Annotated in this window: 43 protein-coding genes and 1 tRNA gene (1 of these 44 running past the window's edge); 33 read left to right on the forward strand and 11 right to left on the reverse strand. The window is 64.2% G+C overall.

Translation table 11 applies throughout. From position 1 onward, the window contains the following. Nucleotides 1-114 precede the first annotated feature (114 nt). The 16 genes from AC6LJ2_RS08140 to AC6LJ2_RS08215 all read left to right on the forward strand — a co-directional run bounded on the left by AC6LJ2_RS08140 (nucleotide 115) and on the right by AC6LJ2_RS08215 (nucleotide 22,024). Complete coding sequence (locus AC6LJ2_RS08140) at nucleotides 115-1,056, forward strand: LysR substrate-binding domain-containing protein (protein WP_263910312.1); 942 nt, start codon at nucleotides 115-117, stop codon at nucleotides 1,054-1,056. Between the two features lie 81 nt (nucleotides 1,057-1,137). After that, entirely contained in the window at nucleotides 1,138-2,535 is a 1,398-nt protein-coding gene (gene hglS / locus AC6LJ2_RS08145; RefSeq protein WP_445658333.1) for a 2-oxoadipate dioxygenase/decarboxylase HglS, read from the forward strand. Beyond that, nucleotides 2,532-3,713 (forward strand): alpha-hydroxy acid oxidase, encoded by a 1,182-nt coding sequence (locus AC6LJ2_RS08150; RefSeq protein ID WP_445658334.1) that lies wholly within the window; start codon nucleotides 2,532-2,534, stop codon nucleotides 3,711-3,713. The genes hglS and AC6LJ2_RS08150 overlap by 4 nt, the downstream gene beginning before the upstream one ends. A gap of 121 nt (nucleotides 3,714-3,834) precedes the next feature. Beyond that, nucleotides 3,835-4,824, forward strand: a complete 990-nt coding sequence (locus tag AC6LJ2_RS08155; RefSeq protein ID WP_445658335.1) for a Bug family tripartite tricarboxylate transporter substrate binding protein — start codon at nucleotides 3,835-3,837, stop codon at nucleotides 4,822-4,824. 103 nt (nucleotides 4,825-4,927) lie between these two features. Further along, a tRNA-Leu gene (locus AC6LJ2_RS08160) sits at nucleotides 4,928-5,012 on the forward strand. 689 nt (nucleotides 5,013-5,701) lie between these two features. Further along, nucleotides 5,702-7,081, forward strand: coding sequence for an SrfA family protein (locus tag AC6LJ2_RS08165; RefSeq protein ID WP_498151147.1), 1,380 nt, complete (start codon nucleotides 5,702-5,704; stop codon nucleotides 7,079-7,081). A gap of 18 nt (nucleotides 7,082-7,099) precedes the next feature. After that, the gene (locus AC6LJ2_RS08170; RefSeq protein WP_498151148.1) at nucleotides 7,100-10,261 is read left to right on the forward strand and encodes a virulence factor SrfB; all 3,162 of its coding nucleotides are present in this window, start codon (nucleotides 7,100-7,102) and stop codon (nucleotides 10,259-10,261) included. A 7-nt stretch (nucleotides 10,262-10,268) separates the two neighbouring features. Further along, nucleotides 10,269-12,980 carry a virulence factor SrfC family protein gene (locus tag AC6LJ2_RS08175; protein ID WP_498151149.1) on the forward strand — a complete coding sequence of 904 codons (2,712 nt, stop codon included), beginning with the start codon at nucleotides 10,269-10,271 and terminating at the stop codon, nucleotides 12,978-12,980. Between the two features lie 3 nt (nucleotides 12,981-12,983). Further along, the gene (locus AC6LJ2_RS08180) at nucleotides 12,984-13,967 is read left to right on the forward strand and encodes a hypothetical protein (RefSeq protein ID WP_498151150.1); all 984 of its coding nucleotides are present in this window, start codon (nucleotides 12,984-12,986) and stop codon (nucleotides 13,965-13,967) included. Beyond that, the gene (locus AC6LJ2_RS08185; protein ID WP_498151151.1) at nucleotides 13,964-15,928 is read left to right on the forward strand and encodes a vWA domain-containing protein; all 1,965 of its coding nucleotides are present in this window, start codon (nucleotides 13,964-13,966) and stop codon (nucleotides 15,926-15,928) included. Before AC6LJ2_RS08180 ends, AC6LJ2_RS08185 begins: the two co-directional genes overlap by 4 nt. Before the next feature lie 35 nt (nucleotides 15,929-15,963). After that, nucleotides 15,964-16,641 (forward strand): ABC transporter ATP-binding protein, encoded by a 678-nt coding sequence (locus tag AC6LJ2_RS08190; protein WP_498151152.1) that lies wholly within the window; start codon nucleotides 15,964-15,966, stop codon nucleotides 16,639-16,641. After that, a complete protein-coding gene (locus AC6LJ2_RS08195; protein WP_498151153.1) occupies nucleotides 16,638-17,852 on the forward strand; it encodes an ABC transporter permease in 1,215 nt (404 codons plus the stop codon). Before AC6LJ2_RS08190 ends, AC6LJ2_RS08195 begins: the two co-directional genes overlap by 4 nt. Beyond that, entirely contained in the window at nucleotides 17,842-19,449 is a 1,608-nt protein-coding gene (locus AC6LJ2_RS08200; RefSeq protein ID WP_498151154.1) for a formylglycine-generating enzyme family protein, read from the forward strand. The genes AC6LJ2_RS08195 and AC6LJ2_RS08200 overlap by 11 nt, the downstream gene beginning before the upstream one ends. Before the next feature lie 16 nt (nucleotides 19,450-19,465). After that, nucleotides 19,466-20,203: a hypothetical protein gene (locus AC6LJ2_RS08205; protein WP_498151155.1), complete on the forward strand. Its 738-nt coding sequence runs from the start codon at nucleotides 19,466-19,468 to the stop codon at nucleotides 20,201-20,203. Next, entirely contained in the window at nucleotides 20,200-20,703 is a 504-nt protein-coding gene (locus tag AC6LJ2_RS08210) for a hypothetical protein (protein ID WP_498151156.1), read from the forward strand. Before AC6LJ2_RS08205 ends, AC6LJ2_RS08210 begins: the two co-directional genes overlap by 4 nt. Before the next feature lie 85 nt (nucleotides 20,704-20,788). Continuing rightward, nucleotides 20,789-22,024 carry a vWA domain-containing protein gene (locus tag AC6LJ2_RS08215; protein ID WP_498151157.1) on the forward strand — a complete coding sequence of 412 codons (1,236 nt, stop codon included), beginning with the start codon at nucleotides 20,789-20,791 and terminating at the stop codon, nucleotides 22,022-22,024. Here the strand turns inward: AC6LJ2_RS08215 and AC6LJ2_RS08220 are convergent. Beyond that, the gene (locus tag AC6LJ2_RS08220) at nucleotides 22,021-22,551 is read right to left on the reverse strand and encodes a hypothetical protein (protein ID WP_498151158.1); all 531 of its coding nucleotides are present in this window, start codon (nucleotides 22,549-22,551) and stop codon (nucleotides 22,021-22,023) included. The two genes, AC6LJ2_RS08215 and AC6LJ2_RS08220, sit on opposite strands and share 4 nt — an antisense overlap. Nucleotides 22,552-22,590: 39 nt before the next feature. Here AC6LJ2_RS08220 and AC6LJ2_RS08225 point away from each other — a divergent pair, with 39 nt between their 5' ends. Both AC6LJ2_RS08225 and AC6LJ2_RS08230 read left to right on the forward strand, forming a co-directional pair. Further along, complete coding sequence (locus tag AC6LJ2_RS08225; RefSeq protein ID WP_175190910.1) at nucleotides 22,591-23,190, forward strand: nitroreductase family protein; 600 nt, start codon at nucleotides 22,591-22,593, stop codon at nucleotides 23,188-23,190. A gap of 185 nt (nucleotides 23,191-23,375) precedes the next feature. Next, a complete protein-coding gene (locus AC6LJ2_RS08230; RefSeq protein ID WP_175216863.1) occupies nucleotides 23,376-23,990 on the forward strand; it encodes a hypothetical protein in 615 nt (204 codons plus the stop codon). Between the two features lie 194 nt (nucleotides 23,991-24,184). On the opposite strand, the gene AC6LJ2_RS08235 is transcribed toward AC6LJ2_RS08230, so the two are convergent. The 3 genes from AC6LJ2_RS08235 to AC6LJ2_RS08245 form a co-directional block, all read right to left on the reverse strand. Next, entirely contained in the window at nucleotides 24,185-25,018 is an 834-nt protein-coding gene (locus tag AC6LJ2_RS08235; RefSeq protein WP_498151159.1) for a DUF3800 domain-containing protein, read from the reverse strand. 199 nt (nucleotides 25,019-25,217) lie between these two features. Next, a complete protein-coding gene (locus AC6LJ2_RS08240; RefSeq protein WP_498151160.1) occupies nucleotides 25,218-26,150 on the reverse strand; it encodes a hypothetical protein in 933 nt (310 codons plus the stop codon). Nucleotides 26,151-26,284: 134 nt separating this feature from the next. Further along, nucleotides 26,285-27,055 carry an extracellular solute-binding protein gene (locus AC6LJ2_RS08245; RefSeq protein ID WP_498151161.1) on the reverse strand — a complete coding sequence of 257 codons (771 nt, stop codon included), beginning with the start codon at nucleotides 27,053-27,055 and terminating at the stop codon, nucleotides 26,285-26,287. 286 nt (nucleotides 27,056-27,341) lie between these two features. Here AC6LJ2_RS08245 and proA point away from each other — a divergent pair, with 286 nt between their 5' ends. From proA to AC6LJ2_RS08270, 5 genes are all read left to right on the forward strand, one after another. Further along, a complete protein-coding gene (gene proA, locus AC6LJ2_RS08250; protein WP_498151162.1) occupies nucleotides 27,342-33,380 on the forward strand; it encodes an anti-phage protein ProA in 6,039 nt (2,012 codons plus the stop codon). 386 nt (nucleotides 33,381-33,766) lie between these two features. Continuing rightward, entirely contained in the window at nucleotides 33,767-34,495 is a 729-nt protein-coding gene (locus tag AC6LJ2_RS08255) for a DUF4377 domain-containing protein (RefSeq protein ID WP_498151163.1), read from the forward strand. Between the two features lie 462 nt (nucleotides 34,496-34,957). After that, complete coding sequence (locus AC6LJ2_RS08260; RefSeq protein WP_445658357.1) at nucleotides 34,958-35,485, forward strand: sigma-70 family RNA polymerase sigma factor; 528 nt, start codon at nucleotides 34,958-34,960, stop codon at nucleotides 35,483-35,485. 6 nt (nucleotides 35,486-35,491) lie between these two features. Further along, complete coding sequence (locus tag AC6LJ2_RS08265; protein ID WP_498151164.1) at nucleotides 35,492-36,442, forward strand: FecR domain-containing protein; 951 nt, start codon at nucleotides 35,492-35,494, stop codon at nucleotides 36,440-36,442. An 88-nt stretch (nucleotides 36,443-36,530) separates the two neighbouring features. Beyond that, the gene (locus tag AC6LJ2_RS08270; protein ID WP_498151165.1) at nucleotides 36,531-38,978 is read left to right on the forward strand and encodes a TonB-dependent siderophore receptor; all 2,448 of its coding nucleotides are present in this window, start codon (nucleotides 36,531-36,533) and stop codon (nucleotides 38,976-38,978) included. A gap of 11 nt (nucleotides 38,979-38,989) precedes the next feature. Here AC6LJ2_RS08270 and AC6LJ2_RS08275 read toward each other — a convergent pair whose 3' ends face one another. Then, on the reverse strand, nucleotides 38,990-39,895 hold the full coding sequence (locus AC6LJ2_RS08275) for a LysR family transcriptional regulator (protein ID WP_498151166.1): 906 nt from the start codon (nucleotides 39,893-39,895) through the stop codon (nucleotides 38,990-38,992). Between the two features lie 140 nt (nucleotides 39,896-40,035). On the opposite strand from AC6LJ2_RS08275, the gene AC6LJ2_RS08280 reads away from it, so the two are divergent. The 4 genes from AC6LJ2_RS08280 to AC6LJ2_RS08295 all read left to right on the forward strand — a co-directional run bounded on the left by AC6LJ2_RS08280 (nucleotide 40,036) and on the right by AC6LJ2_RS08295 (nucleotide 44,135). Continuing rightward, nucleotides 40,036-41,622, forward strand: coding sequence for a sulfatase family protein (locus tag AC6LJ2_RS08280; RefSeq protein ID WP_498151167.1), 1,587 nt, complete (start codon nucleotides 40,036-40,038; stop codon nucleotides 41,620-41,622). 53 nt (nucleotides 41,623-41,675) lie between these two features. Continuing rightward, entirely contained in the window at nucleotides 41,676-42,641 is a 966-nt protein-coding gene (locus AC6LJ2_RS08285; RefSeq protein ID WP_498151168.1) for a Bug family tripartite tricarboxylate transporter substrate binding protein, read from the forward strand. A 130-nt stretch (nucleotides 42,642-42,771) separates the two neighbouring features. Then, nucleotides 42,772-43,347, forward strand: coding sequence for a DUF6932 family protein (locus AC6LJ2_RS08290; protein ID WP_498151169.1), 576 nt, complete (start codon nucleotides 42,772-42,774; stop codon nucleotides 43,345-43,347). Continuing rightward, nucleotides 43,344-44,135 carry a hypothetical protein gene (locus AC6LJ2_RS08295; RefSeq protein ID WP_498151170.1) on the forward strand — a complete coding sequence of 264 codons (792 nt, stop codon included), beginning with the start codon at nucleotides 43,344-43,346 and terminating at the stop codon, nucleotides 44,133-44,135. The genes AC6LJ2_RS08290 and AC6LJ2_RS08295 overlap by 4 nt, the downstream gene beginning before the upstream one ends. A gap of 165 nt (nucleotides 44,136-44,300) precedes the next feature. On the opposite strand, the gene AC6LJ2_RS08300 is transcribed toward AC6LJ2_RS08295, so the two are convergent. From AC6LJ2_RS08300 to AC6LJ2_RS08315, 4 genes are all read right to left on the reverse strand, one after another. Further along, entirely contained in the window at nucleotides 44,301-45,119 is an 819-nt protein-coding gene (locus tag AC6LJ2_RS08300) for a hypothetical protein (protein WP_498151171.1), read from the reverse strand. A 7-nt stretch (nucleotides 45,120-45,126) separates the two neighbouring features. After that, nucleotides 45,127-45,663 carry a DUF4262 domain-containing protein gene (locus AC6LJ2_RS08305; RefSeq protein WP_498151172.1) on the reverse strand — a complete coding sequence of 179 codons (537 nt, stop codon included), beginning with the start codon at nucleotides 45,661-45,663 and terminating at the stop codon, nucleotides 45,127-45,129. Between the two features lie 81 nt (nucleotides 45,664-45,744). After that, nucleotides 45,745-46,851 carry a M48 family metallopeptidase gene (locus AC6LJ2_RS08310; protein WP_498151173.1) on the reverse strand — a complete coding sequence of 369 codons (1,107 nt, stop codon included), beginning with the start codon at nucleotides 46,849-46,851 and terminating at the stop codon, nucleotides 45,745-45,747. Beyond that, nucleotides 46,835-48,010, reverse strand: a complete 1,176-nt coding sequence (locus AC6LJ2_RS08315) for a DUF898 family protein (RefSeq protein ID WP_263910346.1) — start codon at nucleotides 48,008-48,010, stop codon at nucleotides 46,835-46,837. Before AC6LJ2_RS08315 ends, AC6LJ2_RS08310 begins: the two co-directional genes overlap by 17 nt. Nucleotides 48,011-48,193: 183 nt before the next feature. On the opposite strand from AC6LJ2_RS08315, the gene AC6LJ2_RS08320 reads away from it, so the two are divergent. After that, complete coding sequence (locus AC6LJ2_RS08320; RefSeq protein WP_498151174.1) at nucleotides 48,194-49,249, forward strand: hypothetical protein; 1,056 nt, start codon at nucleotides 48,194-48,196, stop codon at nucleotides 49,247-49,249. Nucleotides 49,250-49,423: 174 nt separating this feature from the next. Here AC6LJ2_RS08320 and AC6LJ2_RS08325 read toward each other — a convergent pair whose 3' ends face one another. Further along, entirely contained in the window at nucleotides 49,424-50,953 is a 1,530-nt protein-coding gene (locus tag AC6LJ2_RS08325) for a cytosine permease (RefSeq protein WP_263910349.1), read from the reverse strand. Nucleotides 50,954-51,343: 390 nt separating this feature from the next. Between AC6LJ2_RS08325 and AC6LJ2_RS08330 the strand changes: the two genes are divergently transcribed. From AC6LJ2_RS08330 to AC6LJ2_RS08350, 5 genes are all read left to right on the forward strand, one after another. Further along, nucleotides 51,344-51,691 (forward strand): hypothetical protein, encoded by a 348-nt coding sequence (locus AC6LJ2_RS08330; protein ID WP_263910350.1) that lies wholly within the window; start codon nucleotides 51,344-51,346, stop codon nucleotides 51,689-51,691. Between the two features lie 117 nt (nucleotides 51,692-51,808). Next, entirely contained in the window at nucleotides 51,809-54,583 is a 2,775-nt protein-coding gene (gene mgtA, locus AC6LJ2_RS08335; protein ID WP_263910351.1) for a magnesium-translocating P-type ATPase, read from the forward strand. An 18-nt stretch (nucleotides 54,584-54,601) separates the two neighbouring features. Beyond that, nucleotides 54,602-54,793: a hypothetical protein gene (locus AC6LJ2_RS08340; protein ID WP_025136995.1), complete on the forward strand. Its 192-nt coding sequence runs from the start codon at nucleotides 54,602-54,604 to the stop codon at nucleotides 54,791-54,793. 470 nt (nucleotides 54,794-55,263) lie between these two features. Then, complete coding sequence (locus AC6LJ2_RS08345) at nucleotides 55,264-56,343, forward strand: sensor histidine kinase (RefSeq protein WP_445658364.1); 1,080 nt, start codon at nucleotides 55,264-55,266, stop codon at nucleotides 56,341-56,343. After that, on the forward strand, nucleotides 56,340-56,963 hold the full coding sequence (locus AC6LJ2_RS08350; protein WP_263910353.1) for a response regulator transcription factor: 624 nt from the start codon (nucleotides 56,340-56,342) through the stop codon (nucleotides 56,961-56,963). The genes AC6LJ2_RS08345 and AC6LJ2_RS08350 overlap by 4 nt, the downstream gene beginning before the upstream one ends. Nucleotides 56,964-56,971: 8 nt before the next feature. Here the strand turns inward: AC6LJ2_RS08350 and AC6LJ2_RS08355 are convergent, their stop codons facing one another. Next, nucleotides 56,972-57,671, reverse strand: the 3' portion of a protein-coding gene (locus AC6LJ2_RS08355; RefSeq protein WP_263910354.1) for an extracellular solute-binding protein. The gene runs 371 nt beyond the window's last position; only the last 700 of its 1,071 coding nucleotides appear in the window; the start codon falls outside the window, past its right edge; the stop codon is at nucleotides 56,972-56,974.

The raw sequence follows: 57,671 nt of genomic DNA on the forward strand, positions 1-57,671 counted from the left end.
TTTCATGGGCGCGGCAACCCTGGGCAGCCGCGCCGCCTGCGATAATGCGCCAGGGGCGGTGGCTGGCAATTTCCCCAGCCAGCCTGCCGCGCCAGGCATATCCGGATCGGCCCCATGGAAAAGCGTTTGATGCCATCGATGATGGCGCTGCAATGTTTCGAGGCGGTGGCGCGGCACATGAGCGTCACGCGCGCCGCCGAAGAATTGCACATGACCCAGAGCGCGATCAGCAAGCAGATCGCCCAACTCGAAGCGCTGCTGCGCAACCCGCTGTTCCTGCGGGTGCGCCGGCGCTTGCAGCTGACCCCGGCAGGGGCGTTGTACCAGTCCGAGGTCAGGGCCATCCTGAACCAGGTCGACATGTCCTCGCGCTACATCCTGACCTACGGCAGCGAAACCCAGGTACTGACCATCGGCACCCAGCCGACCTTCGGTTCGCGCTGGCTGATCCCGCGGCTGCAGCGCTTCATGGCCGCGCATCCGGACATCCAGCTGAAGGTGCGCAGCGAAACCCGGCCGTTTGACCTGATGCAGGCCAAGATCGATATTTCGTTCTTTTTCGGCCACGGCACCTTGCCTGGGGCCGAGTGCCACGAGCTGTTCGGGGCTGAAGTCGTGCCCGTCTGTGCCCCCGGCTTCCTGGCCGGCAACAAGGTGGCCAGCCTGGACGCGCTGAGCAATCAGGTGCTGATCCAATGCGCCTCGCGCCCGGAAGCCTGGCACGACTATTTCTCGCACCAGCAATTCCAGTCAGACCGCAGCTATCATGGCCCGCGTTTCGACACGTTCTATATGTGCGTGCGTGCCGCCGAAGGCGGCTGCGGCATCGCCCTGACGCCCCGGCTGTTGGCCGAAGAAGAGCTGCAGGCGGGCAAGCTGGTGATTCCCTGGGGCTATGTGCAGCCCAGTGATGGCGCCTACTTCGTGGCCTATTCCGAGCATTCGGCCGAGGTGCCGAAGATCAAGCAGTTCGTGGCCTGGGTGGAAGACGAGGCCGCGCAAAAGCGCGCGGCCGACGCCCGGCGCGCACGATCCATGAAAAAACGGACTGATTAAACCGATTTTTTTCATTTGATTGCCCTCGCCGGGCATGATTTCATGCGGGCCATCCTTGTTTATCGATGTGCCGAGCCCGCCATGAGTCAGAATTTCGTCAATCCGGATCAGATCCGCGCCTGGTTCTCCCGCGCCATGTCCGACATGTACAAGTCGGAAGTGCCCCTGTACGACACCCTGCTGGACCTGGTGGCGGACGTCAACGCCAAGACCCTGGCCGAGCAGCCCGAACTGGCCGCGCAACTGGCGCGCACCGGCGAGATCGAGCGCCTGGACATCGAGCGCCACGGCGCCATCCGCGTGGGGACGGCCGAAGAACTGTCCAACATGCGCCGCGTGTTTGCCGTGATGGGCATGCAGCCGGTGGGCTACTACGACCTGTCGCCGGCGGGTGTGCCGGTGCATTCCACGGCGTTTCGTGCCACGCATGAAGCGGCGCTGCAGACCAGCCCCTTCCGTGTCTTCACGTCTCTGCTGCGCCTGGAGCTGATCGACGACGCGGCCTTGCGCGACAAGGCCGCCCGCATCCTGGCCGCGCGCCAGATCTTCACGGCCCGTGCGCTGGAACTGGCCGGCCAGTTCGAAGCGCAGGGCGGCCTGAACGACGCCGACGCCCGCGAATTCGTCGCCGAAGCCTTGCACACCTTCCGCTGGCACAGCGAAGCCACCGTCAGCCTGGACGACTACCGCGACCTGCATGGCCTGCACCGCCTGATCGCCGACGTGGTGGCCTTCAAGGGCCCGCACATCAATCACCTGACCCCACGCACGCTGGACATCGACGAAGCCCAGGCCGAAATGCCGCGCCGCGGCGTGTCGGCCAAGGCCGTCATCGAAGGCCCGCCGCCGCGCAAGTGCCCGATCCTGCTGCGCCAGACCAGCTTCAAGGCGCTGGAGGAATCCGTCTGGTTTGCCGGCGCCGACGGCAAGGCGGCCGTAGGCAGCCACACTGCCCGTTTCGGCGAGATCGAGCAGCGCGGCGTGGCCCTGACCCGCAAGGGCCGGGCCCTGTACGACCAATTGCTGGACCTGGCGCGCAGCCGCATCAGCGGCGCGCCCAACGAGAGCAATGCCGACGCCTACATGCAGAACCTGCAGGACTGCTTTGCGACGTTCCCGGACGACTACGCGCAACTGCATGACCAGGGCCTGGCCTATTTCCGCTACTTCCTGACCGGCAAACAAGGCGCCACGCCGGGCAGCGACCTGAACACGCTCATCGAGCAGGGTTACATCCGCTTCGAACCGCTGGTGTACGAAGACTTCCTGCCGGTCAGCGCCGCAGGCATCTTCCAGTCGAACCTGGGTGACAAGGCCCAGGCCGAATACGCGCAGAATGCCAGCCAGGCGGCGTTCGAGCAGGCGCTGGGCGCCGCGGTGCAGGACGAACTGGCGCTGTACCAGGACACCCAGGACCGCTCGCTGGCCGCTTGCCTGCAAGCGCTGGGTGCGCACGCCGGTACGCCGGTGGCCGCATGAGCCGATTGGATCGCTGCCTGTCAGTGCGGGACTTCGAACGCGAGGCGCGGCGCATCATGCCGCGCTGCGTCGAAGGCTACGTCTGCGGCGGCACCGAAGACGGCTCGTCGCTGCACGAGAGCGTACGCGCCCCGCACGATATCGGTTTTCGCCCGCGCGGCTTGCGCGTGGTGGACCAGCGCAGCAGCCAGGTCGACCTGTTCGGCGAACGCTATGCCATGCCCGTGGGGTTTGCGCCCACCGGGTTCTCGGCCATCGTCATGCACGAGTGCGATCTGGCGCTGGCCCGCGCCGCCCAGGACGCGCAGATTCCCTTCATCATCAGCGGTGCCTCCAGCGTGCCGCTGGAGCGGCTGCAGGAAGCCACCGGCAAGCGTTGCTGGTACCAGGCCTATCTACCGGGCAACATCGACCGCATCGGCAAGCTGCTGGACCGCCTGCGCCGCGCCGAGATTCCCGTGCTGGTGGTGACCATCGATACCTGCGTGGGCGCCAACCGCGAGAACCTGCAGAAGCTGGCCTTCACGGTGCCTTTCAAGCTCAGCCCGAGCGTGGTGCTGGACGGCATGCTGCATCCGCGCTGGAGCCTGAACGTCTTCGTGCGCACGCTGCTGGGCAGCGGCGTGCCCCGGTTCTCGAACCTGTACGAAGACATCGGCCCGCCCATCACCCAGGACCCGCCCAACGGTTTTCGCGGCGAACGCGACAAACTGTCGTGGGACCACATTCGCTGGATCCGCCAGAACTGGCCGGGCAAGCTGATCCTGAAAGGCGTGATGCACGCCGATGACGCCCGCCTGGCGCACGAGGTCGGCGTCGACGCGGTGATCGTGTCCAACCACGGTGGACGCCAGCTGGACGGCTGCATTTCGCCCTTGCAGGCGCTGCCCGACGTCGTCGCAGCCGTGCCCGCGGGCTTTCCGGTCATGGTCGACGGCGGCTTTCGCCGCGGCACCGACGTGCTCAAGGCAGTGGCCCTGGGCGCGACGCTGGTCTTCACCGGTCGGCCGCAGCTGTTCGGCGCGGCGGTCGGCGGCGATGCCGGCATCCGCAAGGTGGCCGAGATATTCCGCAGCGAAATCTCGACCAACATGGCGCTGCTTGGCTGCCGCACGCTGGCGGACGTCACGCCCGACCTGATTGCGCCGATGCGCGTGGCCTGCCCGACCCAGGCTTGACGCCAGACGAGGCGTTGTACGCAAGGCGCTTGCCTCGTCGCTGGGGCAGGGTGGTCCCGAAAAACAAAAAAAGGCGCGCCGCTGCGTGCGCGCCGATCCCTTTTCATCCACAGGAGGAGACATGAAGAAAATCCATTCCAAGCTGGCCGGCATTGCCGCCGTGCTGGCATGCGCCTTGACCGGGCCGGTTCACGCCCAGGCAGGCAACTACCCCACCAAGCCCGTCCGGCTGGTCGTGGGCTACGCCCCGGGCGGCACCACCGACATCAGCGCCCGCATGATCGCGGACGTACTCGGCAAGGAATTCGGCCAGACCTTCGTGGTGGAGAACAAGCCGGGCGCCAACAGCAACATCGGTGCCGAAGCCGTCGCCCGTGCGCCGGCCGATGGCTACACCCTGTTCGTCGGCTCGATTTCCACCGCGATCAACCAGTCGCTGTATTCGAAAATGTCGTACGACGCGCTCAAGGACCTGGACGCCGTCGCGCTCTTGAACGTGGTGCCCAACATCCTGGCCGTGAACGCCAACGTGCCGGTCAAGTCGGTGCAGGAATACATCGCCTACGCCAAGAAGAACCCCGGCAAGCTGACCTGCGCGTCGCCCGGCAACGGTTCGTCCGCGCACCTGGGCTGCGAGTTGTTCAAGATGAAGGCCGGCATCGACATCCTGCATGTGCCTTATCGCGGCAGCGGCCCTGCCGTGGCCGACCTGCTGGGTGGACAGGTGGATTCGATCTTCGACAACCTGCCGCCGCTGTTGCCGCACGTGCGCGCCGGCAAACTGACCGGCCTGGCCGTCACCACCGCCAGCCGCGTGCCGTTTGCGCCCGAGATCCCCACCATCGCCGAATCCGGCGTGCCGGGCTTCGACGTGGCCGCCTGGTTCGGCCTGTTCGCGCCCGCTGGCACCCCGCCCGACATCGTCCAGAAAGTGAACGCCGCCATCAACAAGGCGTTGACGTCCGACACCGCCCTGGCCGCCAACTACCAGACCAACGGCTTCCTGATGCCCCCGCCACCCAACACGCCGCAAGCGTTCAAGGCCTTCATGGAAAGCGAAACGAAGAAGTGGGGCGAGGTGGTCAAGGCAACGAACCTGCAGATCAACTGATCCCCGGCGTACCGGGCCAAATCAGGCCCGGTTGCCAAGATTGCCGATTTGCGTGTTAGAATGTTCGACTTTCCAGGAAAGCACGTCTTTTCTGGTCAGATTTGCCGACGTGGTGAAATTGGTAGACACGCTATCTTGAGGGGGTAGTGGCGAAAGCTGTGCGAGTTCGAGTCTCGCCGTCGGCACCAAGAATTTATTCCCGGGTCTGGAAGTAACCTTTTAACTGCGATGTGGTTAATTGCAATCTGGTCAATGGCCGGATAAAACCAGACGAAACCCGGATTGAAGTATCAAAGAACCCGCATATCTCCAACGAGAATGCGGGTTTTTTGTCGCGGGTATTTCTTGTATTGGTGGGCATGTGCCCGGCAGATCGGCCCAATAATCCGGTATTTGGATAACTGGGTGTGCAGTCTAGGTGGGCATTTATACATACATAAATGCATACATACGTGTCAGGCAGCGCACCAAAAAATGCTCCATCCTCAATTGCCTACGGGTTGCAGGTCTTGATGATCTCCGGCGCCAATCTCTCGATATCACCCGTCGACAAAGTGCCAAGCGCCTGCGGCTTGATATGTTGCTTCAGGACACTCAGTGCGCACGTGCAATAGCGGGAGTTGCCATTGCTGGTGGAGGCGCAGCTTGCCTTGAAGTTCGTGTCGAACTCAGGCTCCCGAGTGCAAGCCGCGAGTATCAACGGCATAAGCATGGCCAGGAAATATCGGCACACATTACTATGACGCATTGTTAATATTGTCCTTATAATCTACATTATCTCAAATTAAAACATGAGATAAATGCTTGGTGCATAGGGAGAAGACGGGCCGGTGCCCGTTTTTTCATTTGACGAATTGATGCAGAAAAGTAACAAAACATGCTTGGCGTAAGATTACGTAGCGACAAAATCGATCAATTCGACGTCTTGGGTGAGCGTGGTCAAGCCATCCATCTCGTGGCAAGCCAGATACTTGCCGTCCTGAAAAGCAAGCGTCCCGACTTGCTCGTGAATTTCGCGGTCCCGCAGCCCAGCGAGAATGGCAGCCGCATAGACTGGTATGCGCCAACGCCCGGATCCGTCGTTGCCTGGCATGCCGCGTCGGCGGCAGAGCAGGCCGACGCGCTGGTCCGGCTGGAAGGTGTGCGCGCAGGCGTCGCGCAATTGCGCGAGTCCGTCCTGGCCAGGACCAGTGGCAACGACGCCGCGCTGTTGGGGCAACTGCTGAAATGGGTCATGCATCACCCCGATCCCAGCTTCGTGTTCCTGGTGGGGGGGCAGCCCGTCATTACCTTCTGGGGTTTCCTGCACAGCGGGGCGGATCGTTCCTTTGATCCGCTGCATTCTTTGCGCCCCGCCACGTCTTTGAACCCGTCGCCGCAGCCGCCAGCACCGGAGGCGGTGAAGATTCCGACTTCAACCACGTCGCCCCAAGTTGTGGTGTCGACGCCATGGTGGAAACGCTGGTGGACTTGGCTGGCCTTGCTGCTGGCCTTGCTGGCGTTGTTGTTAGGCCTGCGCGCTTGCGCACCGACCTTGTTGCCCAATCTGCCCTTGCCAGGCATGACGCCCCGTGTCGACATACCTCGCGACCCGACCTTGCCGGAGGGCAAGGTGTCCCTGCCGTCGCTGTCGGGGGCTGGCGGGCCTGCTGTCAGCCTGTCGGGCGCCGTCGGTGCTGGCGATTCGTCATTGCGAGGCGCGCCAGACAGCGCGGCACTTGGTACGGATCGGTCCGCACCCATGGGGGGGAGCGCGGCACTCAACGCGCCCGCCGCAGGAGCCTCGGAAGGGCCCCAGTCCGCTGCATCAGGCGATGGAGCCGCACCCGCCGCAGCCGGCGAGGCCTCCGCCAAAGCGACGTCGCCCAGCTTGCCGGAGAGCAAGGACGCCCTGGAGATTCCAGCGGATGCAAGCGAGGGCAACGCCAATTTCCTGAACGGCAATTGGCGCGCCGGCGCAGGTATTCAGGATCGCGATACCGGCGAACCTTTGCGCCTGCACTACCAGTTCAAGAATGGTGAAGGTCAGGTCACGGTTAACCGCCACAACGGGGTGCAATGTACGGCACCCGTCAGCGCTGCCATGAGCAAGGGCTCTTTGTCGATCAGCAATAGCGTGGCGGCCAAGTGCAGCGACGGCGGCACCTACGACATGCCGCTCATCCAGTGCAAGCCGGCCGCAAAAAATGTCGCTTCATGCGCCGGTAGCTATGGGCAAGAGCCTTTCCCCATATCGATGCGCCGCGCCCAACCTTAATCGTTGAGAGTATTTGCCATGCTGCCCCCTGTTGATACCTATGATGCCGACAAGGACAACGTCGAGCTTTTCGGCAATACGGGCGTCCAGTTCCTTGACCTGGCGTGCGCACTGCCCGAGCTCAGGCGCGAGCCGGAAGGCGAGTTCTGCATGCATCCGTCCGGCAGGATGCCCATTCGGCTTCATGTGCCGGACGATGGCAGGCCCGGCTACGAAGACAGACCGGGCAATTTCGTCGAGGCCAAGGCGGCATTTTCGCTGCCTATGCAGGAAAGTCTGGAACTGTTCGACGGTTTCTGGTTGCCGGTGCCATTCTTTCGATATAAATCGGACAGCCAGTTCGACCGCGGTCCGAAGAACTGGGCACGTCTGCGCCTGGTCAAGCTGGATGAGGCCGACGCCAATGGCAACACGCACCGCGTGACACTGGCCTTCGACACGCGTACCCGAGCCAGGGATGACGCGCGCGACTACATCGAGCCCTACGACGAGGACATGGAAACGGGCGCCTTGTTCCGCCTGGCCTTCAACCTGCATGAAATGCAGTGGTTTCTGGATGAGCAGGAGTGGGTCGTCAAATGGCTTGAAAGCGTGTTTCGCGAGCGCCGCGACGATCTCGAAAATCGGGAAATCGAAAAGGCGCTGGCCAAGCGTGAACATCTGGCGCACTACCTGAACCTGCTCAGCCTGATGCGCGAGTCGGCGCCGACCACGCGTTCCAACAAAGAGCAGAAGGACAAGGTCAAGATCAAGCTGCCCCGCATCAAGGTCCTGAACATGCTGGCCCCCAACGCGAACGGCCGCAAGGTGATCAAGGGAGGCAGCGTGCCTGTCGACCTGGTGCTGGATGTAGGCAATTCTCGGACGTGCGGCATCCTGATCGAAGAGCACAAGCAGAATGATAACGGCCTGAACGACTACACGTTCCTGACGCTGCGGGACATGACTCGGCCGGAACGCATCTATCAACAGCCGTTCGAGTCGCGTGTGGAGTTCGCGCCCGTCAGCTTTGGCAAGGACGATCTTTCCCTGCAAGGCGGGCGAGACGACGCGTTCGTGTGGGTGTCGATGGCCCGAGTGGGTACCGAAGCCACGAACCTCGCCGCACGCAAGGAAGGCACTGAAGGCTCGACAGGCCTGTCCAGCCCCAAGCGCTACCTGTGGGACGCCGAGGATGCCTACGAGTCCGGCTGGCGGCCCAACGCGTCCACGATCAAGGGCGAAGCGCCGGAATGGGCGACGCTGGGACCGTTGAAGAACCTGATCGACGAGAAAGGCATTCCGCTGTACGGACCGTGCGCGCTGTACCAGGACGAGGAAACCTCCGGCTTCCCGGCCTTTGAAGCCCACTACACGCGCAGCGCGTTGATGGGGTTCATGCTCAATGAAGTGTTTGCCCAGGCGGTGTCGCAGATCAATAGCTGGCTGTACCGCTCGCGCAAGAAGGACCGGACGTTGCCGCGCTATTTGCGCGCCATCATCCTCACCGTGCCGCCAAGCATGCCGCAGGTGGAGCGCGGCATTTTCAAGCAACATGCGCAGCGCGCCCTGAGCCTGCTCTGGAAGAGCATGGGCTGGCATACGGGTGACGGCGATCCCGTCGAGGATGACGAAGACGAGAAGCACGACCTGTTCACGCTAGCCTTGCCCAAGATCGTCATCAAATGGGACGAGGCCACGTGCGGGCAGCTGGTTTACCTGTACACGGAGGTCGTGACGAACTTCAGCGGCTATGCCGAGGAATTCTTTGACGCGCTGGCGCGTCGGGAAAAGACCGATCGTGAGTGCATCACGGTAGCCTCGCTGGATATCGGCGGTGGCACCACGGACCTGGTCATCACGGACTACAAGCTGGATCGTAGTGGCCGCCAGTCGGCCAACAGCTTCGTGCCCATCACGCCCACGCAACGTTTCCGCGACGGTTTCAAGGTCGCCGGTGACGACATCGTGCTGGAAGTCATCCGCAAGTACGTGCTGCCGTATCTGGAAGCCGCGCTGAAGGAAGCGGGCGCCCGGGATGCCGCGGCCCTGATGGACATCCTGTGCGGCAGCACCGGGGACGACGAAAGACAGCGTCTGCTGCGGCAGCAATTGACGCTGCAATGCTTTTATCCCCTGGCGCTCGTGCTTCTCAAGGAGTACGAGAACTACGATCCGGAAAAGCCCGCCGAACGCAAGGAAAAGACGATTGGCCAATGGCTGCACGACAAGCAGCCATTGAGCGCTGCGGTGCGGGGATTCGTGGGCAAGGCGCTCAACGAGGCTGCCGGGCAGCCCGTGGAATTCGATCTTGAAAGCGTCCCGTTGATTGCCGATCCGGTCAAGATGCATTTCGATTTCCTGACCGACAACCTGGATATCTGCAACACCCTGCGCAATCTGTGCGAAATCGTCAATTACTACGACTGCGACGTGTTGCTGCTGACCGGCAGGCCTTCCGTGCTGCCGGGGGTTCAGGCGGTGATACGCAAGGCCATGCCGTTGCCGCCCGGGCGCGTGGTGCCCATGCGCAATTACCGGACGGGCGATTGGTTCCCCTTCCGCAAGGCGGGCTGCATCGATGATCCGAAGACCACGGCCTCGGTCGGAGCCATGGTGATCTGGCTCTGCGAGAACAACCGCATCCCGACGTTCAAGATCAACACCCGCACGCTCAGGCCGAAGCCGCTGATCCGCTACTTCGGCGAGATCGGCAACGACAACATGCTCAAGCATGGCAACGTGCTGTTCTCTGACATCCAGACGCAGCAATCCGAGGACGGCAAGACGTCGATGGACCAGAGCATCGAGCTGCCGGTGGGCGCGGACGGCGATGTGCTGCCGTTCAAGATGGAAAACACCGCACGGCTTGGCTATCGACAGCTCAAGATCGAGCGCTGGCCAGCCACGCCGATGTACGTGCTGGGCTTCGATCGCGAATGGGAGCAGGAATACAAGCGTTCCCAGGAATCCAATCCGAACAAGTCCCATGCGTCGGGCCGGGTGTATTTCAAGGTGGCCAAGCCTACGGAACAGGAGCGCAAGGCGGGCCTGATCAGCGACAGGCTGCTGGTCGCCAAGACCGCGCCGTTGACGGACGACGACAAGAGCCGGCCGACGGTGCGGTTGCAGTTGAACACCCAGCTGAGAATCGGGAAGGCGAATTTCTACTGGCTGGATAGCGGTAGCGTGAAGGGTTGATGGCGATATGAGCGAATCTCAGAAACAACTGGCACGTCAGTGGCGTGCGATCCATGATGGTGCGGCCCGTGCGATCGAATGGATCGACGCGGTGCGGGGCAATTCCAAGAAACTGGACGACAAGGCCGATGGCCTGGTCTATGGGTTGCGCCGGGCGAGCAACAAGGCGCGTAGCCTGGAGCGGGCCGCGGGTCACCCGATGGCCATCGGTTTCTTTGGCCTGTCGCAGGCGGGCAAGTCCTACCTGATCTCCACGCTGGCCGCCGGCGAGAATGGCCGCCTGCAAACCGACCATGACGGCGAGCTCGTCGATTTCCTGGCCTCGGTCAACCCCGCAGGCGGAGGCAGCGAGGCCACGGGCCTGGTGACGCGATTCACGCGGATCAAACCCGCCATCCAGGACCGCGCCTATCCCATCGAAGTGCGCCTGTTTCGGGAAATCGACCTGGCCAAGATACTGGCCAACGCCTGGTTCAAGGATTTTGACCAGGGGCGGGTCGACTACAAGATCGACGGCGACCGCGTGAGAGCGCTGCTGGACCGGTTCGCGGACCGTGCGGCCAGTGCACCCCAGCCGGGCGTTGACGCCAATGACGTCGTGTCGCTCTGGGACTACGTCGCCGCCTCGTTCGGCAATCACGTCAAGGCCTTGGATGGCGACCTGAAAAGCGGTTATTGGGCTCGGGCCGTTGCGCTTGCGCCGCGCCTGTCCAGTCGCGATCGCGCGGAATTCTTCTCCATTCTGTGGGGTGAAATCCCCGAGTTGACGCAGGTCTACGCGCAAATCGCCGACAGCCTGTGCGCCATCGGCCATGTCGACGTCGCGCACATTCCCCGAGATGCCGTAGAGGACAAGGGCGGTCCGCCCAGCATCATGAACGTCACGATGCTCGACCACATTGGCGGTGGTGACAACGCCACGGTCATGGTCCGAGGCGTACGTGACGGCAAGTTGAACGAGCCGGTGTCGATCAGGCGTTCACACCTGGCGGTCTTGACGACGGAATTGGTGTTCCCGCTGGCCAACATGCCCCGGGAGCGTTGCCTGGAAGCCGTGGATCTGCTTGATTTCCCCGGCTATCGGGGCCGCTATGACAAGACCAGGCTGAGCGAAATCCCGAACAATCCGGTCGGGGAACTGCTGCGCCGCGGCAAGGTGGCGTATCTGTTCGAACTGTATAGCGAGAACCAGGAAATGAACGGCCTGGTGCTGTGCACGCCCGCCAACAAGCAGCCCGAAACGAGCGCGGTGGTTCCGGTACTGGATCACTGGGTCAGGCAAACGCAGGGAGAATCCGCCCGGGACCGCTCGGCGCGGTCAGGACTGCTGTGGGCGGTGACCATGTTCAATGCACGCGTCTCGGACATGCTCAACAAGCAGGACAAGTGGCACCAGGAGTGGAAAGGGCTGAACGACATCGCTTTCAAGATCTATGAAAGCCTGGATTTCATGCGCGATTGGAAAGGGGGCAAGCCCTTCAACAACACGTTCCTGGTGCGCACGCCTTCCTATACCGCTTTCACCGTCAAGGAAGATGGCAAGGAAGACGGCAAGGAACTGGCCGTGGCGCCCGAGAAGCAGGAAATCCTGGACAGGATGCGGGCCAGCTTCATCGAGGCGGACGTGCTGCGCAGCCGCTTTGCGCAGCCCGGCGAGGCCTGGGACGCCATGATGCGACTGAACGACGGCGGCATGGGAAACCTGGCCGGCTCCATCGCGCAAATCAGCGATATCGACTTCAAGCTGTCACGCCTGCGCAATCAGGTGGGTGACGAGCACCACAAGATCCTGGACCGGGGTATCGGCCTGTTCCACCGCGAAGGCAGCGATGCCGAAGGCGCGAAGCAGAAGAAAAGGGAATTGGCCGACAAGGTCGCGCCCGTGCTGCGCAATATCGCGGACAACCCCAAGGCCTATTTCCTCTTGTCGGAATTGATGCATGCGTTGGAACTGCCGAGCGAAGCGCTGCGCGATCTTTACCTGAGCGGCGCCGACGTGGCGCAGGCAAGCCCCGTCCAACCTGAGGCGAAGGCCGCGCCCGACAGCAGCGCCGATGCCGACGACCTGTTCGCCAGTCTGCTGGACGGCGGCGCGAACGAGGCTGAGCCGGCCTATGCGGCAGCGGACCCGGCGCCCGCGGATACCTACGAGCGTTGGTTCGCCGATTCGGCATTCAAGCTGTGGCTGAATCATTTGAGCGAGATCCCGGGCCGCACGCGCCAGCACGCGATGCTCAAGAACATTCCCCACGACATCCTGGAAATCGTGGTTGAAGAACTGCGCAACGCGGCCTACCGCGAGAACAGCAAGGGCCGCAACCTGCCTCAACAGATGTTGCAAAGCCTGCTGTCGCGCACCGACAGCGCGTCCAAGCGCGACCAGATGGTGATGAGCCAGGTCCTGCGCGTGCAGACGGTGTTGCGCGACTTCATCGCGTGGCTGGGCTATCTGGACATGAACGCGGACGACAAGCCCGCCAGCGCATCGCTGGCCAACGCCAAAGTGTTCGCCAAGTCGGCCTTGCTGGACGCGGGCACCGGCATGCCGGATCTGCCCGAGAAGAATGACATGGGCAAGGGGCGTGAATTCCTCAAGGACTGGGTGTCCTGCCTGATCGACATGATCGTGAAGAATGCCGGCTTCACTGCCGGGCAGGAGATCAGTGACGAACAGAACGAGGCGTTGGGCGCCATCATTGCCGACATCAGAAAGGGATGACACATGGCTGTATTTGTTTCATTTAACCCGCTGCCGGACCGACGCGCGGGATACGCCGAACTCCATGTCGAGAGCTGGAGCGGCGATGGGGTCGAGGTCGAGCTGGGCATTCGTCGCAACGCCTCGCCGGCACACCTGGATGCGCAGGGGAAGTGGGGCGGCGAACAGCAGTGGCTGCGATTTGGCAATGGCCAGGTCCGCGGCGACAGGCTGGTGATCGAGGTGGGTCCCGCAATCGTCGACGCGTTGCTGCAGGCCAAGCGCAATGCTTCCTTCGTGATCAGCGTGCGCAAGCCCGATGGCAGCATCACGCAGCATCCGGTGCGGTCGATTCCCGACAGCGTCACGCCGTCCACCGCAGCGGGTGAAGCGCCCGCCCAGGCGATGGTGGTCGAAGTCGCGCCCAAGCCGACGACGCCGCCGCCGGTGGTGGCGCCGCCTCCTGTCGAGGAGCCGGTGAGCGCGGACCCCGTCCCGGCACCGCAACCGCCGTCCCGTCGTCTGGGGCTCATCGTCGGGGGCGCGCTGGCCTTGCTGATCGCAGCGGGCGCGGCCGCATGGTTCTTGCTGAAGAAAGCAGACATTCCCGAACCGCCGCCCAAGCCGGAGGCGCCCGCCGCGACACCCGAGCCGGCGCCGGCCGCCGCGGCATGTTCCAGGGAAAACCTGGGCTCGGCGGCGGAAATGGCCTTCGTGCAGGACTGCGTGCGCGACGTCAAGGACTCCGCGGCCATGCTGGCCATCATCCAGGCTGCGCGCGAGGCGGGCAAGTGCTCCATCGCGCAGCGTCTGTACGCCAATCGGGCGCAGGCGGGTGACGTGCGTATCGCCTTGGCCTACGCCCAGGAGTACGACCCAGCGGCCTACAAGGAAAACGCTTGCTTCAAGGCGGATGCCGCCACGGCCGCGTATTGGTATGAAGCGGTGCTGGAAAAGGACAAGGACAACGCCCAGGCCCAAGCGCGCCTGAAGGAATTGCAGAAATGAGGAAGATTGCCCTGGCCCTGGGTCTGGTCGGCTTTGCCGCAGTCGTGCACGCCGCGCCGCCGTTGTTGCAGGAAGGCAAGAAGACGCTCTACCAACGCGTGCTGACCACTCCGGGTTGCGCCTTGCATGAAGCGCCGGACGGCAAGGCTGGCGCCGTGCAGCCCACTTTCAGCCGCTTCTATGTCTACGCCAGCCAGGCGGCGGGGGGCAAGACCTGGGTGCAGGTCGGGCCCGATTCCTTTGGCAAGACGCTGGGTTGGGTCGACCGGTCCTGCACCGTCGACTGGAAAATGCAGATGTCGCTGGCGTTCACCAACCCCGCCGGCCGCGACCGGACGTTGTTCTTCAAGGACCGGCCGGCGCTGGACACCGTGCTCAACGCCATCGATCCGGTCGAGAAGATCGCCCCGACGCGACAGCAGCTCAAGACCAAAGGTCAGGCGCCGGGCGTTGTCGCCCAGGAACCCGAGCTGTTCGTCGATATGACCAAGAACTTCTATCTGCTGCCCATCCTGAGCGGAGAAGAGGTCATGACGGAACAGAACGTGCGCGTGCGGGTGCTGAATGTTGCCTCCGTCAGCGCGGCGGATCCTGCCAGCGCGGCCAAGGCCAGCCAGGACCAGTCCACCGCGCACGAGCGGACCAAGCAGATCAAGGAATTCAGTTCGGCCGTCGTCTTCGTCATCGACTCGACGGTGTCGATGGATCCCTACATCGAACGCACGCGCGAGGCGATCAAGAAGGTCTATGCCAAGGTCGAGGCCGAAAAGCTGGGCGACAAGGTCAAGTTCGGACTGGTGGCCTTCCGTTCGAGCACCAAGGCCGTTCCCGGGCTGGAATACGTCAGCAAGGTCTACGCGGACCCGAACAAGGTCAAGGACGGCGCGGATTTCATGGCCAAGGTCGCGGAATTGAAACAGGCCAAGGTGTCCAGCAGCCTGTTCGACGAGGATGCCTATGCCGGCGTGATGGATGCCATCAACAGCATCGACTGGCGTCCCTATGGCGCGCGTTATGTCGTGCTGATCACCGATGCGGGCGCTATCGAGGGGAGCGATAAGTTGTCCTCGACGGGCATGAGCGCCAGCCAGGTCCGGCTCGAAGCGGCCAAGCCGGGCGTGGCCATCTACACCCTGCACCTGAAGACGCCCGCAGGCGCCAAGAATCACGCCAGCGCCGAAGCGCAGTACCGCAATCTGTCCACCTATGGCGGCACCAATCTGTCGTTGTACTACCCCGTCAATGCCGGCGATGTGAACGAGTTCGGCAAGAAGGTGGACGCCTTGTCCGCGGCGATCACGCAGCAGGTGAAGTCCGCCTACCAGGGCGAAGATGCCGTGGGTAGCGCCGCCAACGCGACGGACCCGGGCAAGCGGCCCGCCAATGCCGACGAGAAAATGCTGCAGGACGCCGACTTGATCGGCAATGCAATGAAGCTGGCTTACCTGGGCGAACGCATTGGCGCCAAGGCGCCGCCGGTATTCCAGGCCTGGATCAGCGATCGCGATCTCATCAAGCAGACCGTGCCCGTGACGGACGTGCGCGTGCTGCTGACCAAGGGGCAGCTCAGTGACCTGAACGACGTGATGAAGAAGATCGTCGATGCCGCCAACCAGGGGCTGATTTCGCCGACCGATATGTTCAACCAATTGCGCAACGTGGCGGCGACCATGGGCGCCGATCCCAACAAGTTGGAGAAGTCGGACAAGAAACTGGCCGAGATGGGGTTCTTAACGGAGTACCTGGACGGCCTGCCATACCACAGCGAGGTGTTGAACCTTGACGAAGCGACCTGGAAGAGCTGGGACGGCCTGGCGCAGGAAAAATTCATTCGCAACCTGACGACCAAGTTGCGGCACTACCAGCTGTACAACGCCGATGCCGACCGTTGGGTGTCTCTGGCGCCAAACAGCGACCCGCGCGACCACGTCTATCCCGTGCCTCTAGAAATGATGCCCTGAGCGGACGGACGATGCTGGCTATTGATGATTTGCGTTTGCGTCGAGGGCAGGGCGCTTCAGCCTACGAAGTACGACTACCCAAGCTGCGCCTGGCGAGCGGCGAGGTACTGGCCATCGTGGGGGGAAGCGGCTGCGGCAAGAGCACGCTGCTGGAAGGCATCGGCCTGCTGCTGGCGCCCGCGAGCGTGCAGGCCTATACGCTCAATGGCGACATCGATGTCGCTGCGCGGCTGACCCGCAAAGACGAAGCCGCCCTGGCGGCCTTGCGTGCTTCCCGGATCGGATTCGTGTTGCAGACCGGCGGCTTGCTGCCCTACCTGTCGGTGCGAGACAACATCCTGCTGCCGCGCCGTCTGCTCGGGATGCCTGCGCAAGGCGCCCGGATGCAACATGGCATCGAGGTGCTTGGCCTGCAGAACCTGCTGGAAAAGCGGCCGGCGCAGTTGTCCATCGGCGAGCGGCAGCGGGTGGCCGTGGTGCGTGCGCTGTCACACGAGCCGGACGTCTTGCTGGCTGATGAGCCGACGTCCGCCTTGGACCCGGACAACGCGTCCAGGTTGTTCCAGCTGTTTGTCGACCTGGCTCGTGCCGACAACATGGCAACCCTGGTGGTGTCGCATGACTGGGACCTGGTGTGCCAGTTCGGCCTGCCCAGCCTGACGCCGACCTTGTCGCCCGGCCACAGCTCCTTCGGCCCGAGTGAGTCGCTATGACGCGCGCATGGCAGATTGCCCGCCTGGCGGGCCAGGACCTTTGGCACGATCGTCTCGTGACCCTTTGCATGATCGCCACGCTGGTGGCGGTGATTGCGCCGTTGCTGCTGCTGTTCGGCCTGAAGCACGGCGTGGTCAGCGCCATGCAGGACGAATTGTCCACGGACCCGCGCAACCTGGAAATCCGCATGCTCAGCAGCGGCAGCTACGACCAGGCCTGGATCGAGCAGATGGCCGGCCGGCCGGATGTGGCCTTTGCCGTGGGCATGACGCGATCGCTGAACACGCAGGCCGACTTCATTCATACGCCCACGAAGTTCCTGGAGAACGTGGAAGTGCTGCCCACCGCGGTCGGCGATCCCTTGCTGGCCGGCGTGGACGCGTCCGCGCTGACCGGCACCGGCGTCGTGTTCAGCGCCCAGGCGGCCCAGCGTCTTGATGTTCAGCCCGGCGATACCTTGCGCATGCGGATCGCCCGTCGTCTGAACGGGGTGGACCAGCGCGCCGTGGTGAGTCTCACCGTGCTGGCGGTCTTGCCGGGGCAAACCTACGAGCGCGCCGCCGCTTTCGTCCTGCCGGCCTTGCTGCGCGATATGGAGTGGTATCGGGACGGCTACGCCGTCGCCTCCCTGGGCGCAGGAGATGGCCAGCCTGTCGAGACGGCCAAGGTGCGATTTGCCCGCGCGCGACTGTATGCCAAGGACCTGGATTCGGTGGAGCCCCTGGAAAAGAGCCTGATCGACCAGCGTATCGAAACCAGCAGCCGCCTGGCCGACATTCGCAACGTCAAGGCCATCAACCACTTGTTGACGATGGTGTTCACCGTGATTTCAACCACTGCCATCGCCGGTTGCGTGGCGGCCTTGGCAGGGGCGTTCCTGGCCAACGTACGGCGCAAGCGGCGTGACATTGCGACGTTGCGCCTGCTGGGCCTGGGCGGCGCGCAGATCAGCGCCTTGCTGGCCATGCAGGCGATCGCCCTGACCATCGTGGCGATGGGCGTCGGGCTGGCCATCTATGGCGTGGGCAGCGCGACATTCAACAACCTGCTGGGCGGGGTCAGGTCGCCTGGCCAGCTGGCGTGCCAGATCACGCCGCAGCATGTCGGCCTGGCATTCGTGCTTGCCTTGGGCGTGGCGTTGCTGGCGTCGAGCATCGGCGCGGCGAACGCCAAGCGTATTCAACCCGCGGAGAGTTTGCGTGAAATCTAAATTGCTTGGCCGATATGCGGTTCAGGGCTTGCTGGCGTTGTCGACATGTCCCGTGGCGCTTGCCGCGGGCGCGCCCGCACCGAAATGGGACGCGCGCTTTTACAACCCCAAGCCAGCCGAAGGCGATATCGTCCTGCCGCTGCCTTGCGATGGCGGCATCGTCTTCAGGAAGGTCGTCGTGCCCGTTGGTGGCCCCTTGGCCGACCTGCCCATCCAGGTCGGACAGGAAGGGGGCGCCTACTCCTTCGTGGAGAAGACTCGTCCGGCGTTCATCGCGGGCGGATTCACGGAAGAGGGCGCGGACAAGAAATCCAGGTTCAGCTATTACCTGATGGCCAAGTACGAGTTGACCATCACGCAATACCAGGCCCTGGCTACCCTGGGCAATGGCGACGCGGCGAAGTGCCCGAACCCCGAAGCTCCGGATGGCCGTTTTCCGGTGACCGAGGCGAACTGGTTCGATGCGTCGCGGATGGCGCACCTGTACAACATCTGGCTGCGTCAGCACGCCAAGAACCTGTTGCCCAAGGAAGACGGAATTTCCGGATTCGCCCGCCTGCCCACCGAAGTGGAATGGGAGTTCGCGGCGCGCGGCGGCGTCAAGGTCAACGCCGCCGAGTTCGCGGACCCGCGCTATCCCATGCCGGACGGAACGGTCAATCAGTACGAATGGTTCGGCGGCACGCAATCGTCCAACAGCAAGGTCAACCGCATCGGCGTGCTGCTGCCCAACCCGCTGGGCCTGCACGACATGCTGGGCAACGTGTCTGAAATGACCCTGGATGTATTCCGGCTGAACAAATTCGACCGCCAATATGGGTCGGCGGGCAGCTACGCGATTCGAGGTTCGGACTACATGCAGCCCGAGTCGGACTTGCGCGCCGCCCTGCGACGCGAGGGCAATCTCTATGACGAGGACGGCGAGACTCGCGAGAAGACCGTGGGCTTTCGCTGGGTGATTTCTTCGCGCGAAATGACGTCCGCCAAGCACGTCAAGGCGCTTGAGGAAAGCTACGGCAAGCTGGGCGATGGCCACATTTCGTCGGACGCATCCAAGAAAGGGAAGTCGGCCGTGAGCGAATTGAACACGCTTGCCGGCAGCGTCACGGACAAGAAGCTGAAGGATCAGCTGGCCAGCCTGGAAGGCAAGCTTCGCGCGAGCAACCAGCAGCAGGAAGAGGCGCGCGATCAAGCGATCCGGGCCAGCCTGAACCTGGGCGCCTTCCTGTGCACCAAGCTCAAGGACGATGGCGAGCATCGCAACCTGCTTCGAGAGGTCTACAAGACCACCTGCGAGAGCGGCAATTCGGATGCGACGTGCGAGCGCCGCAAGCAACTCCTGGCCAGCCATGAGCGGCGGGTGGAGGGCGTGACGCAGTACTACGCCAGCAGCCTGGTCGATGCCGCCACGCTGTATGGCGCCGACAACCTGGCCAGGCAGGTGCCCGTTCTGGACAAGATGTTCGAGCAGAACAAGCAGGTCAGCGGCCTGCGCCCCTACCTGGTTGCGTATTGGGCACACCAGAAAGCCTATCTGGCCAACAAGAAAATCGATCGAGCCGCCTGGCTGGATTCATGCATTGCCGTCAATAAATAACCATCAAGGAGTCTTCATGTCTGTTCTCGTGCGAAATTGGAATCGCATACCCATGGTGTTGGTGATGGTCTGCTCGCTGGCGATCAGCGGATGCGCAAACACGGGAAGTTCTTTGCTGAACAACGGGGTCAAGCCGGACCCGCGGCTGACCCAGGGCAATGATGCGAAGTTCTTCAGCCAGTCCGGCCTGCAGGCTTGCCTGCTGGGTGCGGCGGCCGGGGCGGCGATCGGTCTGCTGGCGGGGGGCAAGAACAAGGCGCCGGCGGCCGTCATCGGCGCGGTCGCGACTTGCGGCGCGGCGATGGGGGCCAACTATTACCTGGATGCCCGTCGCAGCCAGTACAAGACGACCTACGAACAGCTCAAGGCCATGGGCGACGATATCAAGCTCGACACCCAGAAGGTGCAGGACCGCAGCAATTCCATCAATGCGGTGATGGCCGACGATAAGAAGAAGTTGGCTCAACTGCAGTCGGACATTGCTGCCAAGCAGGCCGACCAAGTTGTCGCGAAGAAAGAATTGGCCCAGATCGACGCCAACATCGGCGCCATCAAGAGCGACCTGACCAGCATGAAGAACCTGGCAAACCAGTACCGCGAAGCGGGTGCCAAGACCAACGGGGCGCCCAAGGATGTGCGGGAAATGCAGCAGCAGCTTGCCGTGCTGGAAAACCAGATCGCCCAGCTCAACAAAGAAGCCGATAGCTACTTTGCCTTGCGCAGCGCCATCGATCTCGGGGAGCAGAAGGCATGAGAAACGTGGCGATTGCGATGAAGCTGGCCGGCCCCGCCCTGACGCTGGCCGTGTTGTCCGGATGCGCCACCACGGCGGCCGACTGCGACCCCGCCAACAAGGACGCCGGATTCATCACCAAGATGAATTGCGACGTGGGCGGCGGCTATGGTCAGCGTATCGCCCAGGGCGAGAACGACGTGCGCGCGGCTCAGGCGGAAAATGCGCAAGCCAGGCAGGTCCTGGCCGATCTCGAAGCGCAGCGCGCGGCGATCGGCAAGTCCGTGGCGGAAAAGGCCAAGGCGCGCGACGCCTTGTCGGCATCGGTGAAGAAATTGTTGGACCAGGCCAAGGCCAAGTCGCAGCAAAGCGCCGAGCTCAAGCGGCAATTGGCGCAGTCCGAAAAGGCCTTGAAGACGCCGATCAACGTGAATGCGTCGGATGCCGCCCTGGAAGCGCAGATCAAGGCCAAGCAGGAAGAGGTCTACAAGCTGCAAAAGAGCTTGGCTCTCGTTCCGTAATACGCGACTTCGCCCGGCCACCATTCGAGATACGACGATGCAACGTTTTTTGCGAGACCCGAGGGGGAAACTGTCGGAGGCGTGGTTGTCCAGCGTCTACGGCGAGCGGATAGCGCTTATCCGCAAGCATTTTTCCCCGAGCGTTGCCGCGGTATACGCCATCCCGCAGTTAAGCGGCGATGGTGCACTTGAATGGTGGACGTCGCAGCAAGGCATGGTGACGCCCTACGCGGCGCTGAACGGCGATGCGCAACAAGCGCTCTTGCGCGCCTATGACGCGCACCTGGCCACCCTGGATGGCTTGATCGAGGCCTTGCGTGTGCGGGGCTTGACTGAGCAAGCCGAGCAGATCCAGAAACTGCGTACCCAGCCCGTATTGGACACGCTGTATAGCGTCGATGGACGCTTGCTGTTGCGTCTGCAGGACGATCCTGCCCCCCCGCCCGTACCGGTAGCGCTGCCCGAGCCTCCCGCCTCGCGCTGGAAGTGGTTCGCGTTGGGCGGTTTGCTGCTGGCGGCCATGTTGATCGCGCTGTGGTGGTGGTATCGCCATTCAACGGTGCCGGTTCCGCCGGTGGTCGTGCCCGAGCCCGCGCCGGTCGTTGCGCCGGCGCCCCAGCCGGAACCTGCGCCTGAACCCAAGCCGGAGCCCAAGCCCGAACCCAAGCCGGAGCCCAAGCCCGAACCCAAGCCCAAGCCCAAGCCCGCGAGAGATCCCGAGTGGCCAACCGAATTGGTCGTGGTGCTGGAGACGGCCGAACGCATGAAAAAGGCGCCGATGGCGGAGGGCGGGGCGTCGCGTCAGGCCTTGGCCCGTAGCGAGATCGAACGCATCGTCAAGGGGCTGCCGGACGATACCAAGACCCAGCTGATTACGTTTCCTGCCGGCCAATGCGACGTGCCCGAAGGGCATGGCGTGTTTCCGTCGGGGAAGCGTCCCCTGTTGCTGCAGACGGTGCAGGGCGCGCCGAACGAGGGCAAGGCGGCGCTGTCCGAGGGGCTGAAAATGGCGGCGGCTTCCGTGGATGGCATCAAGCGCGACGCCCTGGTGTTCATGTTCGTGGGCGGAACCGATGCGTGCGGGCAGGACCTGTGCGCCGTCGCGACACGCCTGGCCAAGGAAAAGCCAAGGTTGCGGATCAATGTCGTGGACTTGAGCGGCACGCAGTCGGTCGCGTCCTGCCTGTCCAGGCAAGCGCGGGTGGGCGCGTATGTCTGGGGCAACGTGAAGCCGGATGAGAAGAGCGTTGATCTATCCCGGGAAGCTGCCAAGATGCTGGCGCCTGCGGCAGCGTCTGGCAAGGGCCGGGTTGCGCCTTAACGCAGATTGCCGCCAAACGCCACGATCGCCACCACAAAGGTGGCGGCGCCCACCGCCGACCACCCATTCCAGCGTCTGGCCGCCACGGCGTCGCGCCGGCTCAAGGCCACCACCACCGTCACCAGCGTCCATAGGCCACTGAACGCCAGCAAGGCCAGCGTGTAGACAAAGCCGGACAAGTCGTAGCCGCCGCCGCCAATCGATGGGTAGCCGCTGCTTTTGGGCCACAGCAAATAGATCAGCGTGCCGGCGACGACGGCAAACAAGGCCAGTCCTGTCTGAAAGGTGCGGTCTTTGAGCATCGGTCGGATCCCTGGGTGCGCAAAAGTGCAGTCTGCCACCATTTCACGCCGGCCACCCGGCCTGCGGCGTCGCTTGCGGGCTGCCGGCATGTCCCCCGGCCGATGCACTGGTGCGTCGAAAATGCGTCTTCCGGCCATTCGCTCTAAAACTGGAACAGTTTGTTCCGGGAAAAAGTGCGCTTTGCGGGTGGTCGGCGTCTTCTGCGGCCAGTAGAATTTGTTCACTCGCAACCCCTCTATCTACTAGTCGAAAGGCATATCCTCATGAGCAACGCATATATCGACGCACTGAAGAAGCGCCGCACGCAGTATTCGCTGGGCCGCAACCTGACTGCCTCGAAAGAGGAACTGACGACCTTGATCCAGGACGCGATCAAGCACAGCCCGTCTTCGTTCAACTCGCAAAGCTCGCGCGCGGTGATCCTGTTTGGCGCCGAAAGCGAAAAGCTCTGGAACCTGGCCATTGAAGAAGTGCGCAAGGTGGCGCCGGCCGAAGGCTTCGACAAGACGGAAGCCAAGCTCAAGAGCTTTGCCGCCGGCGTGGGCACCGTGCTGTTCTTCGAAGACCAGGACGTCGTGCGCGGCCTGCAAGAGAAGTTTGCGCTGTACGCCGACAATTTCCCGGTGTGGTCGGAACAAGCGGGCGGAATGGCCCAGCTGTCGGCCTGGACCGCGCTGGCCAACGCCGGCGTCGGCGCCAGCCTGCAGCACTACAACCCGCTGATCGACGCCGCCGTTGCGCGTGAGTGGAATGTGCCGGCCTACTGGAAGCTGCGCGCGCAGATGCCGTTCGGTTCGAACGAGAACGGCTTCGGCGAAAAGGCCTTCATGGACGACGCCGAGCGCTTCCGCGTATTTGGCTGATCCCGCTGCTTGCCGGGCGCTGGCCGCCCGGCAACGACGCTGAAACCCGCATGGCCCTGCCTGGGCTATGCGGGTTTTTATTTGTCAGGCCTGGAGCCGCGAAATCGTCTGTCCGGGGGGGCGGTAGCCAGGCGTCAAGAAGGCATAATCCTTCTTTTTTCCCGCGCCAAGAAAGGTTCTTCCGTATGACCGACGCCGTACCCATCAGCCAAGCCGACTACGACCTGCCGCTGGAGACGCTGGAATCCCATTTATTGGCCCAGCGCCAGCGCGCCGTGGACGTCATCAAGGACGCCACGCGCACCTGGACCTGGGTGCGCCACGGGTCGTTCCTGGCCTCCATCGTGATCGTCGCCATCGAAAAGCTGACGACCGGCAAGGTCGGCGCCCACACCGCGGTGTTCGCCAGCGTGATGCTGCTGATGGCGCTGAGCTTCATCGCAGCGGCCAAGACGCGCCGCATCATCAAGGGCATGGGCAATGGGCAGCCTACGCCCAAGTGGGTGCTCAAGCGCATGATCCGCAAGACGATCTTCAAGGGCGCCGATAAGCTGCGGGGAACGGCGCGGTTCTATGCCGACCGCTTCGTGCTGGAACAGAATGGCAGCCGCTTCGAATCCGATTATGAAAACGACAAGATCGAACTGATCGCGCTGACGCCGGATTATCTGCAGATTATCCCCGTGCAGCGCCAGGATGTGGCCGACGAGGTGTATTTCATTCCGCTGGCCTCGGTGGACAAACCCGAGGAATTGCTGCAGTTCCTGGGGGGTAAGCCCAATTATGTGGATGCGGCGTGACGGCAGGCCTGCATGAACCGGCATGCTTCAAGTGTCGCCCGCCAGTGAAGGCGTCTGAGATATGGATGTCTTGACCGATCCTGGCGATCGTAGCCTTGCTGGGTGCGATGGTTTAGGGTAAATTTTGACCAGCCCTTCGTTCAGCGAACGCCCAAGTTCCACTTGGGACCTTCATGTAGCTGACGCGGGGCTTTTCATTTTCTTTTCGCGTACTCCGGCCTGATTTCAAGATTGGTGGGCTTGAAGAGCCAGTGTCGGTAGGAGTGGGTCCAACGCATTCTCGCGTCTCCTCCTGTACTGATCCCGATGTTGAAGTTGGGGTGTATCTGCCGAATGCTCGCACTGATGTGCTTATAGACGCGTTCTTTCGCCAAGGTGCGTTTCCCCCGTAGGCGTGCCCCGGGGAGAATTTCTCTGTGCTTTTCATTCAGGCGAAATTGCATTGATCCCAGAATGACATCAAGGCATTGAAGGATGACGTGCTGCTTGGAGTCAACTTCGGCGATCTGGTCTTCTGCAATCGTGATGCCAGCGGCACACCACGAGCGGCTGCGGCTCAAACCAGAGACATAATTCTTGAATGCCAAGCACTTGTCGTCGGTATCGGGCAGCTTGTCGAAATAGATGCGTAGACGGGCGGGTGCCTGGCCTTCGGTGCAATGCTGCAGGCCGAAAGCATGTTTGACGAATTGGTAGTACAGAAGAAAGAAGCTGTTGTCTCGTTGACCTGTTGAGAGACCCGCGGCACCAAAGTAGTTTTGCGTGAACATGATGCGAATTTTCAGCTTTCCGGCTGCGACCAAAGAAAAAGTCGCGGTCATCAATTCAGCGTACTTACCCGCGTAGGCCTCAGAAATCTTCTGCCATTTGACTTCGGCGCCCAGGTTGAGCGTGCTTTTTGCACTGAGCAGCGCATCAGTGACCTCGTTGAGGTGAACAGATTCGACGAGTGCGCCACCATAAAAATTGGCAAAGTGCTTTCCCGAAATATCGGATTCGTCACAATACAGAATCAGCTCGCGAGACATGTGGGGCGTGGATCGATAGATGGCTTGGCAAGGTGTACCAAGAGCCCACCTACGCAATTGTCCATGAGCCTGCCGAGAGTGTCTCACGCTGATTGTCTGTTTGACCCAGGCGTTCGTCCGAGATCTGCTCCGCTTGGTTCAATGCAGCGGTACTCGGCTATCGCAAATCGACGCTACTTCAAGGACACGGTCCCGCCAATCACTCGTACGCCTGCTTCGCCGCCGACCACTTGAACGTCCGCTTCCATTTGCCGCCTTGCTGGCGCAGCTGGATGTCGAAGTAGCCGTCGGTCTTGCCGGGCAGCATCACCAGTGAATTGCTGGCGTCGGAAACGTCGTGTTCGCGGGTGCCGTCGGGGTTCCAGTCGCCTGCGATGGACTTGCTGAACGACATGGGTTGGGCGAAGACGGCACGCAGGGTCGTGCCGTCGATGCGGAACAGGTACAGGGCTTCGAAGTCGGCGCCGCCGCCGGAATAGCCTTCGTTCCAGCCGGCGCGCAGGCCGAAGGCCACGGTGTCGGGGGCGATCTTGTAGGGCGCCAGGTCAAAGCGTTTCCAGCTTTGGGGCGGCGCCAGTCGCGGGGTGCCGGCGTCGGCCATATCCAGATCCATGGGCAGGTCGATGTCGGTGTCGCGCCAGTCGGTCTGCGTGGTGACGGGGCCCTCGGTGCGCGCGATCAGTTTGGGCGCGCTGCCCGCGACCGACTCGAACACGCCGAGCCAGACCTCGTTCTTGTCTTCATCGCGAGAAAGATTGTCGCAGCCGCCGCCGCCGAATTTCTTGAGTCGGTCGGCGCGCTCGGCCGTGGCGGCCAGGCAGACCAGGGCGACGAACGAGCCGGAGCGTTGCGGCCAGGCCTTGGCGCCAGCCACCAGCAGCCGCTTGGGATTCTGGCCGGGGGCCAGTTGCTGCAGCAGGAACGCTTCGGTGAACCCCGCCGGCAGTTGGGCGCCCAGGCCGTCGGGCTGGGGCGCGCCGCTCATCTGGGCGTCGTACAGTTTGCGTGCGTCCTGGGTCTTGATGGCGCCGGCCACCTGGTCCAGGGATTGCACCCGGGTGTCCGCCAGCGTCGCGGGCGCATGCAGGGCGTAGATCAGCGGGCAGAGCAGCAAGGCGGAACGCAGGCGCATCGGTGAAACCAGACGGTTGTTGAGTTGCCTGATTATCGCTGAACGGCGGCCGCAGGCCAGCGGTAAATGTGCTCAGCAAATTGTCAGGAAAGCCGCGCCGACCCGGCTGATTTCCGCTTCGCGTGCACGCATTGTCAGTCCGTCTTCCAGCCCCACTTCTTGAAGATGGCGCGGCCATCGGCCGATGCCAGGAAGTCCACGAAGGCCTGTGCCTGCGGGTTGGCCTTGCCGTGGTGCGTGACGACGGCGCCGGCATCGCGGTAGATGCGGTAGGGCTCTTCCACGGGTACCACGTCGGCCAGCGCGGGGTTCGAGACTTGCCAGATGTTCCAGATCAGCCAGGCATCGATGCCTGGGTCGTCGGTCCATTGGCTGCGAGCCTGGGCGCTGTTGCCGGCTTCGGGCAAGACGAGGTTGGCGCGGAAGGCGCGCACGGTATCGATGTCGCCCAGGCGGCCGGCCACGTCTTCCCACAGACCGGTCTGGCCAGCACCCGAGACGGCCATGACCTTGATGCCGGGCTTGAGCAGGTCTTTGAAGCCCTGGATGCCTTTGGGGTTGCCCGGACGCACGAGGATGGCCGACGGCCGCAGGTACAGCGTGCGTGCGTCGCGCAGGTCGAACACGCCGGGCAGGGCGGTGGCGAAGCTGCTCATCATGTTCTCGGCGCCGCTGAACAGCACGTCGGCGTTCTGCCTGGCCTGTTCCGCCCAGGCCGGGGTGGGGCCAGCGGTGACATTGACCTGGATGCCGTGCTGTTTGCCGAAGGCCTGGGCGGCTTCTTGCATGGCGGGGGCGGGGCCGCCAGGACCGTAGACATTCAGGTCTTGCGCGGCCCAGGCAGGGTGGGCGGCCAGGGATGCCAGCGCCATGACGGCGCTGGCCAGCAGCTTGTTCGACTTCATATCGGGAAGGCTCCGGCGATGCTGGCCTGCGCCCGGACTGCGCGCGGCCGGCGGGTGGGGGAATGGACAGGGCGCCGGTGCGGCGCGGGGTCCTTCACCGGTATGGACGTTGCGGCACGCCCGAATATTCCATGCGTGATGCGTGCCGCTTTCGCAGATTGATTCCAAGTGCGACATGATCTCTTGCAAAAGCCTGGGTTCTGCCCCTAAAAAAATCGGACTCAAGCCCGGCCATCCTGGCATTTCGGTCTATATTTCCGGGGCAGAATCAAACCAAGAGATAGCGATGGATAAGCGACAAGACCTGGAACCCCCGACCGTCCAGGAGGGCGCGGCGCATGCCGTGTCGCCGCCCGGTCCGGAGCCGCTTGCCCGCGACGCGATCGTCGTCGATATCGAGGCCGATCCGACCCTGGGCTACGCCTCGATCCAGAACGCCGTGCCGATCGTGCGGTCCTTGCGTTTGACCAACCGTTCGCAGGACACCTTCGAGAATATCGAGGTGCATGTCCGCTGCAATCCGGCCTTTGCGCAGCCCGTGCGGCTGCGCTTTGACGTGCTGGTGCCCGGCGAAATCCGTCGTATCTCGCCGCTCGACCTGACGCCGGACCATGCCTACCTGGCGGATCTGCAGGAATCGCAGCGCGCCAGCATCGACGTGGTGGTGCAGGCAGGCGGGCAAGCGGCCGGTGTTCAGGAGTTGGGCCGTGCCTCGCAGCCCGTTGCCGTGCTGGCGTATGACCAATGGGCCGGCATGCGCGCCTTGCCGGAATTGCTGGCCGCCTTTTCGATGCCGAACAATCCGGCCGTGGATGTGCTGATCGGCAAGGCCGCCCGGCTGCTGCGCAGCCAGCATGCCGAGCTGACCCTGAACGGCTATCAGTCCAAGAGCCGTGACGTCGTCTGGAAGCAGGTGTCGGCCATCTACAGCACGCTGGCCGCCGAAAGCCTGCATTACGCCGAGCCGCCGGCGTCGTTCGGCGTGGACGGCCAGAAGATCCGTACGCCAGACCGCATTCTGGAAGCCCGGGTCGCCACGTGCCTGGACCTGGCCATGCTGTTCTCGTCATGCCTGGAACAGGCAGGCCTGCGTCCGGTGATCCTGATGAAGGAAGGGCACGCCTGGGTCGGTGTCTGGCTGCACCCGGCGTGCTTTGCAGACCCCTTGACCGACGATGTGCAGGCGGTGCGCAAGCGCGTGGACAGCGGTGAATTCCTGGTCTTCGAGACCACCGGCATCGCCCAGCATCCGAATTTTCGGCCGTCGCTGCGGCGGGCGCTGGAGCAGGGCGCGGCGCACCTGCGCGAAGAGGACACCTTTCGCTACGCCATCGATGTGCATCGCGCGCGCGAACTGCAGATCAAGCCGCTGCCGTCGCGGGTCGTCGGGGCGGTGCCGGGCGAGGCCGAGGCCGCCGAACCGCCCGCCGCCATCGAGCCCACGCCCGAGCTGCCGCCGCTGGACCCCGAATTCGTCATCAATCTCGAGCCTGCCGACGACACCCCCGAGGGCCGCCTGGCCAAGTGGAAATCGCGCCTGCTGGACCTGACGCTGCGCAACCGGCTGCTGAATTTCAAGAACACCAAGTCCACGCTGCCGCTGGTGGCGCCCGACCTGGCACGCCTGGAAGACGCCATTGCCGATGGCAGCGAGTTTCGCATCCGGCCATTGCCGACGGCGCTGATGGAAGGCAGCGACCCGCGCGTGGCGCAGGTGCACGTGGATCGCGGCAGCCGTGCGCCGCTGGACGACATCGCGCTGGAAGCGTTGGGCAACCAGGAATTGATCGCGCGGGTGCCGCAAGAGGCGCTGGATGCCAATCTGCTGACGATCTTCGGCGCGGCGCGCACGGGCCTGGAAGAGGGCGGCGCCAACACACTGTACCTGGCGATGGGCATGCTGCGCTGGACCGAGGGGCCGGGCGCGGAAAGCGCGCACCTGGCGCCGCTGATCCTGGTGCCGGTGTCGCTGCAGCGTCAATCCGTGCGCAGCGGTTTCCGGCTGGTTCGTCACGACGACGAGACCATCATCAACCCCACGTTGCTGCAGATGCTGCGCAACAACTACGAACTGCGCATTCCCGGCCTGGATGCGTTGCCGGCCGATGACAAGGGCGTGGATGTGGCCCGCGTGTTGCAGGCGTTTCGCCTGGCGGTGCGCGAGATTGCCGGCTGGGAAGTGCTGGAACAGGTGCACCTGGGCATCTTCTCGTTCACCAAGTACCTGATGTGGAAGGATTTGCAGGACCGCAGCGCACAGCTCAAGGCCAACCGCGTGGTGCAGCATCTGATCGACCATCCCGGCCAGGCCTTTGCACAGACGCCCTGGGATCCGCGCTTCGACCGGTTGGACGAAAGCTATCGTCCGCAGGACCTGATGACGCCGCTACTGTCGGATTCGTCGCAGCTGAAGGCGATCTGCGCGGTCGATGCCGGCCGCGACCTGGTGCTGGAAGGCCCACCGGGCACCGGCAAGAGCCAGACCATCACCAACCTGATCGCGCACCTGCTCGCCAGCGGCAAGACCGTGCTGTTCGTCTCGGAAAAGATGGCGGCGCTGGAAGTGGTGCACCGCCGCCTGTCCAGCATCGGCCTGGGGCCGTTCTGTCTGGAACTGCATTCGTCCAAGGCGCGTAAATCCGAAGTGTTGCAGCAGTTGGGCAAGGCGCTGGAACTGGGCGGCCAACGCACCAGCGAAGACTGGGAGCGCGAGGCCGAACGGCTGGCGGTGCTGCGCCAGGACCTCAATGGCCTGGTGGACGCGTTGCATTTCCGGCATCCCAATGGCTTGACGGTGTATGACGCCATCGGCACCAGCATCCAGCATGCCGGGCAGGAGCCGTCGCCCATGTACTGGCCTGGCGCCCAGGCCCATGGCTACGACGACCTGGCGCAACTGCGCGAGGCCGCGCGGCGCATGGCGACCTTGTCCGGCGAACTGGGCGCGTTGCATGGCCACCCGCTGGCCCACATCGGCATGGCCGACTGGAGCCCCAGCTGGCAGGATGCGCTGCTGGCCTCGGCCCAGGCGCTGGACCAGGCGGTGGACGCGTTCAAGTCCTGCATCGGCGCCGCGGGCGATGGCCTGGGCCTGCCGGCCGCGGGCCTGAGCCTGGACGCGTATGCGCGGTTGGATGCGTTGATCGACGTGCTGTTGGCCGCGCCACAGGTGCCGGCGGGCCTGGCCGCCCAGGCGCACGACCCGGCCGCCCGACAGCGGGTGCAGGCCCTGGCTCGCCATGGGCTGGCGCGTAACGCGCAGTGGGCGCAGGTGGGCGCGCAATGGAATGCGTCGTTGGCGGACCTGGATGCGAAGGGGTTGAAGGCGCAATGGCAGGCCGCCTGCGCCACCTGGTGGCCCAAGTCGGCATTTGCCAAGCGCGGTATCCGCAAGCGCCTGGCGTTGCTGCGCGTCGACGGCCAGCGTCCGGACGACGGCGCCATCAACGCCGTGCTGGACCCACTGGCGCAGGTCAATGCCGGAGACCAGGCGCTGGCGGCCTTGCAGGCCGACGCACAGCGCCTGCTGCAGGACGACTACGCTGGCCTGGCCACGGACTGGGAACAGGTCCGGCGGCATGAACAATGGGCTGAACGTTTCGCCGAGGCGGTCACGCTCATGGCGGGCGACCCGTCTGCGGCAACCGACCTGCGAACGCGGCTGCAGCCGTTGGTGGGCGAGAATCGCGCCTTTTTGCAGCCCGGCGCCGCATTGGGCAGGCGCTTGCTGGACGCGCGCAATGCCTGGCGCGTCCTGCAGGACGCGTTGGCCGCGGTGCAGTCGCAAGCTCAACCCGTCGAGCCGCTGCAAGGCCATGGCGACGACAACGGCGCGCTCGAGCGCATTCAGGCCGTGCTGGCCGGTTGGCGCCACAACAAGCAATACCTGATGCCCTGGTGCGTGTGGCGCCAGGCCCGCGGACAGGCCATCGCGCTGCAATTGCAGGGCCTGGTGGCGTCGCTGGAGCTAGGCCGCGTGCCCTTGGCGCAGGTCGAGTCCCATTTCGAGTTCAGCTATCGCAACTGGTGGGTCAAGAAGACCATTGACGGCTCGCCGGTGCTGCGGTCGTTCTCCAGCGCCGATCACGAGCGCAAGATCCGGGAATTCCGCCAGGCCGACGACCGCTTCCAGCAACTGACGTCGGCCTATATCGGCGCGCGGCTGGCGGGCAAGGTGCCTGCGGGCAATGGCATCCTGGTCAGCCCCGACAGCGAACTGGGCCTGCTGCGCCGCGAGCTGCAGAAAAAGACCCGCCACGTGCCGGTGCGCCAATTGATGCAGCGCCTGCCGTCGCTGCTGCCCAAGCTGAAACCCTGCCTGCTGATGTCGCCGCTGTCGGTGGCGCAGTACCTGGACGCCGGCCATTCGCAGTTCGACGTGGTGGTGTTCGACGAGGCCTCGCAGATTCCCGTCTGGGATTCGGTCGGCGCCATTGCCCGCGGCCAGCAATTGGTGGTGGTGGGCGATACCAGGCAGTTGCCGCCCACCAGCTTCTTCAGCAAGTCCACCAACGAGGAAGACGGCGCCGTCGACGACGGCCAGGTGGAAGACCTGGAAAGCATCCTGGACGAATGCCTGGGCGCCGACATGAACCGCCTGCGGCTGCAGTGGCACTATCGCAGCAAGCACGAAAGCCTGATCACCTTCAGCAACGTCACCTACTACGACTCGCAGCTGATCACCTTTCCGTCGCCCGTCACCGATGACGTGGCCGTGCGGCTGGAACGCGTGTCCGGGGTCTACGACCGCGGCGGCAGCCGCACCAACCGGGCCGAGGCCGAAGCCATTGTCCGGGGCATCGAACAGCATTACCTGGACAAGGCGCGCCGCCGCCAGACGCTGGGTGTGGTCACCTTCAACCAGCCGCAGCAATCATTGATCGAAACGTTGCTGGATGCCCGCCGCCGCGCCAACGCGGAATTGGACAAGGCCATTTCGGCGCAGTCGCGCGAACCGCTCTTCATCAAGAACCTGGAGAACGTGCAGGGCGACGAGCGTGACGTGATCTATTTCTCGATCACGTACGGCCCCGATGCGGCCGGCAAGATGACCATGAATTTCGGCCCGCTCAACGGCGAAGGCGGCCACCGCCGCCTGAACGTCGCCATTTCGCGGGCCCGCGAAGGCGTGGTGATCTACAGCACGCTGTTGCCCGAGCAGATCGACCTGTCGCGGGTGCGTGCGGCCGGCGTGCGCGATTTGAAGCACTACCTGGAATTCGCGTTGAAGGGCCCGCGCGCGCTGGTCGAGCAATCGCTGCCCACGGGCCGCGAGCCCGACAGTCCGTTCGAGACCCAGGTCATCAAGGTGCTGCGCGAACGCGGCTGGGTGGTGCATCCGCAGGTGGGCTGCTCCGGCTACCGCATCGACATGGGCGTGGTCGATCCGCGCGCCCCGGGCCGTTACCTGCTGGGCATCGAATGCGATGGCCGCGCCTATCATTCCGGCGCCACCGCGCGCGACCGCGACCGCCTGCGGCAGGTGGTGCTGGAAGGGTTGGGGTGGCGCCTGCACCGGGTCTGGTCCACGGACTGGTGGATCAATCCCGAGCGCGAAGTGGAAAAACTGCTGGCGCGCCTGGAGGCGGAACTGGAGCGGGACGTGGATCAAGCCGCCGCCGACGACGCGCCGCCCGACGACGACGCGTCTGTCGAGGGTGCGGAATTCGTGATCACGACGGAAGAAGGCGCGGCGCAATGGTCGGGGGCGTCAACGTCGACGTCGCTGTCCGGCGCGTCGACCGGCGCGGCGCCGTTGATCGACCGGGTGGGCGATATCGCGCCTTACCAGGTGGCCGATGTGCCGCCGGGGGAAGCGGACGCGTTCTACACGCGGGCCAACAACGCGCGGTTGACCGACGCGCTGCGCCAGGTCATCGACACCGAGGGCCCGATCCCGGAAGCCGTGCTGCACCGCCGGGTGGCTCGCGCCTGGGGCCTGGAACGCACGGGTGTGCGCATCGTGGAACGCCTGCGTAGCCTGACGCCCGCCGATGTGGCCGAAACCCGCGAGGGCGATGTGACCTACTACTGGCCCACCGGCGTGCAACCCGATGCCTGGACCGGTTTTCGCGGCGCGGGTGACGACGAGGCCTCGCGTCGCCGGATCGATGACGTGTGCCTGCAGGAATTGGCCAACGGCGTGCTGCAGGTGATGACCATGACCGGCAATGCGCCCAAGGCGGATGTGATCAGGTCCGTGTGCCGGCTGCTGGGCTTGTCCCGGACCTTGATGGACGCGGAAATCCGGATCGGCCAGGCGGTGTCGATGCTGGCCGCGCAAGGGCGCATCGGCGATGCGGCGGGGATACTGCGGGGGGGTTGAGGCTGCAATCCTTTGCGCAATCGGGCGGATCGTTGCGACGCATTCGTACGAAATCCCGATGTGTGCGTGTCAGACTGTAATTGCGAATCCCGGGCGGCCAGGCGGCCGGCAGCCCCGGTCCGGTCGGGGATTTCTGCAGGGCAGAGGGGCCATTCGCCAGCCCGTTTCGGTCAGCGCGCATTCAGTTTTGCGGCAAGGTTTTGATACTCGCCAAGGCGGGCCGCGGCCATTTCGTCCATACTGCGGACGTAGAATCCCGCTTTTCTTCAGTGCCATCCGGCTGAAAGGAACGACCCATGAAAAAAATAATCCTCCTGGCGTCTGCTTGCGCCGCGCTGCTTCAGGCTTGCGCACCGGTTTCCAACCCTGGCCAAGGATCGTCCGCCATGCCCACCACCGCCGCCACCTCGTCCGCGACCTCGTTGAGCTTGCCGGCCTATCACTGGCGCCTGGCCGCAGCCACCGACGCGTCGGGCAAGCCCATTGTCGCGCTGCAAAAGGGCATCGAACAGCCGCTGCGCCTGTCGTTCTCGGCCGATGCCATGAACATCCGCGGGGGCTGCAACGGCCAGTTCGGCGGCTACACCTATAAAGACGGCGTGCTGCACGTGGCCAACCTGGCATCCACCATGAAGGCGTGCGAGCAAAGCCTGATGCAGCTGGACGCCGAAATCGGCCGTCGCTTGAAGGGCGACCTGCGCGCCACGCTGGCCGGCGATGCATCGGAACCCAGCCTGACGCTGGTGGCCCAGGACGGCAGCGTGCTCAAGTTCGTGGGCGAGCCCACCCCGGAAACCCTGTACGGCAGCGCCGGCGAAACCCTCTTCCTGGAAGTGGCCGCCAAGCGTGCGCAGTGCAACCACCCGATGATTCCCAACTACCAGTGCCTGATGGTGCGCGAACGTCGCTACAACGATGCGGGCGTGCAATTGCCGCCGCAGGAAGAATGGCATCCGCTGTACCAGTCGGTCGAAGGCTATGACCATCGCGACGGCGTGCGCACCGTGCTGCGCGTCAAGCGCTACGACTGGAAGAACCCGCCCGCCGATGCGCCTTCCAAGGTGTATGTGCTGGACATGGTGGTCGAGCAGGACGCGTCGGGCGGGAAGAAGTGAAGCGGGGCCGGCCGCGTGGCGTGCGCACGCGGGTCGACAGGCTGCCAGTAGCGGGCATCCTGGGCAGGCGCCGCGGCCTCGAAAACGCCCAATACCCATAGTGCGGTCAGGTACGTCGAGGCGCTTGCCCCCCCGGGCGCCGCGTCCGATTCGTCGCAGTGTCGCTTCGGAGATGTTCATACGTGCGCATAGATCGGCGGCCTTGATGTGTTGGCCGACCTGTTGAGCACGTATGGCGCGGCCCCACATCGTCAGACGGCTCGCGATAATGCTGGGAATGGCGTCGGAGGCGCGTAGCTTTGTGGGCAGATGCGCCCTCAAAAAGTAGGTTTCTTGAGATAAATCGGCTATTTACGATGGTCAATGCAATGATCAGAGTGCCGAGGAATGAGATTGTCCATCACCATCAATAATGATTACAATTCCCATTCCCAAAAATCTTGAAGCGTTCACGCTACGGCCATGTCGTCCACGGAATCCCTGGAGCACCGCGAGCTTGGCAGGCTCTATCGCGATCATCATGGCTGGCTGCGCGGGTGGCTGCTGCGGCGCCTGAGCGTCCCCGCGGAAGCCGCCGACCTGGCGCAGGACACGTTCATGCGGCTGCTGGCTTCGCCCGCGTCCATGGCGCAGCTGCAAGGCATCCGCCAGCCGCGCAGTTTCCTGGCCACGGTGGCCCAGCGCACCTTGGTCGACCATATCCGCCGCCAGGTGCTGGAACGCGCCTGGCTGGAAACGCTGGCGCAGCAGCCCGAAGCCAGCGCCATTTCTCCCGAGACGCAGGCCATCCTGCTGGAAACCATCCGCGAGATCGACGCCATGCTGCATGGCCTGGGCGACAAGGTGCGAAGGGCCTTCCTGATGTCTCAGCTGGAAGGCGCCAGCTACGCCGAGATCGCGTCCACCCTGGGCGTCACGGTCAGTTCCGTCAAGAAATACATGGCGCGCGCCACCGAGCATTGCCTCGTGTACGCGTTGGCCCGGCAGTAGGCGGCCATGGCGGACAAGACAATCACGACCGCAGCGCAATGGTATGCGCGGTTATGTGCGGACGACGTCACCCCCGCTGACGTGGCCGCGCATGGCCGCTGGTTGGCGGCCGACCCCGAGCACGCGCGCATCTGGCGCCAGGTCGAACGCCTGCGTGGCACGCTCGGGGCCGCGCCCGCACGGTTGGCGGCTGACACGCTGAGCCGCGTCGACCACCACTTTGCCCGGCGCCGCGCCGTGCTGCGCAACAGCCTGGGTGCAGTCGCCTTGTTCGGCGCCGGCGGCCTGCTGGCCTGGCGCGCCTTGCCCGTGGAAGGGATGCTGGCCGATTACCGCACAGGCACGGGCGAACGCCGCGAACTGCGTCTGGCAGACGGCACCTTGCTGTGGCTGGACAGCGCCAGCGCGGTGGACGTCAAGGTCGACGGCAGTCGCCGCCAGATCGTCGTCCACGCAGGCGAGATCCTGATCGACACTGAACATGCCGCGCAGGGCCTGCCGCCCCTGCGCGTCACCACGGTGCATGGCGCCGTGCGCCCGTTGGGTACCCGCTTCCTCGTCAAGCGGCAGGAGGCCCGGACGCAGGTCGTCGTGCTGCGCCACGCCGTGGCACTGCAATCGGCTGGGGGCGGGGATGAGGTGGTGCTGCAGGCCGGCGAGCGTGGCGCGCTGGACGGCAAGGGCGCCCATCACGCGGGCGCCGTCATCGGCGAGCCTGACGCCTGGACGCGCGGCGTGCTGGTCGTGGATAACTGGCGGCTGAGCGATTTCATCCAGGAGCTGGACCGCTATCGCCCGGGCAGCCTGCGGTGCGATGACGCCGTGGCGTCGCTGCGCGTATCGGGCGCTTTTCCCATCGACGACACCGACGGGGCGCTGGCCGCCGTGGAACGGGCGCTGCCCGTGCGGATCTCGCGTTTCACCCGATACTACGTCCGTGTCTTGCCGCGCAGCTGATTTATTTTCCGGGGGCATTGTCCTTTTTTCGTGCTCGTCCGACTTAGCAGGGATCACGTCGGATTCAAGTCACGGAAAACCTTTGTTCATGCCCTCTACCACTGCTTCCTATCGCCGCTTCTTTGCTTTCACGCCGCTGGCGGGGGCGGTCCTTGTTGCCCTCGTGGCGGTCAGCGCCGCACCTTCGGCGCAGGCGCAAGCCACGCCCGGCATCGAGGTCGCCCGCCACTATGACATCCCGCCCGGGCCGCTGGGCCTGGCCCTGAGCCGCTTCGCCGCCCAGGCGGGGGTGGTGTTGTCATTCGACGCGCAACTGACCCAGGGCAAGCAAAGCGCGGGTCTGCAAGGCGGTTACAGCGTCGCCTCGGGCCTGGCCGCGATGCTGGCCGGCACCGGCCTGGAGGCAATCAGCCAAGGCGCCAACAGCTACGGCCTGCGCGTTGCCGGCACGCAGACGCTGGCGCCGGTGCAAGTCCTGGGCTCGCGCGAGCCCACCCCCAGCGAAGGCACCGACTCGTACACCGTCGGCGTGTCCAACACCGCCACCCGGTTGCCGATGACCTTGCGTGAAACGCCGCAGTCCGTGTCGGTCATGACACGTCAACGCTTGACGGATCAGGGCCTGAACACCCTGGAAGACGCCATTGTCAACACGCCCGGGCTGACCTTCAAGAAGAAAGGCTCCGCCGACGACAACGAAAAGGGCCTGTATGCGCGTGGCATGGAAATCACCAACATGCAGGTGGATGGCGTGCCGACGCACAAGGATTTCAATGCCTTGGGGCTGGACACGGCGCTGTATGACCGCATCGAGGTCGTGCGCGGTTCAACGGGCTTGCTGAGCGGCGCGGGCAATCCCGCGGCGACCATCAACCTGGTGCGTAAACGGCCCACGCGGGAATTCGAGGCCGGCGCGGGTGTCGCGGTGGGCTCGTGGGATTACAAGCGCACCGAATTCGACCTGGGCAGCCCGCTGGATGAGGCCGGAAAACTGCGCGGGCGGCTGGTGGGCGCCTGGCAGGAAGGCGGCTCGTTCATCGACCGTGTCAAGCAGGATTCGCAACTGCTCTACGGCGTGGTCGAAGCCGACCTGGCCGAGTACACGCTGCTGACGCTGGGCGCGGAGTACCAGCGCAAGAAGTGCACGGCGTGCTCATACTTCGGCTTTCCGGCGGTATACGCGGACGGCTCGAAGACCGACTTTGCGCAGCGGTTCAATTCAGCGACCAACTGGAGCCGCCAGGAACGCACGCGCTACAACGTCTTCGCCACGTTGGACCATGAGTTTTCACCGCTGTGGAAAGGGTCGGTCACCCTGTCACGCACCGGCGACGACAATGATCGCACTTATGGCTGGTTCAGCAGCAACGGCTGGGCGAACCCGCAGACGGGGCAGGGCGCATCGGTCTGGGTCGCCAAATGGCCCATCCCCAAAACCCAGAATGCCGTCGACGCCAGCCTGTCCGGCGCCTTCAACGCCCTGGGCCGCCAGCATGACCTGGTCGTGGGTTTCAACGCATCCCGCACCCGGGGGGACTACGACAGCTATCCGCTCTGGCAGGCGCCGGGCTATGACCCCAGGATCCCGGACATCCGGGCATGGAGCGGCGACATGCCCGAGCCGGATTGGCAATCGACCGGCAAGCGCTACTACACCGAGAAGCAATCGTCGATCTACGGCGCCATGCGTTTGCGTCCGACCGACGCCTTGTCGCTGGTGCTGGGATCGCGCGTGACCTGGTGGGACCAGCGGGCTTCCTACACCTACACCGACGGTTCTTCCTACCCGGACAACATGCGCGAGCAGGGCGTTTACACGCCGTATGCCGGGGTCGTGTACGACCTGACCCGAGACCTGTCCGCCTACGCCAGCTACACCAGCATCTTTTTGCCGCAGCAGGCGCAGACGGTGTCGGGCAGTGTGCTGGCGCCCATCAAAGGCGACACCTATGAGGTGGGTCTGAAGACGGCGCTGATGGACGGCCGCCTGAACGGATCGCTGGCCCTGTTCCGGACGCGGCAGGACAACTACGCCATGCTGGACGGCGACCGCCTGGCGCCCAATGGCGACAGCGCGTTCGTCGCCGCCAATGGCGCCGTGATGCGTGGCGTCGAGGCTGAAATCAGCGGTGAGCTGACTCCGGGTTGGCAAATGCAGCTGTCGTACGCCTATGTCGACCGCCGGTTGCCCCAGGGCTTCATCACGCAGGTCGGATTGCCGCGTCACATCGCCAAGCTCTACACCACCTACCGCCTGCCCGGCGACTGGAGCGCCCTGACGGTGGGCGGCGGTGTGCGCTGGGAAAGCCAGAGCGGCTATTCCATGCGCGGGCCCGGCGGCAGCCAGGCCGAGTCGTCGCAAGGCGCCTATGCACTGCTGGATCTGATGGCCCGGTATCAGTTCAACCGCCAATGGTCGGCGACGCTGAATCTGAACAATGTGCTGGACAAGAAGTACTACGCCAGCACCAACGTCTACAGCAATTACTACGGAGCGCCGTTCAGTGCGATGCTGGGGGTGAATTATCGGTATTGATGAGCGCGCCATCAACGTGCCAATCGCAAACTTTCCATGAAATACACCGCGTGGTCCGACGACTGCGCGGCTTCCCTCCAGACCATGCCCGTCACGCCGCGGCTGCGCATCGCCAACGGCAGCACTTTCAGCAGGTTCTGTTTGGAAAAGTGCAGGGCCAATCCCTGAGAAATCGGCATTACCAGGTCGGAATCGGCCAGTAACGCCAGGTTGACCAACACCGACGACGATTCCACCTGGTGCCAGGGCGCGGGCTGGTCGGCCAGCGCCAGTTCGTATTCCAGCCGCATCCGCATCGGCGTGGCGGGGCCAGGCGATATCCACGGATACCGCTGCACGTCCTGCCAGGTGACTTTGCGCTTGGCGGCAAGCGGATGGCTGGTGCCGACGACCAGGCAGATGGGTTCGTCGTACAGCTCTTCATAATGCAGGTTGCGCGGCAACGATTTCTGTTCAAGCCGTCCGACGACGATGTCGAATGTGCCTTCCTGCATCAGCGGCAATAAATAATCCAGTGTGTTTTCCGCGATGCGCAGCAATACCTTGGGATAGCGCTCACGAAAACGCTGAATGCCGGGCGGCAGCAGCACAGGGGCGATATTGGGGGTGACGCCCACCGCCAGCGTGCCGGTGGCGCCGCGTGCCAGCTGCGTCATGGCATCTTGCGCACGTCCAAGCTTGCCCAGGATTTCCCGCGCATGCGTGCGCAGTTCCAGCGCGTGAAGCGTCGGCTCGATGCCGCGTGCGTGCCGGTCAAACAGCGGCAGGCCAATATCCTGTTCCAGGTCTTTCAGCCACTTCGACAGCGCCGGCTGCGTGATATTGAGTTCGGCCGCTACCTGGCTCAGGTTCCGGGTTTCGCACAGGCGCACCAGGATAGCCAGATGGCGCAAGCGAATGCGGTGAGTCCAGTCCATGCGAGAGATTCCCTGGGTCGAGACATAAATACGCGGTTATGACTGAGGTGGATTAATTCATTATCCATTTATATCCCGGCTCCACATAATGGACTCACAACAGCGCCAAATGGGTATTCAATCGGCGCCAAGGAGACAGGATGCAGCCGAACTTCCTTTTGTTCATTACGGACCAGCAGCGCGCCGATCACCTGGGATGCTACGGCAACCCGATCGTGCATACCCCCGAACTGGATGCGCTGGCGCGGCGTGGGTGGTCCGCCGACCGCTTCTACGTTGCCTCGCCCATCTGCATGCCAAACCGGGCGACGCTGATGACCGGCCGGATGCCGTCCGTACACGGCGTGCGTCATAACGGGATTCCCTTATCGCAACGCGCCACGACGTTTGTCGAGCGTCTGCGGCAAGCGGGCTATGCCACGGCGTTGATCGGCAAGGGCCATCTGCAGAACATGACCGGCAAGGGCCCGGTGTGGCCGCCGGCAGGCAGCGATCCGTCGCAAGGCGAGGCCTGGACCGCCGAGCCGGGCAACTACGATCAGGAGTGGGGGCCACTTTGGCGCAACGACCCCACTCATGACCTGCAGACGCCGTTCTACGGTTTTCAGCGGGTGGACCTGGCCGTCGATCATGGCGATCAGGTCTGGGGGCACTACGAACGCTGGCTCGCCAGGGCGCACCCGGAAGTGCGACGCCAATGGGGCCCTGAACATGCGCTGCCCGCGCCCGGGTTCGTGCTGACCGAACACCATCAGGCATGGCGCACCCGCGTGCCGGAAGAATGCTCCACCACCGCCTATCTTGGCGACCAGACCATTCGGCAGCTACGCGAACATGCGGCGGGCAAACAGCCGTTCTTCATCCAGTGCTCGTTTCCCGATCCGCACCATCCGTTCACGCCGCACGGCAAATACTGGAGCATGTATCGCCCCGAGGACGTCGCGTTGCCGCATTCGTTTCATGCCAGCGCGGCGCCGGACCATCGGCCGGCCCCGCATGTCGCCTGGCTGTACTGGCAGCGGGACCAGCGCAAGGCCGTCAAGCACACGCCCGCCATCTTCGCGTGCACGGAACGCGAGGCGCGCGAGGCCATTGCCTTGAACTACGGCTCGATCAGCCATATCGACGCCACCATCGGGCGCGTCCTGCAAACCCTGCGCCAGACGGGGCTGGACGAGAATACCGTCGTCATCTTCACCAGCGACCACGGCGATTACTTTGGCGATCATCAGCTGCTGCTCAAGGGGCCTGTCCACTTTCAAAGCCTGATACGCACCCCATTCATATGGCACGATCCCCACGCCCGACCCGCCGCTGCCCGCAGCCAGGCGCTGTGTTCCACCGCCGACATCGCCGCCACCGTGCTGGACCGCGCCGGGTTGCCCGCCTACAACGGCATGCAAGGCGCCTCGATGTTGCCGTTGATGTCCGGCGCGGTGGAGGCATTGCGCGATGCGGTGCTGATCGAAGAAGAGGGCCAGCGCACCATGTTCGGCTTTGCCGGCCGCACCCGCATGCGCACCCTGCAAACCGCTAGTCATCGTCTCAGCGTCTATGCCGACGCGACCTGGGGCGAACTCTACGACTTGCAGCACGACCCCCACGAGCTGCGCAACCTGTGGGACGAACCGGCTTGCGCCGCGCTGCGCGCCGAGCTGCTGTTCGAACTGTCCCGCAGCATGATCCGTCACGCCGAGACCAGCCCGCATCCGTCGGCCATTGCCTGACACCTTCCCATTCCGGCGCCGGCCGCTGTGCCGCCGCCTTGCAGGAGATTCCCATGTTGAAGTCGTTCCTGTTCTGCATTCCGTTGTTGTGGGTGGCGCCGCCCGTGGCTGCGGCGGATTACCCGGCGCGTCCCATCCGGCTGATCGTCAACTTTCCTGCGGCAGGGCCACTGGATATCGAAGCGCGGGCGATTGCACAGCATGCCGGCAAGCTGCTGGGCCAGACGATCGTGGTGGAGAACCGTTCGGGCGCATCAGGCAACATTGGCGCCCAAGCCGTGGCGCAGGCCGCGCCTGACGGCTATACGCTGCTGATGACGCTGGATACGGTCATGACCGTCAATCCCTACATCTTCAAAGGACTGGACCGCGATGTGACGGATCGATTGACGCCCGTGAGCCTGGCAGGCACGATTGGCATGACGCTGGTGGTGCGGCCGGACCTGGGGGTTACGACACTGGGCGAGCTCGTGCAGTATGCCAAGACCCATCCCATCGCCTATGCCTCGGCGGGATCCGGCAGCCCGGGCAATCTGGCATTCGAGAAGCTGCGATTGGCGGTGGGGATGGAAGCGGCGCACATTCCCTATCGCGGCAATGCGCCCGCGGTCAACGCGCTGCTGGGCGATCAGATCCAGGTCGGCTTCCTGGGCACTCCTGGCGTGCTGCCCCAGATAAAGGCGGGAAAATTAAAAGCGCTGGCGGTGGCCGGCAGCACGCGGGACCCGGATCTGCCCGACGTTCCCACCGTAGGCCAATCTGGTGTGAAGGCGCTGGAAGGTTACGACGCCACGTTCGCGTACCTGGTGATGGCACCCAGGGACACGCCCCAAGAAGTCGTGAAGGTGTGGGAAGCGGTGCTGGCCAGGGTATACGCCTTGCCCGAGCTCCAGCAGACCATGGCGGGCCTGGGCGTGCGGGGGCCGTTCGCGGGAACGGAGAGGGCCAAAGACTGGGTGCTGCGGGAAGGCGGGGGGTGGAGCGCGGTGATAGAGGGGGCAGGGATTCGGGGGGAGTGATGAGCTGGGCCGCATCTTCGTGCATTAGCGGACTAGATCGTGCTGTAAATGTCTGCGTGATTCTCTATGATCGTGGCTTGAGTTCAGGCGCAGAGCGCCACCACATCGACGCGATATCAGAGAGAAGTGCATGCTTCCAGCTTGGAACTTCCAAGGTGTTATTCCGCCAGTGCGGCCCGGCGTCGAAGGGCATCTGTCAGATCGATCTCCCTGCAAATCATCGCTGCGTACCTTCATCGATTCGATGGGTACGTCCTCCGCTCGTCTTAATATTGTTGAAGGGCTGCTGGCGTTTCGCCAAGAGATTCACAAACTGGGTATCACCTCTGGATTTCAATGGCTCAACGGTAGCTTTTCAGAGAACATAGAGTCCACCGAAGGCAGGAACCCTAGAGATATTGATGTGGTGACGTTTTTTCAACTGCCCTCTGGAGAAGATCAAGCGTCAATTGTGAAAAGAAACCCTCAGCTTTTCGATCCGGATTTTGTGAAGCGCACGTATCGAGTGGATGGGTATTTGGAAGTCCTGGGAGTCCCTTTGGAGTCTCGATCCGTTCAACGGGTCTCCTATTGGTATAGCCTGTGGCCGCACCGAAGAGACGGCATGTGGAAGGGCTTCGTCCAAGCGGATTTGAACAGCATCGAGGATGCCTCAGCTATGCAGGCTTTGGGTCAAAGCCGGGTAGAGCAGGGAGTCTTGCCATGATTCAGCGTCGTGACGCGCTTTCTTCAGAAATTCGAGAACTGGAACAGATGCTGGACGGCATTCCTTCAACTGCCGTCATCCAACGCATCTCGCTTGAAAGCAGACTGAAGTCTGCACGCGAAGCACTGGAGCAAGAGCTTGCTTGTTGCCGACCTTCGCATGCCAGACTGACTTTTCGAGGAAAGCCCGTAGTCGGGAACCACGGCATTTCTGCTGACTTTGGCGGAAAAGCGTCGAGTGCATTTGCCGACGCATTTGCGGCGGTAGTGGCAGGTTTGAATGAAAGTCTTCAATTCATGGGGCCTATTCCGGACAGAGCGAAGAATCAGCTGCTTATCACGGGTACTTCGACGGGTTCCTTTGGTTTCGAATTCGAATTGCCTGCGGCTGGTCTGTTCCCGGATCAAGAGAAAACAGGGGATGCGTTGCAGAAGATGGTGTCATTGTTAGAGGCCTCGGCAAGCGGAAGTGACGACGATGTTGCCGAACTGGTTGATGCGATTCACCCCCGCGCCGTCAAGAAAATCTCAGAGTTTCTTGGGCTGCTGGCCCAGAACCAAGCTTGGTGTGGTCTTGAGTTTCGGGGCAAACGGTTTCGATTCGACGGCTTTGAGCAACTTGGCAGGTCTGCCAGCCGGCTCTTGGCGAAGACAACATCAAAGAGCACAGAGAAATCTATCAAGGCGAATTTGTCGGAGTGCTGCCCAACAGCCGAACCTTTGAATTTCAGGCATCCAACGGGCTTATCAAGGGAAAGATTGGTCCCTCTATTGAAGACCCCGATTTGATCCTGCGGGAGTGGCTGAAGCGAGATGTCACTATCACGTTGTCAATAGTTCAAGTAGGTCAAGGCCGCCCTCGCTATACCTTGCCGTCTCTTCCGGACTGATCCGCGCTTTCGGGTGCTCGGATTGCAATGCGAGGTGGCGTTGCTCGTGGATTTCTCAGCGGAATTATCCGCCGAACATCGCCGCTACCCGTTCCTGTATCTCAAATACATCCGACACGACATACAGCCCCACACTCTCTTGCAGCTGGCTGTTATCCGGTGGGGTTTCCACGCAGGCCTTGACCAGCACGAACTGCCCCGCCGGATCGGGCATGAATTTCATGCCCGACACCGACATGCGTTCAATGTGCAAGGCGCCATCGTTGTAGCGGTGGCCTTTGGCGGGCAGGCCGTTCAGTTCATCCATTGACGGCACGTGGTCGAAGACCGCGTCGTAGAACTCGATGATCGGGCTGCTGTTGGTGTTGGCGCAGCGATGGACGTAGGCGGCGTGGTAGCGGCCGTCCAATTGATACGACACGACATCGCCGGCCCGGTAGAAGGTCAGGCTGTCGGGTTGCCCGGGGGCGCGCTTGAGCGGAGTCGGCGGCGTATGCAGGAACGCCTGCTTGATCGCCGGCGTCTTGCGGTGGAAGTCATCGCTGAGCGCAACGGCATCGTTCAGCGCGTCGATAGCGGCTTCGGCCTGCGCGTTGAGGGTGGCGTCGGCGATCCCGTATTTGTGCAGCAGGATGGCCAGCGCGACAGCGGTCTTGTGGCGGTACAAGGGCAATACCGTCTCGTCGCTTGCCTGCAGCACGCAGTTCCAGCGGCGCAATACCTGCGGCAGGGCGCGGGCGCCCGGGTTGGCTGCCAATGCGGCATCGTGCCTGGCGTAGGCCATGAGGCGCGTCATGAGCCGGGCCAGGTCTTCGTCCAGCGTCTGGACCAAGGTGTCGGCGGCCAGCTTGCTCAGGGCCTGGGTGTGAGTGATCGTGGCCATGGTCAGGTCATTCTTGAGGTGGGTTGGGCGTGGCCGCGGACCAGGCCCAACCGTGTTCCGACAGGTCAGGCTGCAACGCCTTGAACGCTTGCTGCGCACCGGCCTGCCCGGGAAACACACCGGCCTTGTCCGGCCAGAACAGTTGAACGCAAGGAAAGTCGTCGCCGCCGTGGAACCAGCGGTTCCAGCCCAGGTGGTCTCGGTAGTGTGATCGGTCGACCGGAACCAGCAGGGCCTTAAAGCCGCGAAACAGGGTGTCGGTGGGTACGCCGATGGGCGGTGGGTTGCCGGCTTCGATCATGCGGTACAGATTCCACAGCACGTCGTGGGTGACTTCCGGCGGCAGGGAAAAGACGATGACCTCCGGGAATCCGTGACCGACCCAGAATCCGGTCGTGAACGAGAAGCCGGGCTGGTCACCTTCAGCGTAGATCTCGGTGCGAAACCAGCCGTGCTCGCGGATCTGGTCGACGAAGCGTTGCTCGTCGGCGTCCAGAGCGTGGGCGGGGGCGTCCAGGGCGGTGGCGATGTCGGGGATGGGCATGCGGGCTCCGAAGGGCGTACGGGCGAGGGGCCATTGTAGTGGCGGCGCCTGGACCGTTCGGGGCGTGGCCGATGCTGATCTTCATCGCCCTTCACGGATCGATTGAATTCGCTCCTCGGTGGAAGGGTGCCTGGATTGCCAGCCATGCGTTCCGGGGGGCTTGTCGGCGCGCTCGCTCAATCGTTGCAGCATGACGGCCAGCAGTGTCGGATCGCGATTTGCCTTGCGCAACAGGGCGACGGCGCTGGCGTCGGCTTCACGTTCGAAATCGCGCGAGTAGGACAGGTCCATCAACCCGGCGCCGAGCAGGCCGATGTCATGGCTCAGGCTGGAGATATCGCCCGTGACGAGCACGGCGACGGCGGACAGGCCGGCCAGGCGACCCAGGCGGCGAAGGCCATGACGGTGTTGGACGTGGCCGATCTCGTGGGCCAGGACCCCGGAGAGGTCGTCGGGGGTCTCTGCCAGGGCGACGAGCTCGTCGGTCACGATGACCAATCCGCCGGGCAAGGCCAGGGCATTGGCGCCGAGGGTCTTGCCGCCCAGGCGAAAGACCAGTCGCAGGCTGCCGCCGGGAACGTCCGCCTGGGCGGCCAGGTCATCGAAGACGGCCTGGATGGCCTGGCGGGTGGCGACGGGTAATTGAGTCGGCTGCAGACCCAGGCTGTCCAGCGATTCCATGGCGCTGGCGCCGATATGGGTTTCTGCAGAACGGGGGAGGAGCCGGGCGGCGGCGTCGCCCGCCCAGGGGATGGCCCAGCGCAGACTGAGCAGGATCATCACCGTGATGGCGACGGCGATCATCAGGCCCGGTGCGCGCAGGTATTCCAGGCGATGGACCAGGGTGCTGCGCCGGCGGCCCAGCGTCTTTTCCAATAGATCGACCTGGTCGTTGTCGCTGGTTTCAAAGACAGAGCCGTCGGGTAACGGCGTGCGACGGGCGGCATTGCCGATGCGGCTGGACCAGCGCAAGGCGCGGGGCGCAAGCGGCAGCCGCGTGGCGGTGTCATCCAGCCAGAGGCGGCCGTCCGACTGCCATTCCAGGGTCGCGGCACGGTGGGCGGCAGAGCCGGGTGCGAAGAGTCGGCCGGGTATTTCGCCGCCGCACGAGGTTGTCGGGCAGTGCGACGGGGTGTTGCCCGGGCTGGCCACACCGCCCGAATGCGCAGGGTCAGACGATACCGGCATTGGCAAGGCCTTCCAGTTGGCTGAATTCGCCGCCGAACGCGCCGGGCACATAGGATGGTTGCGACATGGCCTGATCCAGCCCGGGCGCGGCGAGCAGGGTGATGCTTTGCATCTGGTAGCGGTACTGCCGGACATGGACCCAGGGGTAGGCGAAGGTCAAGGTCAAGAGGCTGATGACGAGCCCGGAAACCACCAGCCAGACGTAGCGCGATGGCGACAGGTGACATTGCAGGTGGTGACCGCCCGCGATCACGCATTGATTGAGGATCTCTTTGCGGGCGCTGGCGTGGTAATAAAGGCCGCCGAGAAAGAACGCTGCGTACAGGCCCACCAGCATGATGTTCAGCATTGCAAAAGAGGCTGCGACGTCGCCGTCGGGGGCCTGCCCCGCGGGCAGGTGCAAGATGCCGAAGACCTGCAGCACCGCGGTCAACGAAAAATGTCTGCCGGTCGCTTGGCCTTTCAGGTGGACAATCAGCGCGACGAACAGGCCGACGCCGATGAAAATCAATATGGCGCGAGCCAGGGCGGCATACAGGGCGCCGAGTCTGGGCGTGCTGGAAAAGTGGAATTGGCCGTAAAGATAGCCGCCGGCCATGTACCTCGCTTGATATTGCGTGACCAGTGGCGCCAGAAGCCCCAGCGAGAGCAGGCTGATGAGCGGCAACAGCAGAAATGCAATGAATGCCTGGCCGTAGCTGGGGAGAAAGCCGAAGCGTACGTTGCTCCAGGACGTCATGTAGGCATTGAAGCGCAACCCCGCGTTGATGGCCCAAGGCAGGACAATCAGCAATAGCAGATACCAGATCAATGCGCTTCGCGGCCAGAGAAAGTCCAAGACTATCGTGGCGACAATGATCAAAAACGCGATCAGGCGACCTTTGAATATCCGGCCGCCGGTGGCGTGGTAATCAAAACCCTGACCATTCAGGGTGGTATGGCCGTAGAACCACCGCAAGGTACGGACCTTGGCCCACGCAGACCAGATGCCCAGGGTGACGATGTTCAGCAGCATATTGACGATCCAGACGCCGAAATAGTCGCGCGCGGTGCCGTTGAAGCGTATGGACAGGCGTTGTAGAGCGGGGATCGATAGGGTGGCGCTGAAGCCTGGCGTGCTGCCTGCGGCGGGCTGTACGGCGATGTCTTGCTGGGGCATGACTTGAGTTCCGTAGGTGATTGAATCAGCGACGGATCGTAGTCATCGGAAAACGGGCCGAACATTAGATAAATCTGATTTTTGGTATTTGTTCGACGTTCGAGCGCCTGGCATGCAATACGCCTGCCGGTAAACTGGGTGGCTCGTCGCAGTCCGACCGCTGAAACCATACGATCCCCATCCATGCCCCCCTCCTACACCGCTCTCGCCGACGCCCTGCGTACCCCGGTTCTCGGACCCGCCGATCTGGATTCCCTGGAGACGTTCTTCAAGCGTCCGGAAGTCAGCGCGTTCTACGGCGACATCCAGGAGCCGGCGCAGGCCGACGCCGCCTTGCGGTGGTGCGCCGACCTGCTGCCGAGCCTGCATCCCGGCCGTGCCTCGGCCCTGGCGTTGATGTGCGGGTCGTTGGTGGAAGATGGCGCCGATCCGACGCTGCTGTTTCCGACGTTGCTGGCCCTGCTGCGCCCATGGCTGGAAACCCTGCAGCCGTACTGCGCGCAGGAGGTGGAAGAGGACGACGACGAGGTCGAAGAGGCTGACCGCCAGGCCTGGCGCGACGCGCAGGCGCGGCTTGAGGCGGTGCCGGACGATCAGCGGTGGCAGGTCGATGCGCTGGTGGAGTCCGTGGACACGTTGGTACTGCCGATGATGGCGATGGTGATGCGCGACCGTGGCAATCATCAGGCGTTGATCGACGATGATGCGCTGATGCAGCGGCTGTATGCGATGACCACGCTGAACGACAGCCTGCCGTTCGAGCAGTTGCATTTTCTGTGGCTGGCCTCGCGGATCAGCTACGACGATGAACTGGTGGTGGTGTTGCCGGCCTCGGCAACCGGCTTCGTGGCCAAGGCGCATGGCATCAACAACAACTTCCATGCCTTTACGCTGCTGCAGATCTTGATCGGCGAACATGCCCAGGCGCTTGGCGTGCAGCGTGAAATCGCCCCGCGCGAGCCGGATGCCGATCGCGATACGGCGGACTTTCAGTGGTTGCAGGTCGATGCCTATGCGGGCGGGACGCTGCAGAACATCATGCGCCTGGCCTGGGGCGAAGCCGCGCTGCGCGATAACGCACCCAAGGCCGGCAAGCGGGTGCTGATTGCGCTGGAAACGGACGAAGGCATGAAGCGAAATTGGTCGGGCTTCAATGGCGCGATCCACGACGCGCAGCAGCCGTCGATGACATTCAAACGGTACCTGACGCCCCAGGAAGTCGCGTCGTATCTGGCTTGACGGAGGCCGGCATGCTCGTCTTCGTGTGCCAGACCGACTTCCCAGATGCGATCCACGGGGCTGGCTTCGGCGAGGACGCGATTGTCGGTTTGCAGCAGGAAGTCCCGCAGGCTCCCGGAACGGGCAACATGCTGGATGCGCGTCCGGTGCGGGGGGGCGTGTCGCGAAGGGGGCTCAGTGCCTGCCGCTATCCACCGCCAGATGCTCGCCCGCGTCGTGCACATGGATGCGCCGGCGATCGGAAATCAGCCAGTACAACCCGCCGCTTACCGCAGCCCCCAGGAACCAGGAATAGGGCGCGACGGGTTCCAGGCCGGGCGCCAGCGCGATGACGATGGCCAGCGTGGCCGACGGCGCCAGGGCGATCAAGGCGCGGGGGTTGACGCCCCGGACGTAGAAATAGGTGCCGGTGGCGGCCTCGGTGTACAGGTCGGACACGTGCACGCGCGTTTTCCGAATCAACCAGTAGTCGGCCATGATGATGCCGTAGAGCGGACCCAGCAGGGCGCCCAAGCCCGACAGGAAGTACACGATCACGACGGGATTGCCGTAGATCTTCCAGGGCAGGATCAACACCGCCAGCGTGGCGCTGATGAGGCCGGCACGGTGAAAGGTCAGGTAGCGCGGCGCCAGGTTGGTCAACACGAAGGCCGGGGCGACGAAGTTCGCCATGATGTTCACGGCCAGCGTCACGATCAACAGGGCCAGGCAGCCCAGCACCAGGAACACCTTGTCGGGAATGGCGGCAACGATGTCGGCAGGGCTGGTGATGACGCGGCCATCGATGCTGAACTGGGCGCCCGCAAGCAGGACGCTGATCGCGGCGAAGACCAGGATGTTGACGGGCAGGCCCCAGAAGTTGCCTCGCCGGATGCTCTGGGCGCTGGGCGCCGAGCGGGCAAAGTCGCAGAAGTTCAGCAGCAGGGTGCCGTAGATGGCCAGCCACAGGGCCGCTGCCGAGAATACGCTGTTCCAGGCGGCGAGCCCGGTCGGGGCGGCGCCGGTGGACCACGCGATGTGGCCGTCCACCCGCGACACCATCCAGATCGCCAGCGCCAGCACGGTGACCAGGATCACGGGCCCGGCGCAGCCTTCGAATTTGCGCACCATTTCCATGCCGTAGGCCAGGATGGCCAGCTGCACCAGCCAGATGGCCAGAAAGCACACCCAGCCCAGGCCGGACAAGCCCAGCAGGCCGCCATGGTCGAAGCGAGTCAGATCAGGCGCTACCGCAACCAGCAGCACGTGCAGCACCAGCGACGCCAGGTAGGTCTGGATGCCGAACCAGGCGATGGCGATGACGGCGCGAATGATGGCGGGCAACTGCGCCCCGCGGATGCCGAAGCTGACCCGGCTGATGACCGGAAAAGGCACGCCGGTGCGCTGACCCATGTAGCCGGACAGGTTCATCAGCAGGTACACGAGGGTGGCGCCCAGGGCCATGGCGGCGAGGATCTGGCCGGCGGACATGCCCATGGCGAACAGACCGATGGCGAAGGTGTAGTTGGCCATGTTGTGCACGTCGTTGGTCCAGAGCGCGAAGAGGCTGTAGGCCCCCCAGCGCCTGCCTTCGATCCTGGCGGGCGCGAGGTCGGCGTTATGCAGCCGCGGGCTGAGTGGGTGCGGGCCGGGTTGGGGCGCAGCGCCGGAATCGGCGGGGCGCTGGGGAGAGGGGCAGGGGGCGGAGAGCGGGTTCGAATCCATGGCGGAATGCCTTTGTGATGCGCAAGGCAAGACACTACCGTCCGTGGCGTGGGTCGCCGGCTAGGACGCGTCTGATACTGGTTTCAGGGTCTTCCCCAGGGTGCGGCGGGCCTCGGCGCCTGGCAGGCGCGAGAAATCGATACCAAGGTATATGCCCGCCGGCCTGTTTGGAACGCCCGGTCGCCCCTACACTGCCGCTTGTCGCAAACCTAAAGGAGCCCGCCGTGGAAGACGACGGAAGTACCCGAACCGACGGCGCATGCCGGGCATGACAGGTCTGCTCGACACTTCTTGCCAGCCGCCGCGCGCATCCGGATAACGGAGCCGCCGCGCCACGCATGCGCCACCCCAACGCCTTCGGGCGGATCTCCCTGATTTCAGGAGACGCGCATGCTGTTTCATACTCAATCCCCGACCTCTGTACGCCGGACGCCTACCGCGCCGGCTTTCATCACCCTGACGTTCTACGGCAGCCCCGCCGTGCTGGCCTCGATCCGCAAGCGGCTGTACGAGGAACTGCGCCAACGCGACGAAAGCGTGGCCGACGTCCGCTATTCGGCCGACGGCGACCAGGCCTGCACCGCCATCAGCCTGCGTAGCGACACCGGCAACCCCTGGCCCTTGATCACCTGGCTCAGCGATCTGTGCCGCGACATGGGCGTGCAGACGCTGCGCGTGGGCGTGTCGCCGGCGGCCCGGGCGCAGCCTGCGCCGGTGGTGGCACCGACGCACCTCTGATCCCGCCAATTTCGATTTTCCCTATCCATCGAGCCTGTGCTCGTCATGGACCGGGGACGCCTGCGCACGCGCGTTGGCGTCCCCGGCCGATGACGATCGCGGGCAGGAGCAGCGAACATGAAGCAAGTCCAAGAAGCGACGCTGCCGGCCCCGGGCGGGCCGCGCAGCGAAAAGAACCGCACGCCGGATGCGGCGGCGGACAAGCGCCGAACGATGCCGGTGGCGCGCCATGCCGGCCTGTCGGTGCAGGACAGCCTGCAGGCGCTGCAGACGCAGCGGTCCGGCCTGGCCGACGCCGACGTCATGGTGCGGCGCGCCGTCGACGGTATGAACGAAGTGGCGCACGACAAACCGGCGCCCGCCTGGCTGCAACTGCTGCGCGCGTTCCGCAATCCGTTCGTGCTGGTGCTGCTGGGCCTGGCGGCGGTGTCGTACCTGACCGATATCCAGTTCGCCAATCCGGCCGACCGGGACTGGACCGGCATCATCATCATGTTGACGATGGTGACGATCAGCGGCCTGCTGCGCTTCATCCAGGAATACCGCTCGGGCCGTGCCGCGGAAAAGCTCAAGTCCATGGTGCGCAGCACCGCCACGGTATTGCGGCGCGACAGCCAGGCCAGCGAGCCGGTGCGGCGCGAGGTGCCCATGAACGAGCTGGTGCCCGGCGACATCGTCGAGCTGCAAGCGGGCGACATGATTCCGGCGGACATCCGCCTGCTGCAGTCGCGCGACCTGTTCATCAGCCAGGCCATCCTGACCGGCGAAGCCCTGCCGGTGGAAAAGTACGACACGCTGGGCAGCGTCAGCGCCAAGCGCGCCGATGCGAAGGCGGGTGAAAACGCCGAGCTGCTGGACCTGGCCAACATCTGCTTCATGGGCACCAACGTGGTCAGCGGCACGGCCACGGCGGTGGTCGTGGGCACGGGCGTGAACACCTACTTTGGCTCGCTGGCCAGGAACGTGGTGTCGACCAAGCGGGTCGAGACCAGCTTTGACCGCGGCGTGAACAGCGTGTCGTGGCTGCTGATCAAGTTCATGCTGGTGATGGTGCCGATCGTGTTCGTCATCAACGGCGTCACCAAGGGCGACTGGGTCACGGCGCTGACGTTCGCGCTGGCAGTGGCCGTCGGCCTGACGCCGGAGATGCTGCCGATGATCGTCTCGGCCAACCTGGCCAAGGGGGCGGTGGCGATGGCGCGGCGCAAGGTCGTGGTCAAGCGCCTGAACTCGGTGCAGAACTTCGGCGCGATGGACGTGCTGTGCACGGACAAGACCGGCACGCTGACGCAGGACCGCATCATTCTCGAACATCACTTCAACGTCGACGGCGAGATCGATGACGAGGTGCTGCGCCTGGGTTGGCTGAACAGCGTGAACCAGAGCGGCCAGCGCAACCTGATGGACCGCGCCATCCTGGCGCGCGCCCTGGACCTGCGCGGTTGGGAACGCAGCGACGCCTACGGCAAGGTCGACGAGATTCCGTTCGACTTTGTGCGGCGGCGCCTGTCGGTGGTGGTGCGTGGCGCCGACGGCAGCCTGGAGATGATCACCAAGGGCGCGGTCGAGGAAATGCTGGCGGTGAGCACCGGGGTGGTCTGCAATGGCCGCGAGCAGCCGCTGGACGCGGCCCTGCGCAAGCGCCTGCTGCGCAGCGCCGAGGCCTACAACCGCGATGGCTTCCGGGTGCTGGTGGTGGCTTCGCGGCGGCTGGAAGACACGGGCCGCACGCAGTTCCAGACCGCCGACGAAAGCGGGCTGGTGGTGCGGGGCTTCCTGACGTTCCTGGACCCACCCAAGGATTCGGCGCAGGCCGCGATCCGCGCGCTGAACGACTACGGCGTGGCGGTGAAGGTGCTGACGGGCGACAACCCCATCGTGGCCGCCAAGGTGTGCCGCGATGTCGGCCTGGACCTGGGCACCGAGCGCGATGGCCGCGTGATGCTGGGCAGCGATATCGAGCAGATGGACGACGTGGCGCTGTGCCGCCGGGTCGAGAAAGCCGTGCTGTTCGCGAAGCTGACGCCGCTGCAGAAGTCGCGGGTGGTCAAGGCCTTGCAGGCCAACGGCCATACCGTGGGCTTCCTGGGCGACGGCATCAACGACGCGCCGGCCCTGCGCGACGCCGACGTGGGCATTTCGGTGGACAGCGGTGCCGACATCGCCAAGGAAACGGCCGACATCGTGCTGCTGGAAAAAGACCTGATGGTGCTGGAGCAAGGCGTCATCAAGGGCCGCGAGACCTTCGGCAACATTCTCAAGTACCTGAACATGACGGCCAGCTCGAACTTCGGCAACGTGTTCTCGGTGCTGGTGGCGTCGGCCTGGCTGCCTTGGGAACCGATGCTGTCGCTGCAATTGCTGATCCAGAACCTGGTCTACGACATCTCGCAGCTGACGCTGCCGTGGGACCGCATGGACGAAGAGTTCCTGAAGAAGCCGCGCAAATGGGAAGCGGGCAATATCCAGCGCTTCATGCTGTGGCTGGGCCCGACGTCGTCGGTGTTCGATATCACGACCTATTTCCTGATGTGGACGGTGTTCGGCGCCGGGGCGGCGTATGCGCTGCATGGCGGCGACGGCGGCCAGACCATCATGAATTCGGGCTGGTTCATCGAAGGCCTGGTGTCGCAGACGTTCGTGGTGCACATGCTGCGCACGCGCAAGATTCCGTTCCTGCAAAGCACGGCGTCGTTGCCGGTGTTGCTGTCGACCACGATTGCCATCGGGCTGGCGTGCTGGCTGCCGTTTTCACCGATTGCCGAGTCGATTGGCTTCGTGGCCCTGCCGCCCGCGTACTTCGGCTGGCTGGCGCTGACGATCCTGAGCTACGTGGTGCTGACGCAGCAGGTCAAGACGTTCTACATCCGCCGCTACGGCCGGTGGTACTGACATGCCGGGAGAATCCTCATGGAAAAGGCATTCGAGGAAATGCGCAAGTTCTCGCGCGACATGCATGAGTACGAATCCGAACGCATGGCGCGCCGCGGGGGCGACCTGCCCGATATCCCGGACGGCCCGCTGATTCCCCTGCGGCTGCTGGTGCCGATGCTGCTGGTCTGGACGTTGGGCGTGGGCGGCATCCTGTGCCTGCTGCCCTGATACGGTGAGGCGTTGAAAAGGGCAAGACCGGTATGTCGGTCTTGCCCTTTTCGTTGGAGCGGATGAACGGTGGTGGCGCCGGAGAAGACGGGCAGCGCCAAACCCGAGGAGCGGGCCGTGCCGCTCAGGCGCCGCCGTGCAGCATCTGGATCACGCCCAGCGCGATCCAGATACCGACGAGCACGGCGCCACGTGCGATCCAGAGCGTCTTGATGGAGAGTTTCATGGGAGGCTGCCGATGAGCGTTGAAGGAAGGGCCGCAGCGGCACGGCCGTGCCGCCCCGGGGCCTGGAAATTATAGGAATTGGCCTGGCGCGACGCGAGACGGGATGGGTTTGGCCGGCATATACCTTGGTATACGCCCGCTTTCCAGAGGGGGGCCAGGGCCTCGGCAGTCTCTACAATGGCGTGTCGCGGCGCGCGGCGGCTTGCCGCTGGCGCAGCTTTCCTTCCACCAGGGTTGTCGCACCATGTTCCAGAAGCCGGCCAGGTATTTGAAGCAGCGCCCCGGCGCCGGTGTTGCGCTGCTTGTCGTGCTGATGGCGCTGGTGTTCCTGGCCGACACGTTCACCCGCCTGGAAATCGCCGTGGCGGTGTTCTACGTGGCCGTGATCCTGGCCGCGTTCAGCTTCCTGCCCCGGCGGGGCGTGACATTGGTGGCGGTGGCGTGTGCGGTGTTGACCCTGCTGAGCCTGTATCTGACGCCCAACGGCGGGGCGCTGCGCGAACTGGGGGTGATCAACGCATTGATCAGTATCGCGGCCATTGGCGTGACCGCGTACCTGGCGTTGAAGCGGGCCGCAGCAGAAGACGCAGCCTTCGAGGCCCGCACCCAACTGGCACGCATGGCCCGCATTCACAGCCTGGGCGAACTGACAGCGTCGATCGCCCACGAGATCAACCAGCCGCTGGCGGCCATCGCCACGAGCGGCAGTGCCTGCCAGCGCTGGCTGGAGCATGATCCCCCCAATATCGAACGCGCCTTGCGAGCCTTGCAGCGCATGACCGATGACGTGTCCCGCGCCAGCGAGGTGGTTGCACGCATTCGCCGCGATGCGCGCAACGCTACGCCGCAGCGCGAGCGGCTGGACCTGGCCGACGTGATCGGCGATGTGCTGGAGCTGGCTGGCGGCGAACTGGCCAGCCACGAAGTGGCCCTGTCGACCCGTATCCAGGAACGCGTACCCGCCGTGCTGGGCGACCGCGTGCAACTGGGGCAGGTGGTGGTCAACCTGGTGCTCAACGCCGTCGAGGCGATGCAGGAGACGCCGGTGGGCGCGCGCCATCTGACCCTGCGTCTGACGCTGCAGGCACCCGGCCTGGTGCAGTGTTCGGTGACCGACAGCGGGCCGGGCCTGAGCCCGCAGGCCCGCGAGCGTCTGTTCGACACGTTCTGGACCACCAAACCGGACGGCACCGGCCTGGGCCTGACCATCAGCCGCGGCATCATCGAGGGCCATGGCGGCCGGCTGTGGGCCGAGCCCGCCGCGCGCGGCGGCGCGGTGTTCTGTTTCACGCTGCCGGCGGCTGCCGAGGAAGAATCACCATGAATGCATCCACACGGCTTGAACCGGCCACCGTCCATATCGTCGACGACGACGCCTCCCTGCGCGACTCGCTGGAGGATCTGATGCACTCGGTTGGCCTGCCGGTGCGCGGCTACGGCTCGGTGCAGGAATTCCTGGACAGCGGCGCGGATGCCGGCCCGGGTTGCCTGGTGCTGGATGTGCGGCTGCCGGGCCAGAGCGGCATGGACCTGCTGCGCCGCATGCAGCAGGCCCGGCGGCGCCTGCCCGTGGTGATGATCACCGGCCACGGCGACATTCCGATGTCGGTGGCGGCGATGAAGCTGGGGGCCGTGGACTTCCTGACCAAGCCTTTTCGCGACCAGGACCTGCTGGACACGATCCACGCGGCGATCGAGCAGGACCGCGCCCAATTGGCGAACCTGACGGGTTCCCAAGAGGTGCGGGCGCGCTGGGACACCCTGACCGAGGGCGAGAAGGCCGTGATGGTACGGGTGGTGCGCGGCATGCTGAACAAGCAGATCGCGGCCGAGCTGAATGTCAGCGAGATCACCGTGAAGGTGCGGCGGGGACGGGTGATGCGCAAGATGCAGGTGCGCACGCTGGCCGACCTGGTGCGGGCGGGGGGGCAGTTGGGCGGTTGATCAGGCCGCTACTGTGGCTGTGCGGCGGCTCGCCAGACGTCCAGGAAATGGCGTTTTTTCAGCGGATCCAGATACACCAGCAAGCCCACGCCCAGGCCCACCGGTCGCACCCCGGCCGCCGGAATCACCGACGCGCCCACCGGCCGCATGCCGGATTGGCGGGCGATCATCTCCTGCCCGCGCGGCGACAGCAGGTAGTCCAGAAAGCGGGCGCCCAGGTCCGCACGCGGCGCCTGCCGCGGGATGATGGCCGAACGTGACAGCATCAGGGTGTAGTCCTGGGGATAGACCACGGCCAGCGGCGCGCCCTGGGCGATGCGGTGGCGGGTATAGGATTCCAGCAGGTTGTGCGCCAGCGTGATCTCGCCACGCTGCAGCTTGTCCAGTGCGTCTTCGGTGGACGCATGCACGGCCACGCGGTTGCGGCCGAACGCGGCCAGCAGGGCGCCGGCCAGACTGTCCAGGCGTGCATCCTGCGTGGCCGCCAGGTAGCCGATGCCGCTGCCTTCCACGTCGTAGGTCGAGATCCGGCCGGCCAGCGGCTGGTCGGGGGCTTGCAGCAGCGCCAGCAGCTCGCGGCGGGTGCGGGGCGCGCGGGCGGCGTCCAGCGTGCGGGTGTCGTAGACCATCACGATGGGGTCGGTGCCGATGCTGAAGACCTCGTCGCGCCAGTTGGCCCAGGCGGGCAGGGCGCGGGTCTCGGGCGAT

It is taken from the genome of Achromobacter sp. 1014246743, assembly GCF_059760725.1.

Excerpts from the sequence above, each read along its gene's own strand:
- AC6LJ2_RS08140 (WP_263910312.1), top strand. The coding sequence starts at position 115 with ATGGAAAAGCGTTTGATGCCATCGATGATGGCGCTGCAATGTTTCGAG.
- hglS (WP_445658333.1), top strand. The coding sequence starts at position 1,138 with ATGAGTCAGAATTTCGTCAATCCGGATCAGATCCGCGCCTGGTTCTCC.
- AC6LJ2_RS08150 (WP_445658334.1), top strand. The coding sequence starts at position 2,532 with ATGAGCCGATTGGATCGCTGCCTGTCAGTGCGGGACTTCGAACGCGAG.
- AC6LJ2_RS08155 (WP_445658335.1), top strand. The coding sequence starts at position 3,835 with ATGAAGAAAATCCATTCCAAGCTGGCCGGCATTGCCGCCGTGCTGGCA.
- AC6LJ2_RS08165 (WP_498151147.1), top strand. The coding sequence starts at position 5,702 with ATGCTTGGCGTAAGATTACGTAGCGACAAAATCGATCAATTCGACGTC.
- AC6LJ2_RS08170 (WP_498151148.1), top strand. The coding sequence starts at position 7,100 with ATGCTGCCCCCTGTTGATACCTATGATGCCGACAAGGACAACGTCGAG.
- AC6LJ2_RS08175 (WP_498151149.1), top strand. The coding sequence starts at position 10,269 with ATGAGCGAATCTCAGAAACAACTGGCACGTCAGTGGCGTGCGATCCAT.
- AC6LJ2_RS08180 (WP_498151150.1), top strand. The coding sequence starts at position 12,984 with ATGGCTGTATTTGTTTCATTTAACCCGCTGCCGGACCGACGCGCGGGA.
- AC6LJ2_RS08185 (WP_498151151.1), top strand. The coding sequence starts at position 13,964 with ATGAGGAAGATTGCCCTGGCCCTGGGTCTGGTCGGCTTTGCCGCAGTC.
- AC6LJ2_RS08195 (WP_498151153.1), top strand. The coding sequence starts at position 16,638 with ATGACGCGCGCATGGCAGATTGCCCGCCTGGCGGGCCAGGACCTTTGG.
- AC6LJ2_RS08205 (WP_498151155.1), top strand. The coding sequence starts at position 19,466 with ATGTCTGTTCTCGTGCGAAATTGGAATCGCATACCCATGGTGTTGGTG.
- AC6LJ2_RS08210 (WP_498151156.1), top strand. The coding sequence starts at position 20,200 with ATGAGAAACGTGGCGATTGCGATGAAGCTGGCCGGCCCCGCCCTGACG.
- AC6LJ2_RS08225 (WP_175190910.1), top strand. The coding sequence starts at position 22,591 with ATGAGCAACGCATATATCGACGCACTGAAGAAGCGCCGCACGCAGTAT.
- AC6LJ2_RS08230 (WP_175216863.1), top strand. The coding sequence starts at position 23,376 with ATGACCGACGCCGTACCCATCAGCCAAGCCGACTACGACCTGCCGCTG.
- AC6LJ2_RS08235 (WP_498151159.1), bottom strand. The coding sequence starts at position 25,018 with ATGTCTCGCGAGCTGATTCTGTATTGTGACGAATCCGATATTTCGGGA.
- AC6LJ2_RS08240 (WP_498151160.1), bottom strand. The coding sequence starts at position 26,150 with ATGCGCCTGCGTTCCGCCTTGCTGCTCTGCCCGCTGATCTACGCCCTG.
- AC6LJ2_RS08245 (WP_498151161.1), bottom strand. The coding sequence starts at position 27,055 with ATGAAGTCGAACAAGCTGCTGGCCAGCGCCGTCATGGCGCTGGCATCC.
- proA (WP_498151162.1), top strand. The coding sequence starts at position 27,342 with ATGGATAAGCGACAAGACCTGGAACCCCCGACCGTCCAGGAGGGCGCG.
- AC6LJ2_RS08255 (WP_498151163.1), top strand. The coding sequence starts at position 33,767 with ATGCCCACCACCGCCGCCACCTCGTCCGCGACCTCGTTGAGCTTGCCG.
- AC6LJ2_RS08260 (WP_445658357.1), top strand. The coding sequence starts at position 34,958 with ATGTCGTCCACGGAATCCCTGGAGCACCGCGAGCTTGGCAGGCTCTAT.
- AC6LJ2_RS08265 (WP_498151164.1), top strand. The coding sequence starts at position 35,492 with ATGGCGGACAAGACAATCACGACCGCAGCGCAATGGTATGCGCGGTTA.
- AC6LJ2_RS08270 (WP_498151165.1), top strand. The coding sequence starts at position 36,531 with ATGCCCTCTACCACTGCTTCCTATCGCCGCTTCTTTGCTTTCACGCCG.
- AC6LJ2_RS08275 (WP_498151166.1), bottom strand. The coding sequence starts at position 39,895 with ATGGACTGGACTCACCGCATTCGCTTGCGCCATCTGGCTATCCTGGTG.
- AC6LJ2_RS08280 (WP_498151167.1), top strand. The coding sequence starts at position 40,036 with ATGCAGCCGAACTTCCTTTTGTTCATTACGGACCAGCAGCGCGCCGAT.
- AC6LJ2_RS08285 (WP_498151168.1), top strand. The coding sequence starts at position 41,676 with ATGTTGAAGTCGTTCCTGTTCTGCATTCCGTTGTTGTGGGTGGCGCCG.
- AC6LJ2_RS08290 (WP_498151169.1), top strand. The coding sequence starts at position 42,772 with ATGCTTCCAGCTTGGAACTTCCAAGGTGTTATTCCGCCAGTGCGGCCC.
- AC6LJ2_RS08295 (WP_498151170.1), top strand. The coding sequence starts at position 43,344 with ATGATTCAGCGTCGTGACGCGCTTTCTTCAGAAATTCGAGAACTGGAA.
- AC6LJ2_RS08300 (WP_498151171.1), bottom strand. The coding sequence starts at position 45,119 with ATGGCCACGATCACTCACACCCAGGCCCTGAGCAAGCTGGCCGCCGAC.
- AC6LJ2_RS08305 (WP_498151172.1), bottom strand. The coding sequence starts at position 45,663 with ATGCCCATCCCCGACATCGCCACCGCCCTGGACGCCCCCGCCCACGCT.
- AC6LJ2_RS08310 (WP_498151173.1), bottom strand. The coding sequence starts at position 46,851 with ATGCCGGTATCGTCTGACCCTGCGCATTCGGGCGGTGTGGCCAGCCCG.
- AC6LJ2_RS08315 (WP_263910346.1), bottom strand. The coding sequence starts at position 48,010 with ATGCCCCAGCAAGACATCGCCGTACAGCCCGCCGCAGGCAGCACGCCA.
- AC6LJ2_RS08320 (WP_498151174.1), top strand. The coding sequence starts at position 48,194 with ATGCCCCCCTCCTACACCGCTCTCGCCGACGCCCTGCGTACCCCGGTT.
- AC6LJ2_RS08325 (WP_263910349.1), bottom strand. The coding sequence starts at position 50,953 with ATGGATTCGAACCCGCTCTCCGCCCCCTGCCCCTCTCCCCAGCGCCCC.
- AC6LJ2_RS08330 (WP_263910350.1), top strand. The coding sequence starts at position 51,344 with ATGCTGTTTCATACTCAATCCCCGACCTCTGTACGCCGGACGCCTACC.
- mgtA (WP_263910351.1), top strand. The coding sequence starts at position 51,809 with ATGAAGCAAGTCCAAGAAGCGACGCTGCCGGCCCCGGGCGGGCCGCGC.
- AC6LJ2_RS08340 (WP_025136995.1), top strand. The coding sequence starts at position 54,602 with ATGGAAAAGGCATTCGAGGAAATGCGCAAGTTCTCGCGCGACATGCAT.
- AC6LJ2_RS08345 (WP_445658364.1), top strand. The coding sequence starts at position 55,264 with ATGTTCCAGAAGCCGGCCAGGTATTTGAAGCAGCGCCCCGGCGCCGGT.
- AC6LJ2_RS08350 (WP_263910353.1), top strand. The coding sequence starts at position 56,340 with ATGAATGCATCCACACGGCTTGAACCGGCCACCGTCCATATCGTCGAC.